Origin of the sequence: Mycetohabitans sp. B3, from assembly GCF_021498065.1 — a bacterium.
Taxonomy (GTDB): domain Bacteria; phylum Pseudomonadota; class Gammaproteobacteria; order Burkholderiales; family Burkholderiaceae; genus Mycetohabitans.
Map to the genome: position 1 here is coordinate 57,672 of NZ_JAHLKN010000018.1, position 40,661 is coordinate 98,332.

Annotated in this window: 40 protein-coding genes, 1 tRNA gene and 4 pseudogenes (1 of these 45 only partly in view); 22 read left to right on the forward strand and 23 right to left on the reverse strand. The window is 61.7% G+C overall.

The genetic code is table 11. The annotated features are described in order from the left end of the window. On the forward strand, positions 1 to 1,294 hold the 3' portion of the coding sequence (locus tag KQH55_RS04580) for an RNA polymerase factor sigma-54 (protein ID WP_076785107.1). The gene continues 185 nt to the left of window position 1, outside the view; 1,294 of the gene's 1,479 nt are visible here — the last part of the coding sequence; its start codon lies off the left edge, out of view; the stop codon is at positions 1,292 to 1,294. Between the two features lie 78 nt (positions 1,295 to 1,372). Here KQH55_RS04580 and KQH55_RS04585 read toward each other — a convergent pair whose 3' ends face one another. Next, positions 1,373 to 2,158 carry an ABC transporter substrate-binding protein gene (locus tag KQH55_RS04585; RefSeq protein ID WP_235090288.1) on the reverse strand — a complete coding sequence of 262 codons (786 nt, stop codon included), beginning with the start codon at positions 2,156 to 2,158 and terminating at the stop codon, positions 1,373 to 1,375. Between the two features lie 173 nt (positions 2,159 to 2,331). After that, a complete protein-coding gene (locus tag KQH55_RS04590) occupies positions 2,332 to 2,826 on the reverse strand; it encodes a ketopantoate reductase C-terminal domain-containing protein (protein WP_235090289.1) in 495 nt (164 codons plus the stop codon). A gap of 261 nt (positions 2,827 to 3,087) precedes the next feature. Between KQH55_RS04590 and KQH55_RS04595 the strand changes: the two genes are divergently transcribed. Together KQH55_RS04595 and KQH55_RS04600 are read left to right on the forward strand one after the other, a co-directional pair. Next, positions 3,088 to 3,555: a MarR family winged helix-turn-helix transcriptional regulator gene (locus tag KQH55_RS04595; RefSeq protein WP_235090290.1), complete on the forward strand. Its 468-nt coding sequence runs from the start codon at positions 3,088 to 3,090 to the stop codon at positions 3,553 to 3,555. 385 nt (positions 3,556 to 3,940) lie between these two features. Beyond that, a complete protein-coding gene (locus tag KQH55_RS04600; protein WP_235090291.1) occupies positions 3,941 to 5,026 on the forward strand; it encodes a chitosanase in 1,086 nt (361 codons plus the stop codon). Positions 5,027 to 5,413: 387 nt separating this feature from the next. Here KQH55_RS04600 and KQH55_RS04605 read toward each other — a convergent pair whose 3' ends face one another. Next, entirely contained in the window at positions 5,414 to 5,755 is a 342-nt protein-coding gene (locus tag KQH55_RS04605; protein ID WP_076794759.1) for an FKBP-type peptidyl-prolyl cis-trans isomerase, read from the reverse strand. Positions 5,756 to 5,983: 228 nt separating this feature from the next. On the opposite strand from KQH55_RS04605, the gene KQH55_RS04610 reads away from it, so the two are divergent. After that, positions 5,984 to 6,766: a sensor histidine kinase KdpD gene (locus KQH55_RS04610; RefSeq protein ID WP_083703640.1), complete on the forward strand. Its 783-nt coding sequence runs from the start codon at positions 5,984 to 5,986 to the stop codon at positions 6,764 to 6,766. Between the two features lie 103 nt (positions 6,767 to 6,869). Here the strand turns inward: KQH55_RS04610 and KQH55_RS04615 are convergent. Beyond that, positions 6,870 to 7,094: pseudogene (locus tag KQH55_RS04615) on the reverse strand (hypothetical protein); the annotation flags it as partial. Between the two features lie 133 nt (positions 7,095 to 7,227). Between KQH55_RS04615 and KQH55_RS04620 the strand changes: the two are divergent. Then, positions 7,228 to 7,974 (forward strand): metallophosphoesterase, encoded by a 747-nt coding sequence (locus tag KQH55_RS04620; protein WP_076785102.1) that lies wholly within the window; start codon positions 7,228 to 7,230, stop codon positions 7,972 to 7,974. Here KQH55_RS04620 and KQH55_RS04625 read toward each other — a convergent pair. From KQH55_RS04625 to KQH55_RS04640, 4 genes are all read right to left on the reverse strand, one after another. Beyond that, a complete protein-coding gene (locus KQH55_RS04625) occupies positions 7,971 to 8,666 on the reverse strand; it encodes an RES family NAD+ phosphorylase (RefSeq protein WP_076797150.1) in 696 nt (231 codons plus the stop codon). The two genes, KQH55_RS04620 and KQH55_RS04625, sit on opposite strands and share 4 nt — an antisense overlap. A 71-nt stretch (positions 8,667 to 8,737) precedes the next feature. Further along, entirely contained in the window at positions 8,738 to 9,175 is a 438-nt protein-coding gene (locus tag KQH55_RS04630; RefSeq protein ID WP_076785101.1) for an MbcA/ParS/Xre antitoxin family protein, read from the reverse strand. A 331-nt stretch (positions 9,176 to 9,506) separates the two neighbouring features. Beyond that, positions 9,507 to 10,301: an SDR family NAD(P)-dependent oxidoreductase gene (locus tag KQH55_RS04635; RefSeq protein ID WP_076794764.1), complete on the reverse strand. Its 795-nt coding sequence runs from the start codon at positions 10,299 to 10,301 to the stop codon at positions 9,507 to 9,509. A 262-nt stretch (positions 10,302 to 10,563) separates the two neighbouring features. Further along, the gene (locus KQH55_RS04640; protein WP_076785099.1) at positions 10,564 to 11,016 is read right to left on the reverse strand and encodes an HU family DNA-binding protein; all 453 of its coding nucleotides are present in this window, start codon (positions 11,014 to 11,016) and stop codon (positions 10,564 to 10,566) included. Between the two features lie 227 nt (positions 11,017 to 11,243). On the opposite strand from KQH55_RS04640, the gene KQH55_RS04645 reads away from it, so the two are divergent. Then, on the forward strand, positions 11,244 to 11,588 hold the full coding sequence (locus KQH55_RS04645; protein WP_076785098.1) for a CHAD domain-containing protein: 345 nt from the start codon (positions 11,244 to 11,246) through the stop codon (positions 11,586 to 11,588). Here the strand turns inward: KQH55_RS04645 and KQH55_RS04650 are convergent. From KQH55_RS04650 to KQH55_RS04670, 5 genes and pseudogenes are all read right to left on the reverse strand, one after another. Continuing rightward, complete coding sequence (locus tag KQH55_RS04650; RefSeq protein WP_076785097.1) at positions 11,583 to 12,278, reverse strand: phosphatase PAP2 family protein; 696 nt, start codon at positions 12,276 to 12,278, stop codon at positions 11,583 to 11,585. The genes KQH55_RS04645 and KQH55_RS04650 overlap by 6 nt on opposite strands. A 148-nt stretch (positions 12,279 to 12,426) precedes the next feature. Then, positions 12,427 to 13,683 carry an MFS transporter gene (locus tag KQH55_RS04655; protein WP_076794769.1) on the reverse strand — a complete coding sequence of 419 codons (1,257 nt, stop codon included), beginning with the start codon at positions 13,681 to 13,683 and terminating at the stop codon, positions 12,427 to 12,429. Positions 13,684 to 13,973: 290 nt separating this feature from the next. Continuing rightward, positions 13,974 to 14,222: pseudogene (tnpA, locus tag KQH55_RS04660) on the reverse strand (IS200/IS605 family transposase); the annotation flags it as partial. Continuing rightward, a complete protein-coding gene (locus KQH55_RS04665; RefSeq protein ID WP_170872377.1) occupies positions 14,183 to 14,323 on the reverse strand; it encodes a hypothetical protein in 141 nt (46 codons plus the stop codon). The gene KQH55_RS04665 and the pseudogene tnpA, both read right to left, overlap by 40 nt. A 10-nt stretch (positions 14,324 to 14,333) precedes the next feature. Then, on the reverse strand, positions 14,334 to 14,528 hold the full coding sequence (locus KQH55_RS04670; RefSeq protein ID WP_076794775.1) for a heavy-metal-associated domain-containing protein: 195 nt from the start codon (positions 14,526 to 14,528) through the stop codon (positions 14,334 to 14,336). 121 nt (positions 14,529 to 14,649) lie between these two features. Between KQH55_RS04670 and cueR the strand changes: the two are divergent. Next, positions 14,650 to 15,042: pseudogene (gene cueR, locus KQH55_RS04675) on the forward strand (Cu(I)-responsive transcriptional regulator); the annotation flags it as partial. Between the two features lie 404 nt (positions 15,043 to 15,446). Beyond that, a complete protein-coding gene (locus tag KQH55_RS04680; protein WP_076785094.1) occupies positions 15,447 to 15,596 on the forward strand; it encodes a DUF3563 family protein in 150 nt (49 codons plus the stop codon). Positions 15,597 to 16,076: 480 nt separating this feature from the next. Here KQH55_RS04680 and KQH55_RS04685 read toward each other — a convergent pair whose 3' ends face one another. Further along, positions 16,077 to 16,922, reverse strand: a complete 846-nt coding sequence (locus KQH55_RS04685) for a 23S rRNA (adenine(2030)-N(6))-methyltransferase RlmJ (RefSeq protein WP_235090292.1) — start codon at positions 16,920 to 16,922, stop codon at positions 16,077 to 16,079. Positions 16,923 to 17,015: 93 nt separating this feature from the next. After that, positions 17,016 to 17,183, reverse strand: a pseudogene (locus tag KQH55_RS04690) (aldo/keto reductase); the annotation flags it as partial. A 154-nt stretch (positions 17,184 to 17,337) separates the two neighbouring features. On the opposite strand from KQH55_RS04690, the gene KQH55_RS04695 reads away from it, so the two are divergent. Then, the gene (locus KQH55_RS04695) at positions 17,338 to 18,135 is read left to right on the forward strand and encodes a 3-hydroxybutyrate dehydrogenase (protein WP_076785092.1); all 798 of its coding nucleotides are present in this window, start codon (positions 17,338 to 17,340) and stop codon (positions 18,133 to 18,135) included. Positions 18,136 to 18,276: 141 nt separating this feature from the next. Here the strand turns inward: KQH55_RS04695 and KQH55_RS04700 are convergent, their stop codons facing one another. Further along, entirely contained in the window at positions 18,277 to 19,476 is a 1,200-nt protein-coding gene (locus tag KQH55_RS04700; protein WP_076797151.1) for an amino acid aminotransferase, read from the reverse strand. A 395-nt stretch (positions 19,477 to 19,871) separates the two neighbouring features. On the opposite strand from KQH55_RS04700, the gene uvrB reads away from it, so the two are divergent. The 5 genes from uvrB to KQH55_RS04725 all read left to right on the forward strand — a co-directional run bounded on the left by uvrB (position 19,872) and on the right by KQH55_RS04725 (position 25,423). Further along, positions 19,872 to 21,962: an excinuclease ABC subunit UvrB gene (gene uvrB / locus KQH55_RS04705; RefSeq protein ID WP_076785091.1), complete on the forward strand. Its 2,091-nt coding sequence runs from the start codon at positions 19,872 to 19,874 to the stop codon at positions 21,960 to 21,962. Positions 21,963 to 22,225: 263 nt separating this feature from the next. Next, positions 22,226 to 22,786 (forward strand): iron transporter, encoded by a 561-nt coding sequence (locus KQH55_RS04710; protein ID WP_076787242.1) that lies wholly within the window; start codon positions 22,226 to 22,228, stop codon positions 22,784 to 22,786. A gap of 3 nt (positions 22,787 to 22,789) precedes the next feature. Then, entirely contained in the window at positions 22,790 to 23,134 is a 345-nt protein-coding gene (locus KQH55_RS04715; RefSeq protein WP_076785089.1) for a cupredoxin domain-containing protein, read from the forward strand. A gap of 31 nt (positions 23,135 to 23,165) precedes the next feature. Beyond that, a complete protein-coding gene (locus KQH55_RS04720; protein ID WP_235090293.1) occupies positions 23,166 to 24,011 on the forward strand; it encodes an FTR1 family protein in 846 nt (281 codons plus the stop codon). Beyond that, a complete protein-coding gene (locus KQH55_RS04725; protein ID WP_235090294.1) occupies positions 24,008 to 25,423 on the forward strand; it encodes a 4Fe-4S binding protein in 1,416 nt (471 codons plus the stop codon). Before KQH55_RS04720 ends, KQH55_RS04725 begins: the two co-directional genes overlap by 4 nt. Positions 25,424 to 25,919: 496 nt before the next feature. Here the strand turns inward: KQH55_RS04725 and hemP are convergent, their stop codons facing one another. The 4 genes from hemP to KQH55_RS04745 form a co-directional block, all read right to left on the reverse strand. Beyond that, complete coding sequence (hemP, locus tag KQH55_RS04730; protein ID WP_076785086.1) at positions 25,920 to 26,192, reverse strand: hemin uptake protein HemP; 273 nt, start codon at positions 26,190 to 26,192, stop codon at positions 25,920 to 25,922. A 107-nt stretch (positions 26,193 to 26,299) separates the two neighbouring features. After that, positions 26,300 to 26,785: an SRPBCC family protein gene (locus tag KQH55_RS04735; RefSeq protein WP_235090295.1), complete on the reverse strand. Its 486-nt coding sequence runs from the start codon at positions 26,783 to 26,785 to the stop codon at positions 26,300 to 26,302. Between the two features lie 64 nt (positions 26,786 to 26,849). Continuing rightward, positions 26,850 to 27,251, reverse strand: coding sequence for an OsmC family protein (locus KQH55_RS04740; protein ID WP_076785085.1), 402 nt, complete (start codon positions 27,249 to 27,251; stop codon positions 26,850 to 26,852). 160 nt (positions 27,252 to 27,411) lie between these two features. Next, a complete protein-coding gene (locus tag KQH55_RS04745; protein ID WP_373566358.1) occupies positions 27,412 to 28,329 on the reverse strand; it encodes a pirin family protein in 918 nt (305 codons plus the stop codon). 126 nt (positions 28,330 to 28,455) lie between these two features. On the opposite strand from KQH55_RS04745, the gene KQH55_RS04750 reads away from it, so the two are divergent. Further along, positions 28,456 to 29,445 carry a LysR family transcriptional regulator gene (locus tag KQH55_RS04750; protein WP_076785084.1) on the forward strand — a complete coding sequence of 330 codons (990 nt, stop codon included), beginning with the start codon at positions 28,456 to 28,458 and terminating at the stop codon, positions 29,443 to 29,445. A 173-nt stretch (positions 29,446 to 29,618) separates the two neighbouring features. On the opposite strand, the gene KQH55_RS04755 is transcribed toward KQH55_RS04750, so the two are convergent. Then, a complete protein-coding gene (locus tag KQH55_RS04755; RefSeq protein WP_076797153.1) occupies positions 29,619 to 29,912 on the reverse strand; it encodes an H-NS family nucleoid-associated regulatory protein in 294 nt (97 codons plus the stop codon). Positions 29,913 to 30,167: 255 nt separating this feature from the next. Beyond that, positions 30,168 to 30,959, reverse strand: a complete 792-nt coding sequence (gene fabI / locus KQH55_RS04760; protein ID WP_076785082.1) for an enoyl-ACP reductase FabI — start codon at positions 30,957 to 30,959, stop codon at positions 30,168 to 30,170. Between the two features lie 135 nt (positions 30,960 to 31,094). Between fabI and KQH55_RS04765 the strand changes: the two genes are divergently transcribed. From KQH55_RS04765 to KQH55_RS04785, 5 genes are all read left to right on the forward strand, one after another. Continuing rightward, a complete protein-coding gene (locus KQH55_RS04765) occupies positions 31,095 to 32,972 on the forward strand; it encodes an extracellular solute-binding protein (RefSeq protein ID WP_076794789.1) in 1,878 nt (625 codons plus the stop codon). A gap of 6 nt (positions 32,973 to 32,978) precedes the next feature. Next, the gene (locus KQH55_RS04770; RefSeq protein WP_235090296.1) at positions 32,979 to 34,019 is read left to right on the forward strand and encodes a microcin C ABC transporter permease YejB; all 1,041 of its coding nucleotides are present in this window, start codon (positions 32,979 to 32,981) and stop codon (positions 34,017 to 34,019) included. Positions 34,020 to 34,065: 46 nt separating this feature from the next. After that, positions 34,066 to 35,139 carry an ABC transporter permease gene (locus KQH55_RS04775; protein WP_235090303.1) on the forward strand — a complete coding sequence of 358 codons (1,074 nt, stop codon included), beginning with the start codon at positions 34,066 to 34,068 and terminating at the stop codon, positions 35,137 to 35,139. Between the two features lie 72 nt (positions 35,140 to 35,211). Continuing rightward, positions 35,212 to 36,894 carry an ABC transporter ATP-binding protein gene (locus KQH55_RS04780; protein ID WP_235090304.1) on the forward strand — a complete coding sequence of 561 codons (1,683 nt, stop codon included), beginning with the start codon at positions 35,212 to 35,214 and terminating at the stop codon, positions 36,892 to 36,894. Between the two features lie 116 nt (positions 36,895 to 37,010). Next, a complete protein-coding gene (locus KQH55_RS04785) occupies positions 37,011 to 37,697 on the forward strand; it encodes a C40 family peptidase (protein ID WP_235090297.1) in 687 nt (228 codons plus the stop codon). A 44-nt stretch (positions 37,698 to 37,741) separates the two neighbouring features. Here KQH55_RS04785 and KQH55_RS04790 read toward each other — a convergent pair whose 3' ends face one another. Then, on the reverse strand, positions 37,742 to 38,680 hold the full coding sequence (locus KQH55_RS04790) for a patatin-like phospholipase family protein (RefSeq protein ID WP_373566359.1): 939 nt from the start codon (positions 38,678 to 38,680) through the stop codon (positions 37,742 to 37,744). 199 nt (positions 38,681 to 38,879) lie between these two features. Here KQH55_RS04790 and gltX point away from each other — a divergent pair, with 199 nt between their 5' ends. Together gltX and KQH55_RS04800 are read left to right on the forward strand one after the other, a co-directional pair. After that, complete coding sequence (gene gltX / locus KQH55_RS04795) at positions 38,880 to 40,280, forward strand: glutamate--tRNA ligase (RefSeq protein ID WP_235090298.1); 1,401 nt, start codon at positions 38,880 to 38,882, stop codon at positions 40,278 to 40,280. 72 nt (positions 40,281 to 40,352) lie between these two features. Beyond that, a tRNA-Ala gene (locus KQH55_RS04800) sits at positions 40,353 to 40,428 on the forward strand. The last annotated feature ends 233 nt before the right edge of the window (positions 40,429 to 40,661 follow it).

Genomic DNA, 40,661 nt, shown 5'->3' on the forward strand with positions numbered 1-40,661 from the left:
GCTGGCCGGCGCCGACTGTGAGAGTGGGGACGGTGCGTTGCCGTCCTGCGCTGAACCCATCACCAGCGGCGCGGAGGCCGCCGGTGTGGTGGCGGAGACGCCCTATTCGGATACGGTCACCACGGATTTCGCTGGCGATCCGTATGATCACGGCCCAATTCGCGAACACAGTGGCGCGGACAACAGTGATCCGATCGCCTGGGTACGCACTCAGCCGTCGCTGCGCGAGCAATTGCAGGGTACGTTGTGCCTGTATCGCCTCGATGAGCGTGACCGGGAACTGGCTCAATTGGTGATCGAGGCGCTGGATGACGATGGTTACCTGCGACAATCGCTGTCGGAATTGGCCGCGCTTGCCGAGCTTGGCACGCCACCCACCGACGAGGAGCTATTGGTTGCGTTACGCTTTGTGCAATCGTTGGACAAGCCTGGTATCGGTGCCCGCTCATTGTCCGAGTGCCTGCTGTTGCAGTTGAACGCGATGCCGGATGACACGCCACGGCGCGACATTGCGCGTGAGATCATCGTGCATCATTTGGAGCGGCTGGCACGGCGCGAACTCGGTGAATTGCAGAAGCATATTGGTTGCAGCATGCGTGCGTTGCACGAGGCCTGTGCGCTCATCCGCAAGCTTGATCCGAAGCCCGGTAATGCATATGGACGGGCTGAGGACAACTATGTCGTGCCGGACGTGATCGTGCGGCAGGCTCGGGACAAGTTCGTCGTCACCGTGAATCCCGCAGTGCTACCGCGCGCTCGGATCAACCGGATGTACGCGGATTTGTTTGCGCAAGCATCGGGCACTAACCGTTCGCCGCTGGGGCAGCAATTGCAGGAAGCGCGCTGGCTGTTGCGTAACGCGCAACAGCGCTTCGATACGATCCAGCGGGTCGCCGAATGCATTGTGGCCCACCAAAAAGCGTTCTTCCTGTACGGTGAAATCGCACTAAAGCCGCTCGTGCTGCGCGACGTCGCGGACGAGCTGGGCCTGCACGAGTCGACGATCTCGCGCGCCACGGGCAACAAATACATGGCGACGCCGCGCGGCATATTCGAATTCAAGCACTTTTTCCCTCGTGAACTGTGCACCCAAAGCGGCGGAACGTGTTCCGCGGCGGCCGTGCGGGCATTGCTTAAGGAAATGATCGATGCCGAGGATGCGCACGATCCCTTGTCCGACGTCACGCTTGCGCGGATGCTAACGCAGCAGGGCATCCAGGTGGCCCGGCGTACCGTGACTAAGTACCGGCAGCAAATGAAGGTGCCGCCGGCAGAGTTGCGCCGGCAGATGTAAAGTCGTCGTTGGCGCTCTGGCAGCGCGGCGCTTGGCGCGGGCGTGCCCCCGCATCAACGTGGCCGCGCACCGCGTTGCTCAGCCCCCGTATATATCGAAATCGAAGTACTTCTGCGCAAGCTTTTTGTATGTACCATCGTTGAGCATGTCGGCGATGGCCTTATTGATTTTCACCTTCAGGTCGGTGTCTTCCTTGCGCAGGCCAATGCCCGCACCGATACCCAGGGTTTTTTCGTCTTGCAGGCCAGGGCCGACGAATGCGTATCCTTTGCCGCGCGGCGTCTTCAGAAAGCCGACGTCGGCTTGGACTGTGTCTTGCAGCGCCGCGTCCAGGCGGCCGGCGAGCAAGTCGGCATAGACCTGATCCTGATCCTGGTAAGGAACGACCTGGACGCCCTTGGGCGCCCAGTGCGTCTTTGCATATGTTTCTTGAATGGTGCCTTGTTCGACGCCCACGCGCTTACCTTTGAGCGATTCCGGCGTCGGCTGGATGCTCGAACCGACCTTGGCTACCAGTCGCGTCGGCGTGTTGAACAGCTTGGCCGAAAACGCAACCCGCTTGGCGCGCTGCGGCGTCATCGTCATTGACGACAGCACGCCGTCGAACTTACGCGCCCTGAGTGCGGGAATCATGCCGTCGAAATCGTTTTCGACCCACACGCACTTGGCATGTAAGCGACGGCAGATCTCGTTGCCTAGATCGATGTCGAAGCCGACCAGTTTGCCGTCCGCGGCCTTCGATTCGAAAGGCGGATAGCTCGCGTCGACGCCGAAGCGGATAGTGGACCAGTCCTTGGCGTAAGCGCTGGCGGATACGCTGAAGGCGACAACCGCGACAGACACAGTGGCAAATAGCTTTTTCACTTTTAGTTCCCTTTGAGTCTTGGTGGGTTGTGGATTCTCATGCATCCCTTCTGTGAAAGGAACGTTTCGGCGGATGCATCATGCACGAACCGGTGAGCCGTGCGTGCTGCTTCTGCGCCGCGCAGAGTAGCAGTCTAGAAACGCCGCGTCGAGAGGGCGGCGCTCAAGTATTATTAATAGGGACAGGCGGCTTGTCGGATATTGACCGTTGAAAGGTCGTGCGTTGGGCCGTTCATCCGGGCAAGCTCATCTGGCGCACTGATGATTCCATCGATTTCCATCGGCCTGCCGGCTTCGGCATCCTGCAACATCGATGTCTTGAATGCACCGAGTTGGCGCGTCTGAGCATTGCGTTGCTCGACACTCATGCCCATGACCAACCCCAGCTTCGCACCGATGGCTTGCGCTTCCCGCATCACTTCGGCAACCAGGCGTGCTGTGAGCGGATCGTCCAAGATTACGTCGGCGGTTGAACTGGTGAGCACGCTGATTGGGTTCATCGTCATGTTGCCCCACAGCTTCGCCCAAATCTCATGTTGGATCGAAGAGGCGAGCGACCCGTCGAAACGGGCGTCTTGCAGCAGCCGGACAATGTCATGCTGGACCGCGTTGCCGGTGTCGTGCGGTGCCCGAGCGATCAGCAGATTCTCCTTGTTGCGCACGATCACACCGGAGTGCCGGATCAGGCATCGGTGACTATCGTAACGGCTTATCGATGTACGTGCAACCAATATGATGTGTGCGCACACATATTATAGGTGGGCGGACTAATGGAGAAGCTAACGCAGAGCGCTGGCAGAGGGATTTGATGGAGCAAATTGGTGGAGCGGATTGGCAGAGGGTATTGCCGAAAATTTTAATTAGGCGGCTTAAACAGAGCGTCGGGGTAGCAATGGTATGCTGGATGCTCGTTTCACCATCGATTGTCAATGTCCCGATCGTCCATGCGTACCCGACGTCCTGCTCCGAGCCCGTTCGAACAGCTTTTCACCTACCGGCTGCATTGGCTCAAAAAGCTGACCGACAAGGCAATGGACGACGCATTCGTTGCCCGCTTGGGGTTGCCCCTGACCGAGGCGCGCGTGCTGCTCAGCGTTGGCTCGTTCGGTCCGTTGTCGGTATCGGATCTCGGACGCGCGTCGAACCTGGATCGCAGCCAGGCGAGCCGCGCCACTGACGTGCTGGGCAAGAAGGGTTTGCTGACCAAAGAAGCGGATGAGGAAGACGGCCGTGGCGTGCGCATCGCGCTCACGGCAAAAGGCGCCTCGTTGTTTCGCAAGGCCGCATTGATTTCCCGCAAACGCAACGATGCAATTCTCGCGGTGTTGTCCGAGGCTGAACGCGCGACGCTGGCCCAGGCGCTGGACAAGATTCTCGCGAGCGTGTTGCAAGCGTAGCGTGTAGCGTGGGCATCCGGGCCGGCACATATCCGGGACGCCAATGCCGCGTTCCCGCTGGAATGGATTGCCGCGATGATCGCATAAACGCCGTCCTCAGTATTGGAATGTTTGTTCGATCCATTTGAAGGTTTTTTCGCGTAGATTAGATAGACAGGTGTGCCTATTATCGGTTTGTCGTGACTCCGATGGGCTACCCCTAGGCTTGCCCGTGCGCCGGTATCCGTCGTGGAGGACGGGATCGCGAAAATGGCGGACCTGGTTCGTGCAAGTGGCCGCGCGCTTCGGCCCTGGCGCGCCGCGGGTCCCGCTTTGCTTTACGGTATCGGCTATTCGTCGCCGGCGCGCTTGCAATTTTCAACGCATAAATAATATGGAGTCTGTCTTGAACCATTCGATTTCGAAGACGCTGACACGCATGTCTTGGGCTGTTGCGATGAGCCTTGGCCTGTTGACCGTCTCCGGCGTGGCACGCGCCGACGATGCGCAGCCGAACAGCGAACCTTGCGACGCGCCTTGGGACGCCAAGACGATCTACCAGGGCGGTGAAGTGGTCAGTTACGCTGGGCGAAACTACACTGCGGCCTATTGGACGCAGGGCAACGCGCCGGACCTGAATAGTGGCGACGGCAATACTGGCCAGCCGTGGCGTGTCGGGCAAACTTGTAACGTGGTTGCCAACGTGGCCAGCGGTAATCCGGACGCCAATTTCTCTCCTGCGACCCTGCAGTTCTTGAAGAAGAACACGGGTTTGGACGGTGAGCAGTGGAACAACATTATGAAGTTGATCAACAAGCCGGAGCAGGACTCGCTGCAATGGACAAAGTACTATGGGTACTGTCAGAACATCCACGATAATCGTGGCTATACGATCGGGATTTTTGGCGCGACCACGGGCGGTTCGAACGATACCGGGCCTGACGGTCCCGAGCTGTTCAAGACGTTCGATGCGCTCAGCGGTGCCAAGATTCCGTCTGCGGAAGGCGGACTTGCCCGCATTGGCGCGCATGGCAAGATGTCCGGCTCAATCTTGAAGATCTCGGACAGCAGTAAGACCTTTTGCAGCAAGGTGGGTGCGCAACAGAACAACCCGACGTGGCGCGAGGCGATGTGGCGCACATTCTACAACGTGGACATCCAATACAGTGTGCAACAGGCTCGTCAGCGCGGCTTTAACAGCGCGCTGACGATCGGCTCGTTCGTCGACACGGCGTTGAACCAGGGGGCGGACGGCGGCGGGGACTCGCTGAAGGCGCTGCTCGCGCGCTCCGGCGATAGCCCGAACGAGAAGACCTTCATGACGCGGTTCTATGCCGAACGGGCTAAGGTCGTCGACACGCACGACTACAATACGTCGCCCAACGGGAAGAACCGGGTCAAGCAATGGAGCAAGCTAATGGACCAGGGCGAGATGAACTTGAAGAATGCCGACGCGGCGATTGTCAAGGTCACGAACTGGCAATTGCACTAGCCGTCGGGCGCCAAGGGGCCGTGAGCCGCGGTCGATGATGGCACCTGGGCCGCCAGGTTGTCAGCCGCGGCCGATGTATCGCACCTCGATCGCCATCACGGTCATGAACTGCACGTTCGCGCCCAGCGGCAAGCCAGCCATGTAGAGCACTGCGCTGGCGACGTGCGACACGTCTGTCGTCGGTTCAGCGACTGCCTGGCCGCTTAGCTAAAGGACGCTGGCTGGCGGCCCTGCGCTCGGTCATCTTGGTCGCCCGCATTGCCGATGTCAATCTGGCCGCACGCAATGTCGTGCGCGCTACGACACGGTGAACGAGGACGCCGGCGCGACGGCGGCCATGGCATGTACTATCCAGGGGACGGCTTAGCCGGCGGAAGCGCAGGGGGCTCAGACGCTGAGCAATTCCACCTCAAATACGAGCGTTGCATTCGGCGGGATGACACCGCCTGCGCCGCGTGCGCCATAGCCCAATTGCGGCGGGATCGTGAGCCGGCGCACGCCGCCCACACGCATTCCCTGCACGCCTTCGTCCCAACCTTGGATGACCATGCCGGCGCCCAACGCGAACGAAAACGGCTGGTTGCGATCCTTGCTGGAATCGAACTTCTGTCCGTCGGTAAGCCAGCCGGTATAGTGCACGTTGACCGTCTGGCCTGCTTGAACCTGCGTGCCAGTGCCTTCAATCAAATCATCGTATTGCAGCCCGGAGACGGTCGTTACAGTGGCCATGGCGAGATTCCTTGAGTCAAAAACCGACATCGTAGCGCAAACGGCCGGGCACCGGCGGGATCGAGCTTTGCTAGAAGGGTGAGCTTTGCTGAGGTTCGGCTTCAGCCTGCCCAGCAGCGCGAGCTGGATCCTTCGCCGGCGCGGATCGTGACAGCGCCGGCGCGATGCCTATAATACCTGTCACGGCTTGGCGTTCCGGTCCGTGCTTTGCCAAACGGAGAAATTGTATTGAGTCGCTCTATTCCTGCATCGGGCAACTTCGACGGTGAGCCCGACGATGCGTTGGTCGCTCGCGCGGCCTACCTGCAGACCGTTGCCGCTTTATTTGCGCGCGATCGCGTGTTGTCGGCGGTGTCGCATGACTTGCGCAGTCCGCTCAACGGCATTCACAGTTGGATCTACGTCCTGGAGAGCAAGTTGGGGCAGGCCGAGCCCACCATTGCACGGGCATTGACCGGCTTGCGCACGGGCGTGGAGCAGCAGGTACGCATCATCGAAGATGTCATTGATGCTACTCGCGAGCAAAGCAAGGCGCTGCCGCTAAACAAGACGATGCTCGACGTCGAACGTGTCGTCGCGCACATTGTGCAGTGCCTGGATGCGACTTTCGCGCGCGAACGTGCCACGGCGATCGAGGTGCGCTGGCCGCCGTCGCGTATCTCGATTGTAGCGGACGGCGTGCGCATTGCGCAGGCGCTGTGGGCGGCGTTGGCGTATGCCGTGGACGCGTCGCGCCCTGGTGGGACGGTTAGCATGGAAAACGTCTTTGACGACGGTGTATGGCGGTCGGTCATCCGGTTTCAACCGTCTGATGCGCTGACTAATCCGGACTTGCCCCATGCGTTCGAACCATTCTTGCGCGGGACGACACCGGTGCAGGGCGCCGACGGGATGCCGCTCGCGCTGTCCGTCACGCAGCGCGTCGTGCTGGCGCACGGCGGCAAATCGAGCGCGGCGAGCGGGACCGATGGTTTCACCTCGATCGCGCTGACGTTGCCCGAGCGCGGATGAGCCAGCCGCCGGGCGCCGACCTGTCAACCGCTGGCCCGCTGTGATCATAGCGCGTGCGGCGTGCGCGTCTCGTTGGCCGTGGCGCCGGCTTGCGCGCTGCGGTGCGCGTCGGCCAGCAGTCGACCAGCGTCTGGTACAGCATCGCTTCGGCCGCGGCACCCGGCGTCCAGCCGTCGGCTTGTCCGCTGGCAACGGCGCGACGCTGCGACGTATTGAGCTTGGACCAACTGCGCCACGCGGCCAGCCATCCGTCGGTTAACTCGGACAGCACGGCCAGCCTGGCGCGCACGTCCTCGCCGCGCTTGTGGTCGTGGGTGGCGGTGTTCAGCGGTCTTCGACTCATCGCGATGTCGTTCCAACAGTTGAGGCGGCGCGCGATGCCGTGCAGCCGGGCTGTCCGGCGTCCGATACGTTACACGAGGCGCATACGGAGACGGTGCGACGGGGCTATCATCGACATCATGAACGATGCTGCTTACCGTTTTGTCGCGTGCCATCCGTGGAATGACACAGGACGCGATTTCGTCGTCGGTGACCTGCACGGCTGCACTGATGCGCTGCGCTATTTGCTAGCGCAAGTGAGGTTCCATGCGGCGCACGACCGTCTGTTTTCGGTCGGAGACCTGGTCGATCGCGGCGATCATCCCGTCGAGGCGCTTGCGTTGTTGGAGATGCCATGGTTCTTCGCGGTCAAGGGCAATCACGAGGAGGTGATGTGCGACGTGGCCGACGGCGTGTTGCCACAGACAGCCTGGGACTCGATAGGCGGTGCGTGGGCGCGCGCCCTGCCGGCCGGGATGCTGAGCCACTACGCGGCGCGCGTTAGGCGCTTGCCACTGGCGCGTGTCGTAGGCACCGGTGCGCGGCGCTTCAACGTGCTGCATGCCGAATTCTTTGGCGACGACCTCACGCTGGATGCCGCGCAATTCGACGAGCGCACGCGCGCGCACTTGCTGTGGGGACGGCAGTTGATCGCGGGCGCAGGCGACCCACGCGTGCAGCGGGGACTGTCGCATACTTACTGCGGGCATACGCCGGTGCCCGAGGTCCGCACGGTCGGCGCGCAGACGTTCGTCGATACGGGCGCGTTCTCGCCGCATGGTGCACTGTCGATAGTGGACGTGCATAGCGGCCGCATCCATGCGATCTCGACTCGCGAGGCGCTGCGGCGGGGCGCCGCGTCGTTGGACTGGCCAACGCACGGTTAGCCGACCTGGGTCAATTCGAACACGACGTCGATGCGGTTGCCGTTCCAGTTGTATTCCAGGTAGGCGGCATGGTGGCATTGCCGTAGCAGCGTGGTCCGGAACGCCGCCAGGCACTCGCCATGCGGGTCGCGCACGGAAGGATATGCGATGCCCGCGTGGCCTGCATGGCGAGCGGCTGTACCGAGCGCCTGGCCGAACGTGTAATCGTGTGGATGCAGGATGGTCGGCGCGAGGGCATCTCGTTGGTCACGCAGATCCAGCACGCTGCCTTGCGCGATAACGGTGTAGAGCCGCATGGGCTGACGCATCGGCGGCTCATGCGTCGCAGACAGGAACAACGCGGTGTGATAGCGGGTTTCGGCGATTGCGGTCCGTGCGTCGCGTGCGCAATAGAACACGCCGAATGTACCCGGCGAGAAGCGACTGCCAGCGGGATTCAGATGGGTGAGCGCCGCCATGATTGGACCGTAGCCTGGACCGAAGCGGCGCTCTTCGGGCGGCACCAAGTCGATTTCGCCGACTTCGGTGCGCAGGCGATCGTTGGTGATCGCCTCGAGCGCGTACAGCGTGTCGAAGTCGCTGGCCGATGCGACGCGATCGAATAGGTTGATCGCCGGCAAGCGTGTCGGCACGACACGGTAGGCAGGCTGCCATTGGATCCTGGCGATGGGCCAGCAGCCCGGGTCGCGCAGTGCCGCAAGTGACGGCTCGCGGGCCCTGTCTTGGATGTTGCCGGAAGGCTGGGCAGTGCTGTGCTTGTCGTTCAAGCCCAACCTCCGCGCATCGCGTCAAGATATTGCCGCACGGCGACCAGGTCGCTGAGATTGCCTGCTAGCATCCGGTCCAGCGCGCGTTTGCCGTTGAACGGTGGTGCACTGTTGGGTCGCTTCACCCAGCCGTCGGCGGCATCCGGCTGCGGTAGCAGGATCTGCAGCGCCTTGTAAATGCCGAGCAAATGCGAGAGTCGCTCGAGTGTATCGCGTGACAGTCGTGCCGCATCGGGCGCGGCTTTCCACTTGAAGAACGTCGAACGCCCCGGGGAGCCTAGCAGCACGAGTTGTTCATCAACCGACAGTTGCCAGTCGTGGGCAATATTGAAGAATGCGCGCAGTCCAGCGGCGGACATTTCGGCCAGTGTTGGCTGACGGGCAGGCGGTATCGGTGCGGCGGCGCCTTCAGCGATTCGGATCGGACGGCTCATCGGGTACCCTATCTATATATGAACTATGAATCTAATATAGTCCAGATAAAGATTTTTACAAGTCGGCCAAACGGCTAATTCGCTTCTTTAGCGCTCCGCGCTCGGTTTTGGCGTGCGAACAGCAAGTGATCTGCCACTCACACTGCGATCAACGAAAGCGCGAGACGGGGTCGCGTGGGCGTGCACACCGCGTGGTGCGTTGGCTGCCGTGCACAGCGCCGCGACAGGCGGTCTTCGAGCGGGTGAGTGCGCGTGCCGGTCATCGTGGCGGCAAACGGGGCGCGCGGCCATTAACATGCGTTGCGGCCGCTGTACCGCGCGCCGGTCGCGATTATGCGATCGTATCGACCACACCACCGTCCACACGCAATGCGGCACCGGTTGTGGCGCTGGCTTGTAGCGAGCACACGTACACGACCATGTTTGCGACTTCCTCGGGCGTGGCTGCACGACGCAGGATCGAGCTGCCGCGATGGGCCATGACGAATTCGTCAGCGACTTGCTCGACGCTTTTACCTTGTTCAAGCGCCGGTTGTTCGACCATTGCACGAAAGCCCGCCGACAGCGTGGGCCCCGGTAGTACGGCATTGACCGTGACGCCGCTGCCGGCTGCGTATTTCGCGATGCCGCGCGCGATCGACAACTGCGCGGTCTTGGATAAGCCGTACGCAAGCATGTCTGGTGGGATGTTGAGCGCCGATTCCGATGAGATGAACACCACGCGTCCCCAGCGGCGCTCCATCATGCCTTTCAAGTAGCTGCGTGTCAGCCGCACGCCAGACATGACGTTCGCTTCGAAATAGCGGTGCCAATCCTCGTCGGGCGTTGAGAAGATGTCACCGGACCCGAACACGCCGAGATTGTTCACTAGGATGTCGACGTCGGGGAACGCGGCGCTGAACGCATCGCAACCGTGCGCATGCGACAGATCCGCGGCGAAGCCGCGCAGCGCGGCTTCCGGCACGGCCGCGCGGATCGTGCGCAATGCGTTGTCCACGCAATCCTGCTTGCGGCCGTTGACGATCGTGAGCGCGCCGGCTGCGGCCAATCCTGTTGCGATCGCGAGTCCAATGCCAGCGGTCGAGCCGCTGACGGCGGCGGTTTTTCCTGACAGATCGATTTTCATCGCGAATGCTCCCCTTGTTGAAAGTGAAAGGAGGTCGTCAGGGGGCATCGTAGCGGAAGTTTGCCCGGCCGGCTTGGCGCGCTGACCGGCACGATACCGTGCGTGTCGTTATGCGTTCAATCGTAGCGTATGCGTCGCCGGCATGAGAATCCGGTGGGGTGTCACGCCACAAAAAAATGCCGCAACTCGGGGCACATTCCCCGGTTGCGGCACCCGCTCTATGTACGCGCCGCGCGACGGGCGCGGCATGTGCGTTGCGTGCTTACGCTGCAGCGTCCTTGAGCTTCTTCAGCGCGCGTGCCTTGATGCGAACCGTGGCCGGCTTTGCATCGAACCAGCGTTCCTCGCCGGTAAACGGATCCTTGCCGAAACGGCGCTTCTTGGCCGGCACGGCTTGCACCGTGATTTTCAGTAGACCGGGCAGCGTGAATTCGCCCACCCCCTTCTTGTGCACGGCGCCGAGGACCGTCTGCTCCAGCGCGGCGAGCACGGCCTTGGCGGCTTTGGGCTCGACTTGTGCGCGTTCGGCGATATGGGCGCTGAGGCTGGCCTTCGTGAAAGTCTCCTTGATCGGTGCAGCGACGCCGTTGGCGACAGCCGCCTTTTTCGCCGGGGCTTTCTTTGCAAGGGCCTTCTTAGTAGGGGCCTTGGTCGCAGCGGCTTTTTTCGCTACAGGTTTTGCAGAGGTTTTCGTCGTTGGTTTTTTCGTGGCCATCGTATTGAAATGCCCAGTAGTTGAGAACCCTCGCCGGAGCCGCGCGTTACACGTTCATCCGACGAGTGGCTTATTCTACGTTGGCTGATGCGCTTATCGCTAGCTACGTTCTCTTAAGTGCAACATCGTTGACGTCTTTTGGCTCGGCGCGCATGCATCGATGAGGCATGTGTACCCGCATGCTGAACGCTTAGCATCGGGATATTCCTTCATCCATCCAAGAGGGGATGGTCCCGGCGGCGTGTCAGTCCGTCCGCGAGCGGCATGTACAGCGTATCCGAGTCAAGCGGTTCCGGTACGCGCTTGGATTGTTGCACCGATGTCCGCGCGCCGCGCAATGGCGCCAGCTGAGCGTGGCCTCCGCCATTCAGAGCGCGCTCGGCGCCGGCAATGACGCGGTGATCGCGTTGCAGCTGGCTGCACGGCTGCTGCTCGGTGACATGCAACGCGGGTTCATCCGCGACTATGCGGCGGCGAGACAGTCGATCAATGCTGCCCCGGACCCGCAATTGTCCCCATTGGAATGGCCGAAGCCGGCTAAGGCGGCTCGCGGTGCGAAAGCATTGCTATGAGCGCGGCCGCCTGTCGATCGGCTGCACGTCGAGCGCCTGGCTCAGTATCGGCGGCCGGTAGGCTTTCCAGCGTACTCGCACGAATGGTCGCTCGTGGCCGGACAGGTACAGGGCAATCCGTGTGACCCACCGGTGAGTCGGTGCATGATAGCTGTGCAGTGATACGGCGAGCCCGAGCAGGCTCGCGGCTACGACCCAGCGCGATACACGTGCGGCCGGGTTGGGCTCGCGCGTCGCTGCCCATGCGATCCAGCCCAGCGACACAGCTGCGCCAAGCGCGCAGCCGGCAACCACTTCGGACACCGAATGTGCATCTAGCGCGACCCGCGATACGCCGATCGCGGCACCCGCGATGAGTCCCGCGGCTAGCACTGCCAGTCGCAGCATGACCGGTGCGCCGCGCGTGCTCAGGAACGCTGCGGCCGGCAGTACCGCGCTCGCCAGCATCGAATGGCCGCTAATGCCAGTGAAATCCAGTGAGCGTATGCCAATGCCCCAGCCGAGGAAGGCCACCTTGGTAACCAGCACGAGCGCGATACCAGCAGCGAGAAAGCTGGACCACGCAAGCGCGCTGCGCCAGGTATGGCTTACGGCGAGCCACAGCGCGATGGCCGCGGCAACAGGCAGCATGGCGCCTGCTCCGCCGAACGCGGTAATGAGGGCCCAGGTGGTCGGCGCAAGGTCTGGCATGGTGGGGACAATGACGCGAAATCGACAAGGGACGGGTTGCGGTATGGCACAAGTATAACCGCGTGCATGGCGTGCCTTGGCCGCGACATTCGGCCGGGCGCCGACAGCGTTCGCGCAACAGCGGTATGGTGGCCGCGGCAAGCGCGAATCATGTCGACTGACCTGCGCGCGGGCGTTCCAGGTTCGGCAGCAGGATGGTGACGATGCCGATCAATGGCAGGAATGCACACACATGGTAGACGAACCGCACGCTGGTGATATCGGCCAGCCAGCCGAGCACGGCGGCACCCACGCCACCCATGCCGAACGCAAAGCCGAAGAACAGGCCGGCGATCATGCCTACCTTGCCGGGGACCAGCTCCTGCGCATACACGAGGATCGCGGAGAAGGCCGACGCGATCACCACGCCGATGATGACCAGCAGCACGCTGGACCAGAACAGGTTGGCGTACGGCAGCGCCAGTGTGAAGGGGGCGACGCCGAGAATCGATGCCCATATGACATACTTGCGACCGATCCGGTCACCGATGGGCCCGCCGATCACCGTGCCGGCGGCGACTGACGCGAGGAAGATGAACAAATGAACCTGTGCCGATTGCACCGACAGGTGGAATTTGTCGATCAGGTAAAAGGTAAGGTAACTATTGATGCTGGCCAAGTAGAAGTATTTCGAGAATATCAACAGCATCAGCACACCGATGGCGGTTGCGATGCGCGATCGTGCCAACGCCACGCGGGCCGTGCTGGAGCGGGACTTCTTTGTAGACGGATGGCTACGGTACCAGCGTCCGACATTGAACAGGATCACGATGCCGACCAGCGCCGCGAGCGAGAACCAGGCGATGCTCGGCTGCCCGTGCGGGATCACGATCCAAGCGGCCAGCAACGGTCCGAGCGAGGTGCCGAAGTTGCCGCCAACCTGAAATAGCGACTGTGCGAGTCCGTGACGGCCGCCAGAGGCCATGCGCGCGACACGCGAGGATTCGGGATGGAACACCGACGAGCCGCAACCGACTAGCGATGCGGCCAGCAACAGTATCGGGAAAGTGCTGGCCACGGACATCAGGAGCAATCCACACAATGTGAAACCCATGCCGATAGGCAGCGAGAACGGTTTCGGGTGCTTGTCGGTGTACAGGCCCACGAGCGGCTGCAGCAGCGAGGCAGTGACCTGGTAGGTCAGCGTGATCAGCCCGATCTGGCCAAAGCTCAATTGGAAGTTGGCTTTGAGCATCGGATAAATTGCCAAGATCAATGACTGAATCATGTCGTTGAGTAGGTGCGAGAGGCTGATTGCACCGAGCACCGGGAACACGATTGCGTTGGTCCGCGTGGCGGCGGCGCTGAGTGTGGCGCCGCCGGAAGTCCCAGCGGTGGCCGCGGTCTGCTTGTCGAGCATGGACATCGATTTTTCTCGTCTGTGGGTCGAGGGCTGAGGTAGCCGATGCGGGCGTACCATCATGGTGCGACATTGAGTTTAATTTGGCTTAAACGCGCTGTCAGGACAATTATCGTCGAGAATCTGTCAAGCTAGCCGAGCGTATCGGCGCTGCGTGCACCGTGACCGAAAAAGCCGCCGGCTCGCTTACGTCAGGCCGAGTGACGCGAACAAGCGAGTTGATCAGTTGCGCGACAACCCTCGCCATTCATGGCGGGGAAGGATAGCGCGGATGCCGGCAGCATCCTTCTATGGCGCTAGTGCGGCGTTCGCTGCTGTTCGATGTACTGACGGACGAATTCGATGGGCGCACCACCGCAACTACCGGCGAAGTAGGATGGGGACCATCGCGCACCGCCCCACGGCTTGCGCCGAATGCTCGGAGAGCTTTTCTTTCGCACCAAACGGCTCGATACACCTTTCAGGCTGTTCACCAGCGCGGACAGCGCGACCTTCGGTGGGTAGTTCACCAGAAGGTGAACGTGGGCATCCTCGCCGTTCCACTCCGGCTGACCTGCGAATTCGGCGGCAAGCGCCCGGCAAGCAGACCGGATGCGTCGATGATGGCCGCTTTAGCGCCGCCGCGCGGCACAACGAGCTGACTCATTCTGCCTCGCTTATTCATTCACGGTATAGCCGGCATCCTCGATCGCCGCTTTCAGCGCGGCGCGGGGTTGGGTACTGTCGACCGTCACGTGGCCTCGTTCGAGGTGGACATCGACTCGGGCATGCACATCGCGCGCGCGGAGCGACTCGGTAACTGCTTTGACACAATGCTGGCAGTTCATGCCGGATACATTGAATTCGATCATGAGGGGCTCCTGTCAATAAAGCGCAAATTGATCAAATTAATCCACATCAGCGTACACCTTCCCATTGTGGCAAGGTGTAGCATTTTTAGTGTATTGAATCGCACGCGGTGCATCGACAATCATGAACATAGGCCAGGCCGCGCGCGCGTCAGGCGTCAGCGCAAAGATGATCCGCTACTATGAGAGCATTGGGCTCGTGATGCCGCGCAGCCGCACCGATGCCGGCTATCGCGTGTATGGCGACAAGGAGGTTCACGCGCTGCGGTTCGTGCGCCATGCGAGGCGGCTGGGTTTTTCGGTCGTCGATATCCGGCGATTGCTGGCGTTGTGGGACGATCGCGAGCGAGCCAGCGCACAGGTCAAGTCAATCGCGCTAGGTCACGTCGCCGAACTCGAGCAGCGCATCGCGGAGCTGTCGGCGATGCGTGACACACTAGCGCACCTGGCTGCGCATTGCCATGGCGATGCGCGGCCGGATTGCCCGATCATCGAACATCTGGCGTTAGCCGACAGCGGCCCATGTGCGCATTATGCATCGCCACTGCCCGAGGCAGGCGTGGCCCGCAGCCGTCGTGCGGCACGCGGACAACGTGTTGAGGCCGCGCTCACTGACGCAGCAGCATTACCCCAAAGCAGAAGTTCGCGTTCGCGAGGCTGAACACCTGTTGCCAGCGCTTTGTACGGCGAGTCGATCAGCGTGGCCGCGCCGCTCCACTGCATGCCCCGGAATAGGCGTGGTGACGATGCCGGACGGATCCGGCGGCTCACACTGAATGGGCATCCCAAACGGGCATGCCCATTATTCGTGCAATTCGCTGGACTTTTTAGAGGCGGATTTCTATACTCGGGTTAACCCGATTAAGGGAAATCCCTGACGTCATTCCGGCGGGACGTCCCCCGGCTCCCTGGAGAATTGTGATGCTGACCTATCTGATGATGGCCTTATCGAACTGGTTCGAGAACGCCGAACGTCGCCGTCGCGAGGCTTATTTGGCGCAGTCGGCTGATATTTTCGAACTCGAGCGGCGCATTCGCGCGCTGGAACACAACGGTTACCGCTCATTCTAATCCTACGCTGCGCGGTAGGGGGAGCCGACCGAGTCGGGTTAGGATTGGCTTGATACTTGGCGGTGAAACGGGTAGGGACGCCTGCACCGAAGCCGGTACAGACCACATACCGCGGCCCTGATATTCTACGCGACCCAAGCTCGTCGCCGACGAATCCTTCCCTGTCCGACTTGCCGTCGAACGGCGCGCAATGCGACATTCCGCCGCCGCGCGCGACCGGCGGCGTTGATCTGCTGCCGTCTCGTCTCTCCCGAATGGGGCCGTTGATGGCGTCCGGTCTGCCGAAACTGACGAAGCCGTCAACCGCCGGGTTCTCGTGCGCTGCGGTGACGGGAGACCGCGTTGCCGTCCGCATTCAAGCGAAACGATGTCCCATTGGCCTGGGACAACTTCATATTAATTATGCCGGTGCCGCAATGCAGTATGGTTTGCCGCACCGCACCGCACCGCACCGCGCCGCGCCGCGTTAGTCTCCCGTTTTCAGTCGCTGCCTACCTCCAGTACGAAGCGGGCTTGCCGGTCGACGCCCAGTGCGTCGACGAGCCAGGGCAAGGTTTCGTGCAGCGCCGCAGTCAGTGTATACGGCGGATTGAGCACGAACATGCCGCTGCCGTACAGCCCCAGACCGTCTTTTGGCACCGTGCCGACGCTCAGTGCCACATGCAGCCAACGGTCTTGCCGCAAGCGCTTGAGTTGAGCGGGAAAGCGCTGCGCTTCGGGCCGTGTGACTTGCGGGTACCAGATCGCATAGACGCCCGTCGCAAAGCGCTTCAGGCACTCTTGGACGCAACCCAGTGTGCGCGCATAGTCGCGCTTGTCCTCGTAGGAAGGATCGATCAGTGTCAGGGCACGCCGCGGCGGAGGCGGCAGCAATGCCTTGATTGCCTCGAAGCCGTCGCCGCCGGCGATGATCGCGCGCCGCCCGGCATCGCGAAAATTGCTGCGCAGCACGTCGATCTCTGTCGTATGCATCTCGAACAGCCGCATTCGGTCCTGCTCGCGCAGCGTCTGCCAAGCGAGATAGGGGGAGCCGGGGTAGAAACGCAGTTCGCCATCCGGATTCAATGCACGTACGGCATCCACGTAATCGGCCAGCGGCGCCGGTAGATCGGTGCGTTTCCACAGCCGCGCAATACCTGTTTCGAATTCGAGTCGCTTCTGCGCGTAACCTTCGTGCAGCGCGTACGCACCGGCGCCCGCGTGCGTGTCGATATACCAGAACGCCTTGTCCTTCTGAGCAAGATAGCGCAGAAGGTGCACGACGACGCAATGCTTGAGTACGTCGGCATGATTGCCGGCGTGAAAGGCGTGACGGTAACTGAGCATGATGCTGGGTGGGCGGGCGCGGAAAGCTCGCTATTCTACGCCTGTGAACCGGGCGCATTGCATTGCCGGGATGCGAGCGCGGCGCTGTCACTGGTGCGCGGTGCCCACAATGTGCTCGATGCCCCAGAAGCATTTCGTCGATACGATATAGCTGGCACGCGGCCAGCGAAGCGCACGCAGTGCCCCACCCATAATTTGCTCGGAGTGGCCGCCCGCGTACACCTCGGCGTTATCGAAAAAGTTCACACCGGCGTCGCGCGCGAGCCTGACGGCTATCGCATTGCAGCACGAGCCCCGGTTCCAGGCACAATAGCGCAATTCGTTCGCCGCGCGGTGTCAGACTGGGCCTGGGCATCGGTCGCCGGTCGCGATGACGCGTCACGTTAACGTTACCCACTGGCTAGGAGAAAAATCGATGTCGACTTTGAATACGAATCTGAGCGGCAAGACAGCCATCGTCACCGGTGCGGCAAGCGGGATCGGCCGCGAGATTGCCCGCGTCTACGCGCAAGCCGGCGCCGCGGTCGGCATCGCCGATCTGAACCTCGAAGGTGCGCAGGCGGTCGCACGGGAGATCGCCGAGCAAGGCGGCCGGGCGCTCGGCGTTGCGATGGACGTGACGGACGAGGATGCGGTCAATGCCGGCATCGACCAGGTTGCCGAGGCGTTCGGCTCGATGGACATTCTGGTGTCCAATGCCGGCATCCAGATTGTCAATCCGATCGAAAGCTATGCGTACTCGGACTGGAAGAAGATGCAGGCGATTCACGTCGATGGTGCGTTTCTGACCACCAAGGCGGCGCTCAAATACATGTACGCTGGCGATCGCGGGGGCGTCGTGATCTATATGGGCTCAGTGCATTCACACGAGGCGTCGCCGCTGAAATCGGCGTATGTGGCCGCCAAGCACGCACTGCTTGGCTTGGCGCGTGTGCTCGCGAAGGAAGGGGCCGCGCATCACGTGCGCTCGCACGTGATCTGTCCAGGATTCGTGCGCACGCCGCTGGTGGACAAGCAGATTCCGGAGCAGGCCAAGGAACTGGGCATCAGCGAGGAAGAGGTGGTTAAGCGCGTGATGCTTGGTGCCACCGTGGACGGCGAGTTCACTACCGCTGACGACGTCGCGCAACTGGCGCTGTTTCTGGCCGCGTATCCGAGTGCAGCACTCACTGGCCAGTCGTTTCTCGTCTCGCACGGTTGGTCGATGAAGTAGCCTGCCATGAACCCCGACCCATCCGAGCGATGAGCCCCTGCTTGCGCCACCGCCGCCGTACGAGACGGTGGCATTGGTGTTGCAGGCGGCGGTGCGCTCGGCGCGATGGCACGGCGGGCGTCACGCCATCGCTCGCCCCGGTCACTTTAATACTTGCGCGATGGCGTTGGCCACCACGTCAAGGTTGCGCGTATTGAGCGCGGCCACACAGATCCGTCCAGTGCTGACCGCATAGATACCGAACTCTTCGCGCAGACGCTCGACTTGCGCGGCGTTGAGCCCCGAATACGAGAACATGCCGCGTTGCCGGTTGACGAATTCGAAATCGCGTTGCACGCCGGCGTCCTTAAGCTTTTGTACCAGGCCGCCGCGCATCGCGCGGATGCGCTCGCGCATTTGACCAAGCTCCTGTTCCCAGAGCGCGCGCCATTCGGGATTGCCGAGCACCGCCGCCACGATCGCGCCGCCATGTGTCGGCGGATTCGAATAGTTGGTGCGAATCACACGTTTCAATTGCGACAGCACGCGCGCGCTTTCCTCATCGCCATGCGTGATGATCGTCAGCGCACCGACCCGTTCGCCGTACAGCGAGAATGACTTGGAGAATGACGAGGAGACGAATACGTCGATACCCGCCGACGCGAACAGGCGTACCGCCGCGCTATCTTCGTCGATGCCTTGCGCGAAGCCCTGGTAGGCCATATCCAGGAACGGCACCAGTTCGCGAGCCTTGACCACATCGACGATTTGCTGCCACTGCGCCTCGTCCAGATCGACGCCTGTCGGGTTGTGGCAGCAGGCGTGCAGCACCACGATCGTGCCGGCCGGATAGCTGTTCAGCGCGGCAAGCAGCGCGTCGAACTTCACACCGTGGGTCGCCGGGTCGTAGTAAGGATATGCCACAACTTCGAAGCCGGCGCTTTCAAACAGTGCGCGATGATTTTCCCAGCTCGGGTCACTGATCGCCACCTTCGCGTTCGGCTCGATGCGCTTGAGGAAATCCGCGCCGATTTTCAGCGCACCGGTTCCGCCAAGCGCCTGTGCGGTAACAACGCGGCCCTCGGCGATCAGCGGCGAGTCGTTACCCAACAACAGCTTTTGTACTGCTGTGTCGTATGCGGCGATCCCATCGATCGGCAGGTAGCCGCGCGGCAACGCTTGTTCCAGCCGGGCCCGTTCAGCCTCGCGTACCGCGTGCAGCAGCGGAATCTTGCCTTCCTCGTTCGTGTAGACGCCCACGCCCAGGTTGACCTTTGTCGGACGGATATCGGCATTGAAAGCTTCGTTCAAGCCCAGGATCGGGTCGCGCGGCGCGAGTTCGACGACGGAGAAAAGAGACATGATCGTATCGACAGTGAGTTCGAAAAGACGGCGAACGGCGGCCATGGCATGCTTGGGATCGACGCCATGCAACCACCCATCCTAGCATTGTAACCAATGCCGGCCGCATTGTTCCGCGTCGGCTGGCAGCAGAGAACTATGCCTCATTGATCTGCTCCGTCGTATGGCTTACTCCGGCGTATGGCTTGCGCCTGTGTATGGTTGCGCTGCCTTCCCGGTAACGGTGCCAGTGCTGGGACTCGAATGGGTGCCGGTGCGCGGCCGGGCGTGGCGATTTCACCGAGACTCGGCCTCATGTCGTGCCAAAACGCTATTCACCGAGACCCCGCTCGGCCTCGTGTCGTGCCAAAACGCTAGAATGTACGTTTGCTTGTCCCGGCCGGAAGGAATGACCCATGTCCGCATCGCACACCGAGAACGATAACGTGCTCGACGAGAGCAAATTCGTTGTCTTCGATGGATCGCCCTACCAGCTGTATCAGCCGTTTCCACCGGCAGGTGACCAGCCGGAGGCCATCCGCCAGCTGGTCGAGGGTATCCAGGACGGCCTCGCGTTCCAAACGCTGCTCGGCGCGACCGGCTCGGGCAAAACGTTCACGATGGCCAACGTGATCGCGCGACTCGGCCGCCCGGCGATTGTATTCGCCCCGAATAAGACGCTGGCCGCACAGCTGTATTCTGAGTTCCGTGAGTTTTTTCCGCGCAACGCGATCGAATATTTCGTGTCGTATTACGACTACTACCAACCCGAAGCGTACGTACCGCAACGCGACCTGTTCATCGAAAAGGACTCGGCGGTCAATGAGCACATCGAGCAGATGCGGCTGTCGGCCACCAAGAGTCTGTTGGAGCGGCGTGATGTCGTGATCGTCGCGACGGTCTCGGCAATCTACGGGATCGGCAATCCGTCGGAATACCATCAGATGATCCTCACGCTGCGCGACGGTGACCGCATCGGCCAGCGCGATATCATCGCCCGGCTAATTGCCATGCAGTACATGCGCAATGATGTCGATTTCCAGCGTGGCACATTCCGCGTGCGGGGCGACACCATTGATGTGTTCCCAGCCGAGCATGCCGAAATGGCATTGCGCGTCGAGTTGTTCGACGACGAGGTCGAATCATTGCATTTGTTCGACCCGCTGACCGGGCGGGTGCGGCAACGTATCCCGCGTTTCACCGTCTACCCGTCGTCACATTACGTGACGCCCCGCGACACGGTGTTGCGAGCGGTTGAGACGATCAAGGAGGAGTTGCGCGAGCGGCTCGCGTTTTTCCACCAGGAGGGCAAGCTTGTCGAGGCGCAGCGGCTTGAGCAGCGCACCCGGTTCGATCTCGAGATGCTTCAGGAACTCGGTTTCTGCAAGGGCATCGAGAACTACTCGCGGCATTTCTCGGACGCCGCGCCTGGCGAGCCCCCGCCAACGCTGTGCGACTATCTGCCGGCTGACTCGCTGATGTTCTTGGATGAGTCGCATGTGCTGATCGGCCAGCTCAACGCTATGTACAACGGGGACCGATCGCGCAAAGAAAACCTGGTCGAGTACGGGTTCCGGCTGCCGTCCGCACTGGACAACCGCCCGCTGAAGTTTCACGAATTCGAGCGCAAGATGCGCCAGGCGGTGTTCGTGTCGGCGACGCCGGCTGCCTACGAGCAGCGCAACGCGGGCCAGGTCGTCGAGCAGGTGGTACGTCCCACCGGGCTGGTTGATCCGCAGATCGAGGTCCGTCCCGCTAGCTCGCAAGTCGATGACGTGCTGTCGGAAATCAACCAGCGCGTGGTGGCTGGCGATCGGGTGCTGGTCACCGTGCTAACCAAACGCATGGCCGAGCAACTGACCGAGTTTCTTGCCGACCACGGTGTGAAGGTACGCTACCTGCATAGCGACATCGATACGGTTGAGCGGGTGGAGATCATCCGCGACCTGCGTCTGGGCACCTTTGATGTGTTGGTCGGCATCAATTTGCTGCGCGAAGGGCTTGACATCCCGGAAGTGTCGCTCGTGGCGATTCTGGACGCGGACAAGGAGGGGTTCCTGCGCGCCGAGCGCTCGCTGATCCAGACGATCGGGCGGGCTGCGCGCAACGTCAACGGCTGCGCGATCCTGTATGGCGACACGATCACCGACTCGATGCGACGCGCGATCGACGAGACCGAGCGGCGTCGTCGTAAGCAGATCCAATACAACGAGCGCAACGGCATCGTGCCGCGTGGCGTCGTCAAGCGGATTAAGGACATCATCGACGGCGTCTACGACGTGGACGACGCGCGTGCTGAACTTCGCGCACAGCAGGAGCGCGCGAAAATCGAGGATATGTCGGACAAGCAGCTTGCGAAGGAAATCAAAAAGCTCGAAAAGCAGATGCTGGACTACGCAAAGAACCTCGAGTTCGAGAAGGCGGCGCAGACCCGCGACCAATTGGCGCGGCTCAAGCAGCGCGCGTTCGGCGCGAGCGTCGGCGACCACGTGCCGGACCTGCGCTAGACCGCGGCCGCGACGCCGCGTGGGGCGCGGGGCGCCCGGGAGTGCCCGGGAGTGCCCGGAGTGCCCGGAGTGCCCGGAGTGCCCGGAGTGCCCGGAGTGCCCGGAGTGCCCGGAGCGCGAGCCCGCGTGACGACGCGGTGACGAGATGTGCCGGTGCGGCGCACATTGCCGCTTGGGGTAACGCACGGATCAGTGCTACACTGGTAGTGTATTGAGAATTGTTCTTATTCCAGTTTTCACACACATTACAACGAGGAATGTCGATGGCAGTTTTTCGTCTAGTTCGTACCGCCACCGCGGTGGTGTCATTTGCACTGGCAATGGGCGCCGCAAGCGTAGCGTCGGCAGCCGAGTATCCGATTGGCAAACCGCAGATCCAGGGCGGGATGGAAGTCGGTGCGGTGTATCTGCAACCGATCACGATGGACCCGGAAGGCATGATGCGCAAGGCGTCCGACTCGGACATCCATCTGGAGGCGGACATCCATGCGGTCAAGAACAACCCGACCGGCTTTGCCGAAGGCGATTGGATGCCGTACTTGCAGGTGCGCTACGAATTGACCAAGCCCGGCTCGAACTATGTGCAAAAGGGTGATCTGATGGCGATGGTAGCGAGCGATGGCCCGCACTACGGCGACAATGTAAAGCTCGCGGGACCGGGCAAGTACCACCTGAAGCTGTTCATCGCGCCGCCCGCGCAGACCGGGCATATGGCGTTCGGCCGCCACGTTGACAAGGAAACCGGCGTCGGTCCGTGGTTCAAGCCGTTCGAGTTGAACTATGACTTCCCGTTCGCCGGCATCGGCAAAAAGGGTGGTTACTAATCGATGAAGCGCACGCTCAAATTACAGGTTGCGGCGTGGCTGCTTGCGTGGAGCGCCGCGTTCGGCGGCGTCGCCCGCGCTGCGGACCTGCCCACGTTCCGGCTCGAGATGGCGGACGGCAAGCTCAATCCGGCGCGCATCGAAGTGCCGGCCGGCCAGCGCATCAAGATCGAGATTTACAACACTGGCAAGGGCGCTGTCGAGTTCGAGAGCGTGCAACTGCGCAAGGAGAAGGTGCTGGCGCCGGGCGCCCAGTCGTTTGTCGTGATCGCGCCGCTGTCGCCGGGTGAGTACAAGTTCTTCGATGATTTTCATCAGAGCGCGCAAGGCGTGATAGTGGCAAAGTGATGGGCCGTGCAGCCGCGCGAAGGAAGATGTAATGGGTCAAATTCTGTTCATCGTATGGCGGGAGAGCGTCGAGGCGCTGCTCGTGGTCGGCATCTTGCATGCCTGGTTGACTAATGGCGATGCCGACGCGCGTAAGGGATTGCCGTGGCTGTGGCTTGGCGTCGGTGCGGGATTGCTGGCGGCAGTCGGCCTGGGTGCCGCGCTAGTCGGCTTTACCGAAGTGCTGTCCGGTGATGCGCAGGATTATTTTCAGGCGGCGATGGTGCTGGTCGCGTGCGTGCTGATCGTGCAGATGGTGCTGTGGATGAAGCGGCATGGCCGCACGCTCAAGCGCGACATGGAAATGTCGTTGGCCGAGAGCCGGCGTAATGCAAACTGGTGGGGTGTCGCCGTACTCGCGGCACTAGCGATCGCGCGCGAAGGCAGTGAAACGGTGATCTTCCTGTATGGGCTGGGCTTCGGCCGGTCGGGCCACGTCGATGTGATGCAATGGCTGGCCGTGCTGATCGGTCTAGCGCTCGCGTTGCTCACGTTTTATCTGCTGCAACTGGGTGGCCGGATATTCTCGTGGCGCGCGTTTTTCCGCGTCACCGAGGTCATGCTGTTATTCCTCGGCGCGGGGCTATTCGAGGCGGGTATCGACAAGCTGATCGACAAGGAAATCGTGCCGACCGGCATCGATATGGTGTGGGACACGTCGCACATCCTGGACGACTCGAGTACAGTCGGCTCGCTAGTGGCGACGCTGACCGGCTATCGGGCCCATCCGGCACTGGCTAACGTCATTGCGTATGCATTGTTCTGGCTGGTGGTCTGGGTATTGCTGCGCCGGACCCGGCAGCGCCAATCCTCGGGCGCGCAGAGGAAGCCCGCATGAGTGTGATGCTTGCTCCACGCTCCGGCTGGTTGGCCGAGGCTGGGCACTGGATGCAGCGCCATCACACGGTGATCCGCAACGTGCAGTGGGTTGTCGTGCTCATTTATGCGCTGTTGATCCTGGTGCCGGCTTTCATGCCGCTGCCGGACGATACCGCGCATATCTGGTCGAACCTCACGGTATTCGCGCAGTTCGTGTTCTGGGGCATCTGGTGGCCGTTCGTGCTGCTGTCGATGGTGATGCTCGGGCGTGTATGGTGCGGCGTGCTGTGCCCGGAAGGCACATTGTCCGAGTTCGCGAGCAAGCATGGGCTGGGCCGTCCGATTCCGCGCTGGATACGCTGGGGCGGGTGGCCGTTCGTCGCGTTCGGACTCACGACGATCTATGGGCAAATGGTCAGCGTGTACCAGTATCCGAAGGCGGTGCTGCTGGTGCTCGGGGGATCGACCGTTGCTGCCATCGTGATTGGCCTGCTGTACGGCCGGGAAAAACGGGTGTGGTGCAAATACCTGTGTCCGGTTAATGGCGTATTTGCGCTGCTGGCGCGGCTCGCCCCGCTGCGCTACCGGGTGGATGAGCGGGCGTGGCGCCGTTCATACACGCAGGGCGAGCATGGGCACCGTGTGATCCCGGTGAACTGCGCGCCGCTCGTGCCGTTGCGAAACATGAAGGGCGCGTCGGCCTGCCATATGTGTGGTCGTTGCAGCGGCCATCGCGATGCGATTGAGCTGACATGGCGCTCGCCGGCGCAGGAAGTCGTTGAGCTGGGCGAGGAGGGGGCGAACCGGTGGGACACCGCGTTGATTCTGTACGGGCTGCTCGGCATCGCGATCGGCGCGTTCCACTGGACCGTCAGCCCGCTGTTTGTCTCGATCAAGCAATCGCTGGCCGCGTGGCTGATTGACCACGACATCATGTGGCCACTGCAGACCAACGCGCCATGGTTCATCTTCACGCACTATCCGGAGCAGAATGATGCGTTCTCGTGGCTCGACGGCGGCCTGGTGATCGGCTATATCGTTACCACGGGCTTGTTGTATGGCACGGTGCTGCTGGCGTGCGTCGCGACTGGCAACCTACTACTCGGCCGGTGGCGTACGTCGCGGCTGCATCACTTTGTGCAGGCATTGATCCCGCTGGCCGGCATGGGCGTGTTCCTTGGTTTGTCGGCCACCACCGTGTCGCTGCTGCGCGCCGAGCATTTGCCGCTTGGCTGGGTGCCAGACGTGCGGCTCGCGTTGCTGGCGATGGCCAACACGGCAAGCTTGTATCTCGCGGTGAAAATCGTCGTCAAGCACGTACACGGCAGCAGCGCCGGTGTCGCACGGGGCGTAGGTGCACTACTGTGCTTTGTCGCGGCGTTGGCGGTTGTCGACAGCGCATGGTGGCTGATGTTCTGGGGCTGGGCCTGAGCACGGGCCTCGCAAGACCTGAATCGCGCTGAAGTCCAAATGGATAACGAAATCCGGCTGGCGCAGAGGCCTGGCGAGGTCCGACCTGTGACAGGGTTGGATCTGTGACAAGTTTCGACCTGTGACAAATTACAGCATGTGGCAAGTTCCGACATGTGGCAAAGTCCGCTGTTGCGGCAACGTCTGCCTGTGGCACGGCCTGCCCTACGGCAAGGTTGCCCCCTTGAGGGCCGGACCGTGGTGGCCCGGGGACGTCTGAACTTCTCTTGTGACGAAGCCCGAGTCGGCGCTTAGATCAGGATTCGGAGATTGGGCGGGGAATCGCCGCAAAAAAAACGGCTTCGCTGGCTATGGCGGCAGGCTTGTCAGGCGCGAAGGGGTCTAGGTCTCGCGATGATGCCGTCAAGGCTGGCTAGTGCCAAACACCTCGGTTTGAGGTGGTCCCCACAATACTCGGTTGGACATGCCGCCTGGTAATTGCCGGGCAGCATGCCGGTCATTTGGTCAGAATCAGCTTGCCCAGCCGCGTTGCGCGTAGCTGATACGTTTCACCGTTGTGTAGGATGCTCACGTGCGTGCGACCTTGCAGTAAGTCGCCGCTTTGCAACGCATGCGTGGCATGAGCCGTGCCCACCGGCTGCGGGGCCGACGTGGTGAGCGCTGCTGCGGCACGCCGGTCCCCGGGCTGGGCAGCGGAACTGCACATCGGGCGGGTCGTCGTCCCCGAAGGCAGACGCAGAGTGCTGGAAAAGCGGTTGACGGTCGTCATCGAAGATGCGGTGTGTTGATCGTTGACGACGAGTTTAAATGATAATTATTCTTATTTGCAATTGCGTCTATTAATCGTCGCAGCAAGTTGATAGCCCACGCAGCGGGTCAATGCACGTGTGTAGACAGCCGACCGTTGCCCGCATATTCGCGGATCAGCCGTACGGTATCGAGATCCGCCTCGCGATAGGCCGACTTGACGATTTCAGTCATTTGCTCGTCATCGGAACCTTGCACGGTGCTGGGTAGCGTGGTGCGGTACTCGAAGCGCACGAACAATTGCACCGGGTCTGGCTGCTCGATCGTCATCGTTAGCGATCCGCCGACGTGGGCGTCGGTCGCCTTGATGTCATACCGGACCTGGTGCCCGGGGCTTAGCGTCACGCGATCACGCACCGTGGCCGTTCCGTAGTGCAACTCTCGTTCTAGTGTATCGCCGTGGCGTGACAGGATCGTGCAGCTGTCCAGGCCGAGCACGAACAACTGTGGCTGTTCCGCACGCAGCACGAGACCGGCCCACAGTTCGTCACGAGTCAGTGTAGTGGTCAACGGGTTCAGCGGGTCGTTGACTTGAATCAGGTGTTCGAAGTTCAAAGCAGCAGTGTCCTTCAACAGGCAAGCGCCGTGTGCCGCGATGATAGCGCGGATCGACGTTAGTTTACGCGACCGCTGCCAGCCCGCTCTGAATGGCGATCGGATGCGTCAACAGCTGATGGACTGGGCACGCATTGGCGATGTGCAACAATCGTTCCCGCTGCTCGTTGTCTAGCTCGCCGTGCAGCACGATTGTGCGACGGATAGTGGACCCCTTATCGTCCTTCACGATATCAAGTGAAACATCGACGTCGGCTAGGGGCCATTGCTTGCGCTGCGCATACATTTTCAATGTAATCGACGTGCACGCACCCAGGCTGGACAGCAGCAGCGACAGGGGCGTGGGCCCGCGGTCGCCGCCGCCGGCTGACGCCGGCTCGTCCGCTAGCCAGTTGTGGGTGCCATCGTCGAGCAGGACCCGATACGCGTGGTGGCCGATGTGCGCGGTGACGCTTGCTTCTTTCATTGTCGTCAGTCCTCCAAGTTGGCCAAAGTGGCTGAGCCACGGTCGGCGAGTCATCATTGTGACCGAAACGACTGCCGCACGCATGCGTGCACGATTGCGCTGCCATCACGTCTTGGCTGCCATCCTTGAATTGTGCCGCAGGGTGCTCGCTGCCCCCTGCTCAGGCAGCGATGTGTCCAAATTTGCCGCTGCGGTAGTCCGCGACGGCTTGGCGGATCTCGTCCTCGGTGTTCATCACAAATGGACCGTAGCGCACGACAGGTTCATTGAGCGGCACGCCGCCGACCAACAGAAATTGCAGTGGCCGATCGGTGGCGCTGATCGCGATCGTATCGCCGACGTTGTCAAACATCACCATCTGCCGTGCGCCGGCCGCCGTCTGCTGGGCGCCATAGCGGCCGCCATTGTCGAGCGTATAGGCAAATACACGAAAGCCATCCGGTATCGGATGCACCAGGGTTGCACCGGGCTGCATCCGGAAATGCTGGAACAGGATCGGGGTACGTGTCTGAATCGCGGCGTTCACCCCGAGTGCTTCTCCGGCGATGACCTTGACGTCAATGCGCCCATCCGGCGTGCGTGCAACTGGAATGTGCGCACTGGGTAGTTCCTGATAGCGCGGTGCCATCATTTTGTCGCGGCGCGGCAGATTGACCCACAACTGGAAGCCGTGTGAGCGTCCGCCGTGTTCGAGCAGCGAAGCGGCTGGCATTTCGCTATGGACCACGCCGACGCCGGCCGTCATCCACTGGACGTCGCCTGGGCCGAGTGTACCGGCGTGACCTGCGGAGTCCCGATGAGCGAATTCGCCTTCTAGCATATACGTGACCGTCTCAAAGCCGCGATGGGGGTGTGCGGGTGCACCGACGGCCTGGCCCGGCGCGTAGTCAACCGGGCCCATCTCATCGAGCAGCAAGAACGGATCGAAGTCCGTCAGTGTCCGCGTCGGGAACGGCCGGTATACGACAAATCCCGCACCCTCCACGGTGCGCTGCGCGGGAACCACTTGCCGGACTGCGCGGGCCCCCATGTCCCGCAAGTGTGCTGACGCGACAGTGTGGCTGAAGTGATCGATCATCAGAATCTCCGTTATTCAACTGGGGTATTTGCATCATTTATGCAACATGAGATGATTATAGGCGCGGTGTTGTGGGCTGCCAGCGGGCCGTGCTGCAACGAATTGTTCTACTGATGGAACGGCGACGTGAACCTCGGTCATCATGATCTGAACGACCTGCTGTACTTTTCGCAGGTGGTCGAATACGGTGGTTTTTCTGCTGCCGAGCGCGCGCTGGGTATTTCCAAATCGCGCTTGTCACGGCGGCTGTCTGATCTGGAGGCGGCGCTCGGGGTGCGGTTGTTGCAGCGCTCGACGCGCAAGCTTGCGCTGACCGAGGCGGGTGCGCTGTTCCATCGGCATTGTGTGGCGATGCTCGGCGAAGCGCGGGCCGCGCTGGATGCCGTTCACCAACTCGGCTCGACACCGCGCGGCACGGTGCGTGTTAGCGTGCCGATGACCGTCTCCCAAACGATGCTGGCGCATTGGATGCCGGAGTTCCTGCGTCGCTACCCAGACGTGAAAGTGGTGGTGCACGTCACAAACCGTGTGATTGATCTGTTCGAGGACGAGATCGACGTCGCGTTGCGGGTGCGCTCGGAGCCGCACGCGAACGCGAATATCGTCGTGCGGCCGCTATGGCGCAGGGAGCAAATGCTGGTCGGCTCGCCGAGCCTATTGGACACGAACCATCCGCCGATGGTGCCGGCTGACTTGGCGCGCTATGCGACGCTGTCGGTGCCCAGTGCCGACGGCCGGTACGTATTCAAGCTGATTGCGCCGGATGGCAAGCGTCATGACTACGAGCATGAACCGCGGCTGGTGACCGCCGACTTGCTGATGATCCACCAGGCGGTATTGGCTGGTGTGGGTATTGCGGTACTGCCGGACAATATCTACCAGGCGGCGATGAACGCCGGGCAATTGTCGCCGGTGATGCCCGGCTGGACATTGCCGCCGCCGCAGCTTTACGCGGTGTTCCTGTCCCGACAGGGATTGCTGCCAGCGGTGCGCGCGTTCATCGATTTTCTGGTCGAAATGATTGAGAAGAGCACGGGGACGCCGCATGCTGACCTGGTTGACGCGTCGCGCCCGGATTCGACGCGGCATAGCTGGGGGGACGCGGCCGACGGTTAGCGCGTCGGCATTGACGCTCGCATTTGCGATCGAGCGACGTCATACTCCACTGTCGAAGGCGTCAAATGCAAGGCCCTCCTTGTGAGGGCCTTTTTCATGAGCCGATCGACCGTTCAGCATTGTCGTATCGTCGTTATGGATAACTAATGTAGTGCCGGCTGTGTACTGCACCGTCAATCTTTGATTAGGAAGCGATTGCGGTTTTTGCCGTTGATCCAGGCCGGCGCACGGCCACGGCCGCTCCATGTCGCGCCGGTCTGCGGATCCCGGTATTTGGGTTGCGCGCCCGGGTGCGCCCGTGGCCCGCCGCGCTTGGCTTGGCCGAATACTTCTTTTTCGGTCAATTCATAGGTGGCGACGAGATCGCGGGCTTGAGCGAGCGCCGCTTCCCGTTCTTGAAGTTTTGCCGCTTCGGCTTGCTCGATCAGCGTGGTGAGCTGTGCCTGAAGTTCCTTGTAAGTGGCCATCGTGTCGGCTATCTCTAGTGAACAGTTAAGGTTGGAATGCATGGTGCACGATGCAACGATGCACAATGTTGGCTGACATTGCAACGCTGATATCATGGGGCAACGCATAAAAACCGTACGGCCGGTGCCGAAGGTTGGATGAATCGCCCGCTTCGGCGTGCAATGAAAGGCTGGCTTGGGACGTGGTTCAAGAACCCGGCGGTTCTTGTTTCGCCGGGCACCTAGGCGCCACGCGTGCGGTTCGCGTGACTCAGCTTATTCGCCTGCGCTGGGCAGCCCACCGGCCACCGCGTTGAAGCCGCTGTCGACATAAGTGATCTCGGCGGTAATCCCGGAGGACAGCTCCGAGAGCAGGAACGCGGCCACGTTGCCGACTTCCTCGATGGTCACATTCCGGCGCAGCGGCGCGTTATGCTCAACGAATTGCAGGATCTTGCCGAAGTCCTTGATGCCGCTGGCCGCCAGCGTTTTGATTGGACCCGCCGAGATGCCGTTGACGCGCACGCCGCGCGGCCCGAGCGAGGCCGCCAGGTAGCGCACACTGGCTTCCAGCGAAGCCTTGGCCAGTCCCATCGTGTTGTAGTGCGGCACCACGCGCTCGGCGCCCAAGTACGTCAACGTCAGCAACGACGCAGTGTCCGCCAGCATCGGCGCGGCAGCCTTGACCATGGCCGGGAAGCTGTAGGCGGAAATGTCGTGCGCGATGCGGAACCCTTCGCGCGACAGGCCGTCCAGGAAATCGCCCGCGATCGCCTCGCGCGGCGCGAAGCCGATGGAGTGCACAAGCCCGTCCAGGCTGTCCCAATGCTGCTTCAGCGATGCAAACAACGCGTTGATCTGTGCGTCGTCGGCCACATCGCAAGGCAAGACTAACTCGCTGCCGAACCCGGCGGCGAACTCGGTGATGCGTTCCTTGAAGCGTTCGTCCACGTAGGTGAACGCAAGTTCGGCGCCTTCGCGATGCGCGGCCTGCGCGATACCGTACGCGATCGAGCGGTTCGACAGCAGACCCGTGATGAGGATGCGTTTGCCAGCCAGAAAACCCATGAATACTCCCTATGTCAGTCGTATGCCGGTCGGGGCCGTCGACGGCATGTCGCGCAACGGCGCGGGGTGCCCGATGCCGGTGCGGCGCCCGATTTTCTATAGAATTGTCGCACAGTGCAACCCTGGACCGTTTCCATGACCCCTGGCCTGCGATGGCTTCGTCGTCGATTGCAACCTTGTCTCATCGCCGCTTTACTGGTCATCTCCGAATTGGCTGCGTGCGCCGCGCATGGCGCCTATGCAATCGCACAGTACGGCGAGCCGAAGTATGCGCAGGGTTTTTCGCACTTTGACTACGTCAATCCCGACGCCCCGAAAGGTGGCACGCTGACGCTGGCTAACCCGAGCCGGCTCACAAGTTTCGACAAGTTCAATCCGTTCACGCTGCGCGGCAACGTCGCGCCCGGCATCGACTTGATGTTCGAGACGCTGATGACCGGCAGCGCGGACGAACTGGCGTCAGCCTACGGCCTGCTTGCCGATGACGTGCAGATTGCGCCCGACCGGCTGTGCGCGACGTTTCATCTGAATCCAAAGGCACGCTTCTCGAATGGCGACCCGGTGCAGGCGGAGGATGTCAAATATTCGTTCGATACGCTCAAGAGCCCGTTGGCTGCCCCGCAGTTTGCTGCGGTGTTCAGCGATATCACGCGTGCGGTGGTGATCGATGCCGCGACGGTCCGGTTCGAGTTCAAGCGTCCGAATCGGGAATTGCCGCTGCTGGCCGGCAGTGTGCCCGTGTTCTCCCGTAAGTGGGGGCTGCGCGTGGATGGCTCGCGTATCCCATTCGACCAACTGGCGTTCGAGACGCCGATCGCCAGCGGCCCGTATCGGATTGAGCGCTACGACAATGGCCGCACCATCACGTTAAAGCGGGACCCGCACTATTGGGCAGCCGGGCTGCCGGTGCGGCGCGGCATGTACAACTTCGAGCGGATCACATACAAGCTCTATGCGGATAGCGTCGCCAAGCTCGAAGCCTTCAAGGCTGGAGAATTCGACGTGAACGTCGAGTACATTGCCCGCCAATGGGTGCGCGGCTATGTCGGCAAGCGGTTCCGCAGCGGTGCGCTAGTCAAGCGCGAGTTCCGCCACCACAATAGTGCGGGCATGCAGGGTTTCGTGGTCAACACGCGGCGCGCGCTGTTCCGCGATGTACGGGTGCGACACGCGCTCAATTTGGCGCTCGATTTCGAATGGCTGAACCGGCAACTGTTTTATGGACAGTACACCCGGTTAAACAGTTATTTTGCCAATGGCGCGCTGGCTGCGCGTGCCATGCCGGATGCGGCTGAGCTTGCCATCCTCGCGCCGTTGCGCGCGCAACTCGATCCGGCCGTGTTTGGGCCTTTGCCGGCGCAGCCGGTCACCGCGCCGCCTCCCCATTCGCTACGGGCCAATCTGCTTCAGGCGCGTGAACTACTCGCCCAGGCGGGTTGGACGTACCGCGACGGTGCATTGCGCGCACGCGACGGCACGCCGTTCGAGTTCGAGATCATCGACGATTCGGGCGGCGGCATGGCGCAGGTCGCGGCGCCGTATATCCGCAACCTGCAAAAGCTTGGCATCCGGGTCGCGTACCGGCAGCTGGATTATGCGGTGTTGCAGAAGCGGCTGGACGCATTCGATTTTGACATGACCGCGTTGCGGTATCCGGATGTCGCAGTGCCGGGCTCGGAGCAACTGGCGCGTTTTGGCAGCCATGCGGCTGATGAGCCGGGCTCGGACAACTTGTTCGGCCTGAAATCGCCTGCGGTTGATGCTATCCTGCACGCGCTGCTGGCCGCGCGCACGATGGACGAGCTGTTGGCGGCGAGTCGCGCGCTGGACCGCGTGCTGTTGCACGGCTATTACGTGGTGCCGCAGTGGTACAGTCCGGTGCACCGGATCGCCTATCGTTGCACGCTGGCGTATCCCCGGATCGAGCCACCTTACTATACCGCCGAAGAGTGGGTACGCTCGCTATGGTGGCAGGCGCCGCAGGAGCGCCCATCCTCGAATGACGCACACTGAACCGGCATGTGGAGCTACATCCTGAAGCGCCTGTTGTTGATGATCCCGACGCTGTTCGGCGTATTGACGCTGACTTTTGTCGTGATCCAGTTCGTGCCCGGCGGCCCGGTCGAGCAGACCGTGCGCGAGTTGCGCAAGGGGCAGGAGCAGGGCGGCGCGCCGTTCGGCATGAGGGCGCACGCCGGCGTGGACGCGCAACAGATCGCGCAATTGAAGAAACTGTATGGTTTCGACAAGCCGCCTCTGGAGCGCTACGTGTTGATGCTGTCGCGTTATGCGCGATTCGATCTCGGTGACAGCTACTTCCGGCATCAGAGCGTCTGGTCGCTGGTGGTTTCCAAGCTGCCGGTGTCGATCAGCATCGGGTTATGGACGTTTTTGTTGACCTATCTGATATCGGTGCCGCTGGGTATTGCGAAGGCAGTGCGTAACGGATCGCGCTTTGATGTTTGGACCAGCATCGTCGTGTTGGTCGGCTACGCGATTCCTGGCTTCGTGCTTGGTGTGCTGCTGCTGGTGCTGTTCGGCGGGGGCACGTTCTTGCAACTGTTTCCGTTGCGCGGACTGACATCGGATAACTGGTCACAACTCAGCATGCTGGGTAAGATCGCCGACTACCTGTGGCATATCGCGCTGCCGGTGGCCGCGTCGGTGGTCGGCAGTTTCGCGGTGGTCACGATGTTGACCAAGAATGCTTTTCTTGACCAGATCCATCGCCAGTACGTGCTGACGGCGCGCGCCAAGGGCCTGCCCGAGCGCCGCGTGCTGTTCACGCACGTGCTGCGCAACGCGATGCTGCCGCTCGTCGTCGGCTTTCCCGCGGCATTCATCGGCGCATTCTTTACCGGCAGCTTGTTGATCGAGACGCTGTTCTCGCTCGATGGGCTGGGGTTGCTGTCCTATGAATCGGTGCTGCGGCGCGACTACCCAGTGGTGCTCGGCACGCTGTATCTCTTTACGCTGATCGGGCTTATCACGCAGCTGATTTCCGACGTGTGCTACGTGCTGGTCGATCCAAGGATCCAATTTGACAATTTGGAGCGTTGACGTGAGATGGCGTGTAAAGCCCGGCCATGCGGCCGGCCCGGATGCGATGGCGCGCGGCGTCGTGCCGGCGCTCGCGTCGCCGTCGCCGTACCAGCGACTGTGGCGCCGCTTCAAGCGCAACCGTATCGGCTATTGGAGCCTGGTGGTATTCGTCGCACTGTATGCGTTCAGCCTGTGTGGCTTCTTCGTGTCGAACGACCGGCCGTTCATCGTGCGCTATCAGCATGCACTGTATTTTCCGTTGTTTCAGACGTATCCGGAAACCACATTTGGCGGGCAGTTTCCGACCCCGACCGATTATCTCGACCCGTATATCCGAGCGCGTTTCGAGCAACCCGGCAATTTCGCGATCTATCCACCGAACCCCTACTCGTACGATACGCTGAATTATTTTTCGCCAGTGCCTAATCCCGCGCCGCCGTCGCGCGAGAACTGGCTCGGGACCGACGGCCAGGGGCGCGATGTGTTCGCACGCCTGCTGTACGGTTTTGCTGTGTCGGTATCGTTCGGGCTGGCGCTGACGGCGATCGGCACACTGCTGGGCATCGTAATCGGAGCGCTGCAGGGGTACTTCGGCGGATGCATCGATTTGGCGGGGCAGCGGCTGACGGAAATTTGGGGTTCATTGCCGGAGCTGTATTTACTGATCATCTTCGCGTCGATTTTCGAACCCAGCCTCACGCTGCTGCTGGTACTGCTGTCGCTGTTCGGATGGATGGGGCTGGCCGCCTACGTGCGCGCAGAGTGTCTGCGCAATCGCACGCTCGACTATGTGAAGGCGGCGCGCGCGATGGGGCTGTCGCACTGGCAAATCATCCGCCGACACGTGATGCCCAACAGCATGACGCCGGTCATCACGTTTCTGCCGTTCCGCATGAGCGCGTCGATCTTGGCGTTGACGAGCCTGGACTTCCTCGGCCTTGGCGTGCCGCCACCCACGCCCAGCCTCGGTGAGTTGCTGGCGCAAGGCAAGGCGAACTTGGACGCATGGTGGATATCCATGTCGACGTTCGGTGTCCTGGTGCTGACGCTGACGCTGCTCACGTTCATGGGCGATGCGTTGCGCAACGCGCTCGATGCCCGGCTGGCCGATGCGCTGGGCGTGGCAGGCGGGCAGTGACGTGGTGTCCGCCGGTGCCGCGCCGTCGTGCTGCTCGGGTAGCCGCCTGATGAAATGAACCCTACGATGACAATGACGCAAGCATTCCCGCCGACAGGTGAGGTGGCCGTTCCGTCGGTTCAGTCGCAGCCGCTGCTGTCGATCGAGCACTTGCAGGTGCGTTTCGGCGAGTCGATCGCCGTTCATGACCTCAGTCTGGCCATTGGCCGGGGGGAGCGGGTCGCGTTGGTCGGCGAATCCGGATCGGGCAAGACCGTGACCGCGCTGTCCGTGCTGCGTCTGCTGCGCGACGCGCAACTGGACGGCGCGATCCGTTTCGCTGGCGAAGATCTGCTTACGTTGAGCGAAAGGCGCATGCGCAGTGTGCGCGGTGTCCAGATCGCGATGATTTTTCAGGAGCCGATGAGCGCGCTCAATCCATTGTATACGATCGGCAAGCAAATCATCGAATCGATCCGATGGCATGACGGCGTGGATGAGCGCCAGGCGCGGCGCCGAGCGATCGCGTTGCTTGCCCGTACCGGCATCGACGACGCGCCTCGGCGGGTGGACGACTACCCGCATCAGCTCTCCGGCGGCCAGCGGCAGCGGGCAATGATCGCGATGGCGCTCGCGTGCCGGCCGCAGTTGCTGCTCGCGGACGAACCGACCACGGCACTGGATGTAACCATTCGGGGCCAGATCGTGGAGTTACTGCTCGAGTTACAACAGGCGCGCGATATCCATCCACACGGCATGGCGGTGCTACTGATCACCCATGACCTGAACCTGGTGCGGCGCTTCGCGCAGCGCGTTGCGGTAATGGAGCAGGGTAGACTCGTGGAGACGGGCACTGTCGAGCAAATTTTCTTCGCGCCGCAGCATCCGTACACGCAACGGTTGCTGGCGAGTCGGCCAGTGCGCAACATCTTGCCGGTGTTGCCGATTGCGCCGGTGCTGCTGGAGGCGCGCGACATTCGCGTGTCGTTCCCGAAGCGGCCTCGCACCCTCGCCGAGTGGTTCGCGCCGCGCCGCTTCGTGGCGCTAGAGGGCGCCAGCGTCGCCGTGCGCCAGGGCGAGACGTTGGGCGTGGTGGGCGAATCCGGTTCCGGAAAATCGACGTTGGCGATGGCGTTGCTCGGCCTGCAGCACACCGATACTGGCACGATCGAGTTTCGCGGTCGGCCTCTAGACTCGTTCCGTGGACGCCAGCGCCGAGCGTTGCGCGCGCAGATCCAGGTCGTCTTTCAAGATCCGTTCAGTTCGCTTTCGCCACACCAAACAGTCGAGCAAATCGTCGGCGAAGGGCTCGTGTTGCATGTACCGGGCCTGGACGAGGCTGCACGGCGCGCGAAAGTAATTACCACATTGCGTGAGGTCGGCATCGATCGCACCGCATTGTTACGCTATCCGCACGAATTCTCCGGCGGTCAGCGTCAGCGGATCGCTATTGCACGTGCCCTCATTGTCGAGCCGCAGGTTCTGGTGCTAGACGAGCCGACCAGTGCCCTTGACGTGTCGATTCAGCAGCAAGTGCTGCATTTGCTATCGCGGTTGCAACAAAAGTACAACCTCGGCTATGTGTTCATCTCGCACGACCTGGAGGTCATCGCGGCGATCGCACATCGGGTTGTCGTCATCCAGGGTGGTACGGTCGTCGAAGTCGCACCCACCGAGGTGCTGCTGCATGCGCCGACCCATCCTTACACGCGTCAGTTATTGAAAGCTGCCAAATTTGATGCGAAGTCGGACGAGCGGGAACGAATAACCTTATGAAAATAATTGGAATTGCCTATTTTCTTTGACAGCGTAATAAACACTGGTTAGTATCGTCCAAACTTTTCCGCATCCCCCTGATTTCTCAAGTTTTCCCAGAAAATACTACCGATCCGATGCAGCATATCAATCTGAAACAAGCTTGCGTTCGAATTGTTGCTAGCGTGTTCCTCGGCGCGTTGATGGCTGGAGTAAATGGGGCGTACGCCGACGAAACAGGAAGTTGGCAAAAAAGTGCCAACCTGGGGCGGGGTTCCCGGCCACTGGCGGCACAAGACGGCGCGACGCAGAGCGGTGCCCAGGCTTCCCAGCAAAGCGCGAGCCAGACCTTTTCGTCCAATACCCATGCGTTTCTTTCCGGCATGGCCACTAAGGCTGGCGATGTGGTCGTCGGCGCGCTCAACATGATCGGGGTGCGTTATCGGTGGGGGGGCGACTCGCCCAGTTCGGGTCTGGACTGCAGCGGCTTCGTCCGTTACGTGTTCCAAGACACGCTCGGCCTGACGCTGCCGCGTCGCGCAGAGGAAATGAGCCGCGTCGGCGAAAAGGTCAAGATGAGCGAATTGAAGCCGGGCGACTTGGTGTTCTTCAATACGATGCGTCGTACATTCTCGCACGTGGGCATCTATATCGGCGACAACAAGTTCGTGCATTCGCCGTCGACCGGCAGTACGATCCGCGTCGATGAACTGGATAGCGGGTACTGGGAAAAGCGGTTTACCGGCGCGCGTCGGCTTGACGCCGCGTATCCGGCGAAGGCTGACGCGTTGCGGCAACGCGTCAGCACATCGACATCGGACTGAACGCTTCCGGCCGCGCGCTGACCGGATCGCCCCTGTCTGTGCGTTTACTGTGAGCGGGCCAGCGCGAGCCTTTGCTGCAATTGCGGGAAAATCCGATTAACGGCCTCTTCTCCGGCGAGGATCGCCGCGTTCCGCTGGCCGAAATCGCTGCCGCTCATCGCGGCGAGGTTGGGATGGACCACGATATCGGCATATTTGTCGAGTTCGTAGGTTTTGATCGATTGCCCCATGATCGCGAAGGTCTGCATCAGCACGTCGAACGAACTGCGTGTCAGACCGCTTTCCGGGCGCTGCGAGATGTCGATGGCGATCACGAAATCGGCCCCCATTTTGCGGGCGAACGCGGCTGGCACCGGGCTCACCAGGCCACCGTCAACATATTCGCGATCGCCGATGTGCACCGGCTCAAATATCGACGGCACGCTGCACGAAGCACGTACCGCGATGCCGGTATTGCCCCGCTGAAACAGGATCGGCTGGCCGCTTTTCAGGTCGGTTGCCACGATGCCCAGTGAACGGGCCATCTTTTCGATCGGCCGGTTGTTCAGCGTGGTGTTGATATAGTTTTGCAGCGCGACGCCTTTGAGGAAGCCGCGTGAGCGCAAGGGCAGCGCCCAGTCGCTGATCGCCGCCTCGTTCATCGTCAACGCAAGCTTGTTCATCTGCAGGCCGGTCATACCGGACGCATACAAGGCCGCGATGACTGAGCCGGCGCTGGTGCCGACAACCATATCGGCCTCGACGCCGCGCGCCTCGAGCGCCTTAATGACACCGATGTGGGCGAAACCACGCGCCGCGCCTCCGCCGAGCGCCAACCCGATCTTTAGCGGGCGGGGCGGTGTGGCGGGCGGCAGCGAGGGGGCGGCTATATTGGAGCGGGTCTTAGCGCCGGTGCATGCGGCAAGCAGCGTGGCCGTCGCGGCGCCGAGCAAGCGGCGGCGGGTGGGCGAAACAGCAAACAGCTTCAACGAAATCTCCAGCATGAAGTGGGCGCACAGGTCGATGTTGCCGCGACACGGCAACGACGGTGCCCCGCGCGCATTATAGGCGTATTGCCTTGACTAGGCGCATTGCTCTGACATTGCCCGGGGCGTCGCGGCCGCACCGGTATAATGATGGCTTGCCCGGTCCCGCGAGTCTTGCCTCGAACCGCGGGCCATGCCTCGAACCACCTGATCTGCAATGACCACCTCCGTACGTACCCGCTTTGCGCCGAGCCCGACCGGCTTCATCCATCTTGGCAACATTCGCTCCGCGCTTTATCCGTGGGCGTTTGCCCGCAAACATCACGGCACGTTTATTCTGCGCATTGAAGATACTGACATCGAGCGATCGACCGAGGCAGCCACGCAGGCGATCCTCGATGGCATGCAGTGGCTCGGGCTTGATTTTGACGAAGGGCCGTACTACCAGATGCAGCGGATGGACCGCTATCGCGACGTGATCAAGCAACTGCTCGATCAGGGTCTCGCGTATCCGTGCTACATGTCGCCCGAGGAACTGGATGCACTGCGCGAACGGCAGCGCGAGGCGGGCTTAAAGCCACGCTATGACGGCACCTGGCGGCCCGAACCAGGCAAAGTGTTGCCGACGCCGCCCGCCGGCGTGCAGCCTGTTGTGCGATTTAAGAATCCGCTGAGCGGCACGGTGGCATGGGACGATGCGGTCAAGGGGCACATTGAGATCTCGAACGATGAGCTTGACGACCTGGTCATCGCGCGGCCCGACGGTACGCCCACGTATAACTTTTGCGTGGTCGTTGACGACCTGGACATGGCAATCACACATGTGATCCGTGGCGACGACCATGTGAACAACACGCCGCGCCAGATCAATATCCTGCGTGCGCTGGGTGGCACGCCCCCCGTATATGCGCATTTGCCCACAGTGCTCAACGAGCAAGGCGAGAAGATGAGTAAGCGCAATGGTGCGATGAGCGTGACGGGGTATCGCGATGAGGGCTACCTGCCCGAGGCGGTGTTGAATTATCTTGCTCGGCTTGGTTGGGCGCACGGCGATGCGGAAATCTTCTCGCGCGAGCAGTTTGTCGAATGGTTCGACCTCGAGCACCTGGGCAAGTCGCCGGCACAGTACGACGCCAATAAGCTGAAGTGGTTGAATAACCATTATCTGAAGGAAGCCGACAACGCGCGCCTGGCGTCGCTCGCGTTGCCGATGCTGACCGCGCTTGGTGTCGATGTGACACGGGGGGCGCCATTGGACGGCGTTGTCGCGCTGTTTAAGGATCGTGCGAACACCGTCAAGGAGATCGCCGAGAGCGCGGTGATATTTTACCGGACGCCAGCGCCGGCAGCGCAGGAGCTTGAGCGACATCTGACGGATGCCGTGCGCCCCGCGCTTGCCGAGTTTATCGAAGCCCTTGCGGGGATCGACTGGACGAAGGAGGCGATCGGGACGGCGTTGAAGGCGGTGCTGGCAGCCCACAAGCTTAAGATGCCGCAGCTGGCGATGCCAGTACGTCTGCTGGTGGCCGGGACGACGCATACGCCGTCGATCGATGCGGTGCTGTATTTGTTCGGTCGCGAGACGGTACTCGAGCGGTTGAGGGCGGTGCTGTCTTGAGCACGGTGACAGAATTTTGCGTCAAGGGGCTTTACAAATGGTCGGTTTGTCCCTAGAATCTCGTTCTCTGTCGGGGGTATAGCTCAGCTGGGAGAGCGCTTGCATGGCATGCAAGAGGTCAGCGGTTCGATCCCGCTTACCTCCACCAAGACATAGTCAACAGAAAGCCGAAGTAGTCCGGAAAGCCTTGGAAAATCAAGGCTTTTTCTAATTTTACGGCTCCTACATTCCCCTGTATTCCGCGGCGCGCCCGCGTTTGGGCCTTCCCTAAGTCGAGGGTTGGATTGAGCAGCGTGACGTGTGCCTGCTCACAGCTGCGCGCTCAGTTGAAAGCCGACTGTGACGCGGGCCGTCGATAACGCCGTTGGACGATACAGGGGC

Excerpts from the sequence above, each read along its gene's own strand:
- KQH55_RS04755 (WP_076797153.1), bottom strand. The coding sequence starts at position 29,912 with ATGGCCACTTACAAGGAACTTCAGGCACAGCTCACCACGCTGATCGAG.
- fabI (WP_076785082.1), bottom strand. The coding sequence starts at position 30,959 with ATGGGTTTTCTGGCTGGCAAACGCATCCTCATCACGGGTCTGCTGTCG.
- KQH55_RS04780 (WP_235090304.1), top strand. The coding sequence starts at position 35,212 with ATGACGCAAGCATTCCCGCCGACAGGTGAGGTGGCCGTTCCGTCGGTT.
- KQH55_RS04650 (WP_076785097.1), bottom strand. The coding sequence starts at position 12,278 with ATGCCAGACCTTGCGCCGACCACCTGGGCCCTCATTACCGCGTTCGGC.
- KQH55_RS04640 (WP_076785099.1), bottom strand. The coding sequence starts at position 11,016 with ATGGCCACGAAAAAACCAACGACGAAAACCTCTGCAAAACCTGTAGCG.
- KQH55_RS04785 (WP_235090297.1), top strand. The coding sequence starts at position 37,011 with ATGCAGCATATCAATCTGAAACAAGCTTGCGTTCGAATTGTTGCTAGC.
- KQH55_RS04765 (WP_076794789.1), top strand. The coding sequence starts at position 31,095 with ATGACCCCTGGCCTGCGATGGCTTCGTCGTCGATTGCAACCTTGTCTC.
- KQH55_RS04680 (WP_076785094.1), top strand. The coding sequence starts at position 15,447 with ATGCTGACCTATCTGATGATGGCCTTATCGAACTGGTTCGAGAACGCC.
- KQH55_RS04710 (WP_076787242.1), top strand. The coding sequence starts at position 22,226 with ATGGCAGTTTTTCGTCTAGTTCGTACCGCCACCGCGGTGGTGTCATTT.
- hemP (WP_076785086.1), bottom strand. The coding sequence starts at position 26,192 with ATGACGACCGTCAACCGCTTTTCCAGCACTCTGCGTCTGCCTTCGGGG.
- KQH55_RS04665 (WP_170872377.1), bottom strand. The coding sequence starts at position 14,323 with ATGAGTCAGCTCGTTGTGCCGCGCGGCGGCGCTAAAGCGGCCATCATC.
- KQH55_RS04775 (WP_235090303.1), top strand. The coding sequence starts at position 34,066 with ATGGCGCGCGGCGTCGTGCCGGCGCTCGCGTCGCCGTCGCCGTACCAG.
- KQH55_RS04725 (WP_235090294.1), top strand. The coding sequence starts at position 24,008 with ATGAGTGTGATGCTTGCTCCACGCTCCGGCTGGTTGGCCGAGGCTGGG.
- KQH55_RS04645 (WP_076785098.1), top strand. The coding sequence starts at position 11,244 with ATGGTCCCGGCGGCGTGTCAGTCCGTCCGCGAGCGGCATGTACAGCGT.
- KQH55_RS04595 (WP_235090290.1), top strand. The coding sequence starts at position 3,088 with ATGTCCCGATCGTCCATGCGTACCCGACGTCCTGCTCCGAGCCCGTTC.
- KQH55_RS04770 (WP_235090296.1), top strand. The coding sequence starts at position 32,979 with ATGTGGAGCTACATCCTGAAGCGCCTGTTGTTGATGATCCCGACGCTG.
- gltX (WP_235090298.1), top strand. The coding sequence starts at position 38,880 with ATGACCACCTCCGTACGTACCCGCTTTGCGCCGAGCCCGACCGGCTTC.
- KQH55_RS04685 (WP_235090292.1), bottom strand. The coding sequence starts at position 16,922 with ATGCTCAGTTACCGTCACGCCTTTCACGCCGGCAATCATGCCGACGTA.
- uvrB (WP_076785091.1), top strand. The coding sequence starts at position 19,872 with ATGTCCGCATCGCACACCGAGAACGATAACGTGCTCGACGAGAGCAAA.
- KQH55_RS04700 (WP_076797151.1), bottom strand. The coding sequence starts at position 19,476 with ATGTCTCTTTTCTCCGTCGTCGAACTCGCGCCGCGCGACCCGATCCTG.
- KQH55_RS04720 (WP_235090293.1), top strand. The coding sequence starts at position 23,166 with ATGGGTCAAATTCTGTTCATCGTATGGCGGGAGAGCGTCGAGGCGCTG.
- KQH55_RS04715 (WP_076785089.1), top strand. The coding sequence starts at position 22,790 with ATGAAGCGCACGCTCAAATTACAGGTTGCGGCGTGGCTGCTTGCGTGG.
- KQH55_RS04695 (WP_076785092.1), top strand. The coding sequence starts at position 17,338 with ATGTCGACTTTGAATACGAATCTGAGCGGCAAGACAGCCATCGTCACC.
- KQH55_RS04670 (WP_076794775.1), bottom strand. The coding sequence starts at position 14,528 with ATGATCGAATTCAATGTATCCGGCATGAACTGCCAGCATTGTGTCAAA.
- KQH55_RS04620 (WP_076785102.1), top strand. The coding sequence starts at position 7,228 with ATGAACGATGCTGCTTACCGTTTTGTCGCGTGCCATCCGTGGAATGAC.
- KQH55_RS04740 (WP_076785085.1), bottom strand. The coding sequence starts at position 27,251 with ATGAAAGAAGCAAGCGTCACCGCGCACATCGGCCACCACGCGTATCGG.
- KQH55_RS04630 (WP_076785101.1), bottom strand. The coding sequence starts at position 9,175 with ATGAGCCGTCCGATCCGAATCGCTGAAGGCGCCGCCGCACCGATACCG.
- KQH55_RS04655 (WP_076794769.1), bottom strand. The coding sequence starts at position 13,683 with ATGTCCATGCTCGACAAGCAGACCGCGGCCACCGCTGGGACTTCCGGC.
- KQH55_RS04790 (WP_373566359.1), bottom strand. The coding sequence starts at position 38,680 with ATGCTGGAGATTTCGTTGAAGCTGTTTGCTGTTTCGCCCACCCGCCGC.
- KQH55_RS04635 (WP_076794764.1), bottom strand. The coding sequence starts at position 10,301 with ATGAAAATCGATCTGTCAGGAAAAACCGCCGCCGTCAGCGGCTCGACC.
- KQH55_RS04745 (WP_373566358.1), bottom strand. The coding sequence starts at position 28,329 with ATGATCGATCACTTCAGCCACACTGTCGCGTCAGCACACTTGCGGGAC.
- KQH55_RS04605 (WP_076794759.1), bottom strand. The coding sequence starts at position 5,755 with ATGGCCACTGTAACGACCGTCTCCGGGCTGCAATACGATGATTTGATT.